The sequence below is a fragment of the Lewinellaceae bacterium genome (assembly GCA_020636105.1).
In the GTDB taxonomy this organism is placed as follows: domain Bacteria; phylum Bacteroidota; class Bacteroidia; order Chitinophagales; family Saprospiraceae; genus BCD1.
On record JACJYL010000001.1, the window covers coordinates 3,287,278 to 3,344,948 of the forward strand.

The window sequence follows — 57,671 nt, forward strand, 5'->3', positions numbered from 1 at the left end:
TGCTCATTGCGGATGCTCAACAAACAGGAATAGACCTTTCCCACTGCCTGCATATAGAAGGGGGCAAGGCGGCCACTTTTATTGCCATCCTGGATAAGTCCAATGATTTGCACACGGGCATTGCCGCGTTGGATATCATACAGCGTTTAGATGTGCCTTCGCTTAACCTTCGACAAGACATTCTTCGACAAGCTGACATCGTCATCGCGGATACCAATATCCCTGAGGAAACCCTGCGTTGGTTATCCGAAAATCCCAACATTCAACAGGTTTACCTCGACCTTGTATCCATGAAACTGGCAGAAAAAGTAAAAACCTTTTACGGCAATTTTCATAGCATCAAAGCCAATCAATTCGAAGCGGAATTCCTGTCCGGCATCCCATTAAAAAGCGAAGTAGATTTTCATTCCGCCGCGGAAAAAATGATCGCCGCCGGGCTGAAACGCATCTTTATCACTGCAGGTAAAGACGGCGTTTTTTATGCCGATCAGGAAACCAAAGGATGGGCCAGGCCAGTATGGGTTGAAGTCATGAATACCACTGGTGCCGGTGATGCCTTTATGTCGGGCATTACTTATGGAAGTGTCAAAGGAGGCTCCATCCGCGAATGTGCCGCAACAGGCTTAGCGGCCGCAGCCATTGCCCTGAAAAGCACCCGGGCCGTCAATCCTGATATTAATGAACAACTATTGAAAGAGTATCTGGGATATTTATAAAGCATCAACATCTGACCATGATAAAAAAATACCTGCAAATAAAAGACGAAGTCGATCGTGCCCTCCTGGAAGGCCAACCTGTCGTCGCCCTTGAATCGACCATTATTTCACACGGCATGCCCTATCCTAAAAATGTAGAGACAGCCCTCGAAGTCGAAGAAGTGGTTCGTAAAAACGGAGCTGTCCCGGCTACTATCGCTATTGTCGATGGGGTTTTAAAAGCAGGCATCACACCCGAAGAAATCGACTACCTGGGCAAACAAGGCCAAAAAGTAACCAAAACCAGCAGGCGGGATATTCCTTTTATCGTTGCCAACAAAATGGACGGAGCCACTACAGTTGCCTCCACGATGATCATTGCAGGTCTTGCAGGGATTAAAGTTTTTGCCACGGGCGGCATCGGAGGGGTGCATCGCGGAGCTTCACAGACCATGGATATTTCTGCTGACCTGGAAGAGCTGGCCCGAACCAATGTAGCCGTCGTTTGCGCCGGCATCAAATCCATCCTCGATCTCAAACTGACCCTCGAATACTTAGAAACCAAGGGGGTGCCCGTTGTTGGATTTGGAACGGAAGAGCTGCCCGCTTTTTATACACGAAAGAGCGGACTGCCCGTAGATTATCGGGTGGATGATGTGGATTTGTTGGCCAAAGCACTCATATCCAAATGGGATCTTGGGCTCCAGGGGGGAATGGTCATTGCCAACCCCATTCCCGATGAGTTCAGCATGGATCCGGCAACCATTGATACAGCCATCAATGCCGCCCTCACCCAGGCCAAAAATCTGGGCATCACCGGAAAAGATATTACTCCTTTCCTACTGGCCAAAGTAGAATCTCTAACGGAGGGAAAAAGCCTGTTTTCAAATATTCAGCTGGTATTCAACAATGCAAAATTGGCCGCACAGCTGGCAAAAGCTATGGTCCGGTTTTAGAACATTGTGACAGAATCTAAAAATAGTTTTTTATCACAGGAATTTCCTTGCGATGGAGGATAGCCGCAATTAAACAACAAACGAAAACAGTAACTGCCAGGTAAAAAAGAGTCCCACCGTCACCATTGACCTCAATTCCAAGCTGGGTAAGGTGTGCAAAAATGGCTCCGCTAATGACGCCAAGGCCCAGTACTGCTCCTATTCCCGCCGTCCTTGGCCACACCAGTAAAATTGCCGTAATCAACTCCAAGACGCCGATCCCTATCCGGCCTGCAGGTTCCAGCCCTAGCTGGGAAAAAATATAAACGCTGTCTTCATGCCCGGTAAATTTAAAATAAAGGGTCTGAAGTAAAATTACAGCTGCGATGATCCTTACAACCCAAGACAGCATGTTCTTTTTGTCTTTCATTTGTTGTGATTTTGAATTAAGCAGATGGTGAACAAAGTTTTTTTTACGAAAAAGCTCATTCAAAGATATGAAAAAAGGGGTGCTGTTGAACAGCACCCCTTTTTTTTAGGAACAAAAGTCCTGTTTAGGACAAAAATCTTATCGGGTCAACAACATTCTTCGGGTCTGGCTTCCGCTATTGGTTTCCACCTGGTAGAACAGGATCCCTGTTTCAGGAAGATTTTTACGATCCAATTTCCATTCGTGAGAGCCTTTATCCAACACCCTGTTTTCCGAGAAGAGTTGCTTGCCTGACACATCAAAAATACTCAGCACAACCATGTCATCCTCGGGCAAATAAAACGGGATCACCGTTTCATTGACAAACGGGTTAGGGTAGTTTTGATACAGCGCAAATTCCGTTCCGATCACATCAGGCGCCACAAATTCAAGGGATAACGCCCCTGTGTTCAACCCCTGATCATAGGCCTCCGGCACGATCTTCGTATCATTCAGAGAAATGAAATCGGACAAATTGCCATCCTGGCGTGCCTCAAAAACAAGAGAGAACATTTTCTCACCGGGTTTAAAGGCGATATTTGTCCCCATCTGGTTCCAGCTGGTGGATATCAATCCAGTTGCTTCAACCACCCCGAAATTATCTTCTCCCATATTTTCGATATAACTATCGATCTGAACGAGGTGAAGTGCCGCTGCATTATAATTTAAAGCAAACTGATACCCTACGATATTCTGGTCAGCTTTTCCATAAAAGTCGACAGAATAAATTTCACCTTCTTTTAGTGTCGTTTCCTCCAGCTGAACCTTCAAACCATTTCCTGCAAACCTTTCTTCCACCTCACCACCAAAGGAAGGATCAATACTGGCATTGACATCCCCGATCTTGACCGCGATAAAATCGTTGTCGTAATCCATGCTCAACAATCCGTTGAAGTCAATGGTGGAATCCCATCCCCCCACGAGCGCATCTTCCGGCGTAGAGAAAGTGATATTAGCCGGCACCAATCGCCAGGAAGTATTATCGGTAAAGGAGTCAACAATCCCCAAAATGGCTTTTCTCACATTGATGATATCCAAAGTGGTAATAGAACCGCTGTGGTTGACATCTGCTGCAATATATTTATAGGGAGTATCCAATAATTCCATCCCAAGAATATGCTTTGACATCAGCACCAGGTCATAAGTGGTTACACCGGCCAGGAGCTCCCCATCCTTGGAAATATCGAGGGATTCTGCACCACAACCCGGTACATGGGAAATTGCAAAGTTTCCGTCTACTAAACCATTTGTACTAAAGCTGGCATTATCGTGCTGAAAGACGACAGTCACCCCTGGTACGGGTACTCCGGATGGAGTATGAATATTTCCGGTGAGATCCACATCCAGGTGATCACAAATTTCTTCATACGGCATGGCTTCGAAAACATTACTCTGCATGATGGAAACCCCGGTATTCAGCATAATAATATCGTGAAGCGTTGTCGTTTTGATCCATGTTTTTTCTTCTGCTGTCAGTACCGGATCATTCTGATAATAAAAACGATCCCCATCTCTAAGCGCTCCAAATTGCAATTCCATGAATTTGGTGACGGTTTCCCCGAAAAGGGTTCCCGGAATGGGTTCTTCTGCTACCATGCCCACCCAGGGATCAATATCATTGAGTTGATAAACTGAATGCATCTTGTCATAAACGAGATAATCAGGATTGATGTCCAACCAGTTGGTATAAGGAGGCAACCCAAGTCCTTGTCTAAGCGTATTAAAATCCGGCAGACCTCTTTCCCGGCCTCTTTGAATATTGATTGCAGCCAGATCCAACCCACCTGCTCCCGGAGGGCCAAAGAGGAAGTTCCTTACGGCATTCACAACCCTTGAATCCAGCATTTGCTGTTTTTGAACACCCATGCCTCTGAAATAAGGCTCAATGCCTCCGACTTCAATAAGGGCATAAGGATTGAAAAATGCGTTTTTCAATAAAATATTCCCCTGTGGTACGACGGCACCGTCTTCTCCAATTCGCATCAACTGCTCACTGAGCAGGGTATGACCGAGGCGGTAGGCCGCTGCGGTAAAACTATTAGCCAACTGTGGATGAACGGTAGGATCATATCCTGCATATTCCGGCAGATGAAGGCCCATTTCAGGCAACCATTCTTCATAAACAATGGACTGGATCAATCCACCAACCATTTTACGCGCGTGTTGGTATAACTGCTCGTCATCCCAATCGGGATTTTTGACCGCCAGTACATCGCAGATACGATTGTGTTCGCGCACAAACAAGGTATGGAAAGCCGTTAAAAGGGCATTTTCATTTCCCCTGACATCCCCGACTACATAAATCTTATTGCTAATCCCGGTGGCATTTGCCATTTCCGGCGCATTTGGATCAACAGGATCCGCGAATTCGCCGGTAGTTGTATTAAAAGGAGGCATATTTCCTGATGAAGTCTTAAGTTTACCACCGGAGAAAGAACGTAACCAATCTGCCCTTTCCTGATCTGATCCGTAAACGCCGGAACCGTCGATAAAACAGGTGATCACATTGGGATGCTGCCTTGGGTTTGCTACAGAAGAACCTGTTGCTGGATCGTAAATATTTCTCAAAACAGGAATGATGGCCGTTCCTTGTCCAAGAGGATCGAAATAGGAGTCTCCCGTCTGCACCTGAATAGAAAAATTTTCATTTCCATCCGGAGTAAGCCCTATGTCATGATCAATAAACTGGCCAAAGACCCAGCAAAAATCACTTAACCCAATCGGATCAAATATAGGACTATCCTGCGCAAATACTGTGTTACTTATCTTCCGAGGATTGAATCGCAACCAACCCGCAGGAGAAGAAATACCATCCGTATATGCCGATGGCACCACTCTCAATAAATTAGTTCCTGCCTGTCCCCAATCCGGATGGTTAGGATTGTTGTAAGAACCGTTCAGGGTTCTGTACAAATCCGTGTCCAAAAACTGTCCGAACAGCAGGGACGAGGTGAATAAAATGCTAATGAATAGTAAGGTTCGCTTCATATTATTTCAATTTACACATTGAGATTATAATTTCAACTGAGGTCTATTTTAAACAACATAAAATAACAAAGTATGTTAACAGAAAGAGGTTTTCTTTGAGTTAAAAGTAAACGCAGGTATGAGTTAAGCCAATAGGAAGGTAAAATGTCTCAAAATTAGTTCTGCAAAGATAATTATCTTCGGACAAAAAGGCAAATTTTAATTTCAATACTAGTGTACGTATTGTTCATTGGCTTTGGACATTAGTGGCCGATTTTTTAAATAGATTTCGTTCTGTCCCAATTTTTCCATCAGCTGAATATTCTTCAACCGTTTCCAGTCCATTGGAATGATTTCTCCAGGAACAAACTGACTTTTCTTAGACACAAAGCATGTGGACTATTTCAGGAACTGTATTGCTATTTTGGAAAAAAACATATAATTTGGTTGAAGAAACCTTTAAAAAAATTAAAAAAAACCAGATGAAGACTATAATTTCCCAATTAGCAGAGGGGGTGCTTTCACTTTTTTACCCCCATTTATGCCTGGCGTGCCAATCCAATCCGCCGACAGTTTCCGAGATGCTGTGCGTTGAATGCCAGTACAAACTGCCCCAGACCAGATTTCACCACCACAAAGAAAATGCATTTACGGAACGGTTCTGGGGGCGATTGCCTTTGGAGGCAGGAGCATCACTTTATCGATTCACCAAGGGCGGACATGTACAACAGCTGGTTCACCAATTAAAATATAAGGGTCGAAAAGAAGTAGGCATCAAGGCCGGGCGGTTTTATGGCCTTGAATTAAAAGCAAGCCCTCATTTTAAGAAAATAGACCTCATTCTTCCCGTTCCTTTACATCCAAAGAAAAAACACCAACGCGGGTATAACCAAAGCAGCATGATAGCCAAAGGGCTTTCGGAAGGTATGGGCATTCCCTGGAGTGAAAACGGACTGATCCGAAAAGCTTTTACGGATACCCAAACGAAAAAATCCCGAATGGAAAGGCTGGAAAATGTAGGGGAAGCTTTTGAGGTAAAAGAGGTTTCTTTACTAAAAGGAAAACATATTCTATTGGTTGATGATGTGATCACTACTGGGGCTACCCTTGAAACGTGCTGCCTCAAAATACTGGAAGTGCCCGGCACAAAAGTGAGTATGGTGACGCTGGCTTTTGCCGATGCGTAGCAGGTTGAAAAAAGGAGTTATACTCAGAGCAAAAGAGTTCTTCTCCTAAGCTACCAAAGTTCCGATCTCCTCTCCCTGCACAATGCGGACCAGGTTGTGGTCGGCGTGGATATCAAAAATGATGATCGGAAGGTTATTTTCCTGGCAAAGGGTAAAGGCGGTCATATCCATGACACTCAGCCCCAGGCTGATCACTTTGGCAAAACTGATGGTATCAAATTTAGTCGCGGTAGGATCTTTCTCGGGGTCGGCGGTGTAAACACCATCCACGCGGGTTCCCTTTAGGATGACGTCGGCACATATCTCGTTCGCACGCAAGGCCGCGGCGGAATCGGTCGTAAAATAAGGGCTACCCGTTCCGGCAGAGAAAATGACGATCCTTCCCTTTTCCAGGTGGCGGATGGCACGGCGACGGATGTATGGTTCAGCGATCTGTTTGATCTCCACAGCGGAAATCAGGCGGGTATAGGCTCCGAGGCTTTCAATAGCACTTTGTAGCGCCAGACCGTTGATAACGGTAGCCAGCATCCCCATGTAATCCCCCTGTACCCTTTCAATACTTGAATCTTTGGTCTGGAGCCCTCTAAAAATGTTGCCTCCTCCAATGACAACGGCGATTTCAACTCCCAGGTCTGAAAGGCTTTTGATTTGCTTGGCATAATGGTTCAACATTACGGCCGAAATCCCGAACCCCTGGTCACCCATAAGGGATTCTCCACTGAGTTTAAGCAGGACTCTTTTGTATTTTAGAGGCATCGTGGGAAGTTAACTTATAGTATGGCTAAAAAAAAGGGCGAATCATTAACCAATTCGCCCTTTTAAAAATAATTTATTATCCGAGAGTCACATGTTTGAAATCAGTGACAGTCAATTCAGGATCTTTGCTATGCAGGAATTCAGCAATGGTGTGTTTGTTGTCTTTAACAAACTGCTGATTGAGCAATGTTTTTTCTTTGAAAAATTTATTGAGTTTACCGACGGCAATTTTCTCAAGCATCGCCTCAGGTTTTCCTTCCTGGCGAGCCTGGTCTTTGCCTATTTCAATTTCTTTTTCAATGACGGTTTTGTCCACACCGTCCTGATCTACAGCGATAGGGTGCATGGCAGCCACCTGCATTGCCACGTCGCGGCCGGCATCATAAAAATCTCCATTATCTTTTGACAGACCAACGAGAACACCTGCTCTGTTACCCATGTGAATGTAAGGAGCAACTTGTGCCGCTGACAGTTTTTCGTAAGCAGCGATTTCGAGTTTTTCACCGATAACTCCTACTTGTTCCATTACTTTTTCGCCCACGGTAAGGCCGCCGAAATCCAGGGCAAGTAAACTATCCAGATCCGCTGGAAATTTATCCAGGGCGAGATTTGCGAATGAAGTAGCCAATTTTACAAAATCATCGTTTTTGGCCACAAAATCGGTCTCACAACTTAGTTTTACGATCACTCCACGTTTGTGGTCATCAGAAACGATGGCAATGACAGCACCTTCGGTGGCATCACGGCCAGCACGTTTGTCAGCCATTTTCTGCCCTCTTTTGCGCAAAAATTCTATCGCCTTCTCTATGTCACCGCCTGATTCAGTAAGTGCCTTTTTACAGTCCATCATACCTGCACCGGTCAGGTCACGCAGATTTTTTACATCAGAAGCTGAAATATTCATTTTAATTTGAAATATTTTATTTAATAAAAAAGGTTGAGCCTAACAGCCCTTCCCTTGTTTAATGACTAAATTGCTTATTCAGCAGTAGCCGATTCTTTCTCAGTCTTTGAATTCATACGTTCTTCAAGACCTTCTTTAATCGCTTCAACCATATAATTAACGATGATTTTGATCGATTTCGATGCGTCATCATTAGCCGGAATAGGAAAGTCAACTTTGTTAGGGTTGGCATTGGTGTCAACCATACCAAAAGTACGTAATCCCAATTTGTGAGCTTCGGCGATAGCAATATGCTCATGGTCGATATCTACAATAAAAATAGCAGAAGGCAGACGATTCAGGTCAGCAATACCTCCGAGTACTTTTTGCAGTTTAGTCAACTCACGGGTCAACGTCAACCTTTCCTTTTTGGTGACGTTTTCAAGGCTGCCGTCCTGCAACATGCGCTCGATGTTCTGCATTTTCTTGACAGAGCGACGAATGGTGGAGAAGTTGGTCATCATTCCTCCCAACCAACGATCTGTCACGTGAGGCATCCCAACGCTATCTGCAGCCTGGGAAACGATTTCACGAGCCTGTTTTTTGGTAGCCACGAACATGATCTTTCTTCCTGATCTTGCAATTTGCTTCATTGCTGCTGCGGCACGATCAAGGTTTTCTAATGTTCTGTTAAGGTCGATAAGGTGGATACCTTTACGCTCCATGAAAATGTAGGGCGCCATCTTTGGGTTCCACTTTTTCTTGAGGTGGCCAAAGTGAACTCCGGCATCCAGCAACTCTTTATAGGTAGGTTTTTGCATTATCTTTAGCATTAAAATTCAAAACAAATAAATTTGAAACAGGCTCTGCCTGAAAAATTGAAAAAAGCATTCGTCCAAAAAGCATTAACGCTTTGAGAACTGGAAGCTCTTTCTCGCTTTTGGTTTACCGTATTTCTTACGTTCAACCACACGGGCATCACGAGTAAGAAATTTCTCACTTTTAAGCGGAGAGCGAAAATCTTCGTTCAGTTTTACAAGTGCCCTGGAAATCCCCATACGAATGGCTTCAGCCTGGCCCTTATAACCTCCTCCCTTTACATTAACTTTTACATCATAGATATTCTCAACAGCTACTGTTTTGAAAGGTGCAGTAATGTTGCCTTGAATATGTGGAAGTGGGAAGTACTCTTTGTAATCTTTTCCATTGACAAGAATATTACCTTCTCCTTTGGTGAGGTAAACTCTCGCAACCGAAGCTTTCCTTCTTCCTATAGCATTTATCATTTCCATATTAAAAAATGTATTTATTATCCTTCTTAAAATTCGAAAGCTTGTGGTTTTTGTGCTTCATGCTGATGATCAGGACCATCATAAACAAACATTTTTTTGATCATTGCACGACCCAGTTTGTTTTTTGGTAACATTCCTTTCACAGCGTTTTCAATAATGAACCGTGGCTTTTTAGCCATCACTTCTTTGGCCGTTGTAGACTTTTGCCCCCCCGGATAACCGGAATATCTGAGATAATTTTTGTCGTCCATTTTGTTACCGGTAAAACGGACTTTATCTGCATTGACTACAATAATGAAATCACCACAATCAACGTGCGGTGTGAAATTAGGTTTGTGTTTACCTCTCAGCACAGCTGCAATTTTTGTGCATAAGCGACCCACAATCTCACCTTCAGCATCCACGACGTACCAGTTGCGTTCAACGGTCTCTTTTTTTGCTGATTCTGTCTTATAACTCAGTGTATTCACTTCTTTGTTATTTTAAATTAAAAAACACCTTTTTTTAAAGGCGGTGCAAATGTAGATTTATTTTACTGAATAACCAAGTGTTTCAAGAAAAAAAAATACAAGACGCCTTCATAAGTAATTGATAAACAGTCTAAATATCGCACTTTTTTTTCAAAAGCCCGAGTATCCTCTTTTCAAACAGACAGGAAAAAATGACGGTTTTTGCAGGTGAACCATTCAAATTGCAGCCTGTTTTTTAAAGGGTCGGGAGAAGGTAGTGCTAAGTGTTTTATCATCCATTGATCAATGGCTTTCCTCCACCTGAAAATTTAAGCCCTTTAACCATATGCATAAAAAAACCCGCCCAGCTATTAAGCTGAAGCGGGCTTTGATTCTAAAAAAAATCTTTTTTATCTTTTTTTCCTTCCAAATAACCCTCCGAGGAATTTAAAGCCAATGTTGGCTACGTCATCCACGATGCTGCCGTCACCGTCGCTGTCGAGAAACTGGGTAACGAGGTTCATGGTAGGATTGCTACCTGATTGTTTGGACACTGAATGGGTCAGCAAAGAAGCAATACCTCCTACATCTAGGCCATTTTGTTGCTTTGCTTTTCCTAGTGTACCCATGAGTATGGGAGCGAGCATAGTCATCAGGTTTCCTGTTTTTGAAGCATCCAGCCCACTCATATTACTGATCATATCCACTGCACCGGAAGTTTTTCCACCCAGTAAGTGGTTCAAAATTCCTTCGCCATTAGCTGCGCGCTGTTGTTCCGGTTTTACATTACCTGTAAACAATCCCATGACATCGTCCAGGATGCCTCCATTGTGATCTTTTTCAAGCGCATTGAATAAAGAATTGGCCCCTTCAGGAGTAGATGCATTTTTTGCCAAAGCCCCCATCAGGGTAGTCATAATACCTTCAGCAGCAACAGCAGTCTTTTGTTTGTCTGCACCGCCAATCTGGTTCGCCAGCTGGTCGATAATGCCTTCAGACAAGTTCCCCTGAAGCATGTCCATTAAATTCATACTCATAATTATTGTTATTTTTTGTGATCAAAAAAAGCTTTAGAGTCCATCGTTTCAGCCTCTCAAAGGTAAAGAATATAGCCGATTCATCATAAAATCGGAATACAATTTCCAGGGAAAGTCTTGATTGACAATTTTTCTGAAAACTTTACCTTAATGACGGAACCGTTTTTGAAAAAGTCACATTTTATCAAGGGAAAAGAAAAAGAGGGAAAATCAGAAAGGAAAAAGGCAGCCGCAGAAAATCATTTCTGCGGGCTGCTTATCAAACTACTCTCTCAATGGTTTTCTTTCGCGAAAACGAATCCGGGCCTTTACCGGTTGTTTCCACATACAGGTTTTAGTTTATTATTATTACGCCCTTCCTTTTGGAGAGTTTACAGGCAAACAATATTGAGATTAACAAGAGGTTAAAAATTGAGAAACTAGTTCAAATAAGTAGCGTATTTTCGATAGGAAAAAAATTTAGCTTGTTTTGTTTGTGTTCGATTATTAACGGAGGCCGATTTCTATTTAGTATAAATCTCTGATTTTTTTTAGCCCACATTCACATAATTCCGGCGAACTAATAGGAAAGTTGACCGAATAATTTCCGGCTAAATAAAAAATTATCTTACTTTTGCCGGCCTGTGACCTCAGAATGTTGTCATGGTCTAAACGGATATGGATATATTATTTTACCTGGGCATTTTTGTCGTTTCACTGTTTGTGCTGCTAAGAGCCTCCGATTGGTTTGTCGATGCTGCCGAATCTATAGGGTTATCCCTGGGCATTCCACATTTCATCATCGGGGTAACGATCATCGCTTTCGGAACCTCTCTCCCCGAGCTGGCCACTTCAGTTGCGGCAGTCCTGAGTGGCAATTCGGAAATCGTCGTCGGTAATGTAATAGGATCCAATATTACCAATATCGCCCTGGTGCTGGGACTGGTGGCCATTTATGCAAAGAGAATAGACCTCGAGTACAACATATGGCACATCGACATGCCTTTTCTTTGGGGCTCCGCTTTCATGCTGTGGTTTGTACTTTATGACTATGAGGTTTCTATTTTAGAGGTTTTTATCCTACTCCTCGGCATTGTGATTTTTCTCATTTATTCTCTCAAAAAAGATGAAGAGAAAGGGGATCTGTTACAGGAAAACCATGATGACATTAAGGTTACCTGGCGCACTTACACCATGCTGGTTATCGGGCTTGCACTTGTTTGGGGTAGTGCAGATTATACCATCTTTGCCATCCAGAAGTTATCTGAAATGGCAGGAATCAATCCCGAGATCATCGCTTTGTCTGCCGTAGCCTTAGGCACTTCACTTCCTGAGATTATCGTGAGCCTCAATGCCGCCCGGAAGGGCAAAACGGCCATGGCTGTAGGAAATGTACTGGGATCGAACATTTTCAATACTTATGTGGTCATGAGCATCCCTGCCTTTTTCGGAAAACTGAAAATACCTGTAGAGTTATTTTCTTATTACCTCCCGATGATGATCGTTATGACTATTCTATTTGGCATCATGTCCAACAATAAAAAAATCACCCGCTGGGAGGGGGCTATCCTGGTTTTATTTTATCTCATTTACATGGCCTCCATCATCCAGGGGGCCTGAAAAATCCAACCGGTTAAAATTGCCGGGATCCCCACCTATCTGCCTCCACTCAACATAGCATCAAACCATTAATTTCCTTATCTTTAAGGGCAACAAATGATTGACTATGCAACCTTTCCACTTGATATCCGTCCTATTGGGTCTTTTTTTGATCCATTCTCAGCCGTCCATCCCTCCTCAGGATGACGGACTCATCGCTTATTATTCCTTTAACGAATGTAATGCCCGGGACGATAGTGGTAACGGGTCCCATGGTGAGATTTTTGGAGAAACGAGATGTTGGTGCGGCATTGAGCAGGAGGGGTTGGTGCTGGACGGCAAAAACAATTACATAGAATTCCCTGGCCCGGTCAATAAATATTTCAACACTTCTGACTTTACCATCAGTTTTTATTTTAAATCTGAAAAATACGATGTCTTTCCTCAAAGTATGCTCTCCAAAGCGGAGGCTTGTGACGAATACTATACGCTTGACCTATTGCTCGACCGCCGGATCGGCGAGGTAACCTCCAAAGTACATGAAACTCCTGCCAGGTATTACAAAGACCTTTCTCCCCGCCTTGACAGTTCCAGTTGGATGCACTATGCCCTGGTTCGGGAAGGGTTCCGCGCCATGACTTTTATCAACGGCCAACTTCGGCAGGAGAGTTACCGTTGCAGCGGAGTGGATATAGGCAATAATGCCGTGCTTTCTTTTTCCAATAGCCCTTGTGTGCTTTCGGGCAGGGTACGGCGTTTCCAGGGCATCATTGATGAATTGAAAATATATGACCACGCGCTCACCATACAGGAAATCGAAGACCTCTATCTCATGAATCCTGTCGAAAACGCCAATATGGATTGCGTGTCTTTTGTACCCGACAAAAAAGCACCGCAGATTGTCATGATAAATGAGAAAGGCAGTACCTTTGCCACGGTCGATTGATGATTTTTGAATAAAAATACAACTGATTAATATGTTTGGAGATTTAATGGGCGATATGCAGGAAAAGCAGAATGCCATGCGTAAAAAGCTGGAAGGCATCAGGATCGATGCCCAGGCAGGTGATGGTGCAGTAAAGGTGACGGTCACAGCTGCCCGACAACTTGTCAATGTTTCTTTGGACCCTACCATCGTCGACCCTGAAGATGTTGAACAACTGGAGGACTTCCTGGTGGTCGCCGTAAACAAAGCCATGGAACTGGCGGTCCAGAAAGAAACGGAAATTACTCAGGAATTGCTCCGCGATATGCTTCCTCCCGGACTTGATGGCCTCGATGGCCTGTTTTAATCGCGGGACATTTTGACAAATCAAATCAGGATTTAAGCAGCGATTATTTTGATGCCTCGCCATCTAAATGTCGGGAATCCGCATTATGTTTTTGTTCTCAATCAACTTTAAACCACTTCATAATATAAACAGCCTCCTTACGTTTAGAGTATGTCTAAAATTAATACATCCATGAAGAAATATGCGCTCGTTTGTTTATCGATAATCTTTTCTCTTAGTCTATCCGCCCAGACGAATGTGGGCCTGGTGGCCTATTATACGTTTGATGGCCATTATACCGATGCAACGGGGAATACCGCTAATACAGCCATTCCACAGGGCACGCCAGAATTCAGGTGCGGTGTAAAGGGTGATGCGCTTTTACTCGACGGTGCTGCGGATGTAGTTTATATTCCCAACGGACAAAATGTGAACAGGGAGTTTGATACGGAGGATTTTACCGTTAGTTTTTATTTTAAACCCATAGGACTTAACGGACAACAGTACCTCATTTCGAAACGGGATACTGCCTGCACCTATAATTATGATTTTTATGTAAAATACGTGCCGGACTCCAGGACGGTCAACGGCCTGCTCAGGGAAATTCCCCAAAAGACGGTTTCTGTGGTCAAAACCATTAACAATACCGCCTGCTGGCAACACCTGGTCCTGGTCAGGGACAATACCCGCGTAAAAATGTATGTCAACACCAAACTGGTCAGCGACCTAGGCTCACAGACGCGCATCGACCTCACCAATGACGGGGATTTTATCATCGGAAGCGCCATTTGCCGGGGAGCCAATGAGATTCCTTTCCACGGACTCATCGATGAATTGCGCATCTACAACCGTGCCCTCGACGACAAAGAAATCAAAGGCCTATATTTTGCCCCCGACCAGATCGTCAATCCCGACACCCTCATTTTCCTGGGAACCACCATCGATATTGAATTGACCAATACCTGTGCCGATAATTTTCTGTGGACGCCCAATTCGACTGATATTTCATCTGTATTTGTACCCAACCCAAGCATCACCCCCGTTGAACAGGGCATTTATAATTATACCGTCCAGATGACGGACCTCCTCTCCAACTGCACCGCAAGAGATTCCATCCGCATCAATGCCATCGACCCGAACCTGCTGGATTGTGAAGCCATTTACCTGGCCAAGGCATTCACTCCAAACAACGACGGACTGAATGACACCTATGGGATCAGCAATCCGTTTTCTGTTCAGGAGCTTTTGTCTTTTGAAATTTTCGACCGCTGGGGCAACAGGGTATTTTATACCACAGATTCTTTCGCCACCTGGGATGGCAACTACAACGGCCAGCGTGTCAATCCCGGGGTTTTTCTTTATAAAGTCAGGCATGTATGCAACGGAGAGGAAAAGCTGGTGTCGGGGAGTGTGACGGTGCTTAGGTAATCTTTCCCGGCAGGACAAGAGTCCTGCACCTTTGCCGCTGCCGACAGGATGCCGTGGAGAACGCTAAGTGAACAAAGCGGTTTAATTCTCGAAAAGAATTAAACCGCTTTGTTATAGGCCTTGTGAAAAAACAGTTGATTTTTTCCGTTCCGGGAGGGAATTGATAAAGTATCATCAAAAACCTACCTCAATAGGGGTGTCTTTTTCGACAAAAATTTGCAGAACCTGCCCTTTGGGAATAATAGCATGTCCACCTTTTACCAATAGCCCTGCCAAAGGCGCAAGAATTTCAACCGCCTGTCCAACATTATTTAGGTTTGTTCCGGATGGACTCAACTGTGTCCCCAAATTGTTGCTTGCTCTGGCAAGATTTTTCTCATAGTCTGCCTGGGAGGTATAAAAAATGGTGGAAGATGCCCCAACCGCATCTCCAACAAGAAAGGCTTCCTCCGTTTTATCCTGACCAACGACAACAAAGGGGGTGGCTTCCATAGAAATGTATGTACCATTGCTTAATTTTAAGTATTGTGGCACTACTTCCATATAACCTGCTTCCCCTGCCATTTTAGGCTTCCTTATTTTAGATATTTTGAAATAAGCAGGCGTTCCCGAAGGTATAATATCTCCATTTTCGGTTGACAGCGGATTACTTACGTAAAGACAAATTTGCTGATCTTTTTTCAAATTTTTCGCACTCAGATCAATGTGACTTCGAACAAAAATGGGCGTTCCTTTTTCTATGAAGATCCACGAAACTGCATCACTGTCCTGTGCTGATAAAAATGATACGATGAACAGGAGGAAAAATACGTTTAATAGAGTAATCAGGTTTTTCATAAAGCAAATTTTTAAACTGTTGAATAATAATTAATTTGCCCATGAGTGAAAGTGTCTTTTGAAAAGTACGGGGTTACGCAGAAATTTATTTCATTTTTTTCTTCTGTAGAGGAAAATGTACAACAATACTGCTGAACCGGCCAATAATAACCAGGGCCAATAATCCCAGACACTATTTAATTTTACCGGTGACATATCTCCAACAGGTACAAAAGCCGCCCAGAAAAAAGGATCCGGCCGGTTGGTGTGTTCCAGGTAATCCAATTTGGCCAGGCGCAAGGCGGCATCCTTATCTTTGCCTTTTTTGAGGTGATAATAAAACCGCGCCATAATTTCCTTTGTACTCTTATCGTCCACGCTCCAAAGAGAATTGACAATGCTTTTAGCCCCGGCAAAGGCAAATCCACGTGCCATACTCAAAATGCCTTCACCTCGCTGCAATTCACCAAAGCCGGTTTCACAGGCGGACAATACCACCATGTCGGCATTCAGCCGCAGGTTGTACAGGTCCCGGATATAAAGCTTGCCATTATCCAGAGAATCCCCCGAGAGGTGAAAGGCTAAAAAGGAATAATCGCCAACTCTATCATCAGCTTTTCCGTGAGTGGACAAATGCAAAATCCTGTATTTACCTGCATTTTTTAAAAAAGAAGCCAGCGTGGCCTGTTCACCTGTAATGATATCTCCTCCAATTAGTTGCCGGATATCTTCTACCTCTTCCTTATTAAAGCGTAGTTTGCCCAAAGACCGGCGAATGTCCGTGATATTCCTGCTGGCAATTGGTTCTCCCGGGAAGGAAGGAGCCATGGCAAAAAAAGATTTTGTTGCCTTATGTTTTTTATTCCGCATCTCCTCTAAAAGGGTGGCCGAATAAGCATAACTGACCTGGTGTTCTTTCAACAAATACGGGTAAGTTTTTAAATTTTCCAAATCATCTGGTCGTTGTGTCAATAACACATCAAAAGGAAGGTAACCCAATACCCCATCCGGCACCACGATCAACCGCTCCGGCAATTCCAGCGTAATGGGTGCAACCAGTTTTTGGTACAATTTATACGCCACATCAGCATATTTACGATTTCCTTCCTTATAAGAATCCAAAGATTGATCCGGTACAACCCAATACCTGTAAATACTTTCCCTCAACTCCTGAACCCACTTCTCCAACGGGAAATTCTTTTTCACTTCATACACCTCAAAATCCCGGGGCGTAATGGTAAAAATAAAAAGGCTGCTGTCCCCTGTGAAATATTCTATGAGGGCCTGGTTGGATTGGAGGCCTTCCTGGATTTCCTTAACGTCAACGACAGCATAATCATATTTTAGCCTGAAATATTCAGGATATTTTGATTTCAGGGTTTGTTGCAAGAATTCATAATCTTGTTTTAAAGCAAATAATTTACCGCTAAGCGAAAGAATGGATGAATCTGTTTCACCTATCCCCTGGCCAAGCTTTTCTTGCCTCTTTTTATCATAATAGGTTATATTTATCCTGAGGTCGTTTTCTTGCTCAAGGATTTCTTCCGGAACCCCTGCAAACTTCAAGGCTTCAACATCTTTTAACTGCGCTTTTAGTATAGTGGATTTATTTTGTTCCGTATAACTGAGCATTTCTTTTTTCAGGTCGGGTTCCCCTTTTTCTGCCTTTATTAAACTAACCAAAAGTACTTGTTCCAATAATGATCTAACCTTACCGTTCCAAACGAGCTTATTCTCTTTATTGATGTAGTGGCTCTGCAAGTAATTTAAAAAATGAAGCGATTGTTCAGCAACCTCAACTGCTTTTTCCAGGTATTGCCAGTTTTGGGTGGCATTATAACGGTTAATTCCTAAAATCAAAAGATTCTCAAAAGTCGATAATAATTCATTATTGGAAAGGACTTCATCAAAATTCAGGTTTTCATAGTTGTTCGCTGAAAGCGCTTTTTGAAAACAATTACCCGCCAAATCGAATTGGCTTTTATTTAGATATCCATATCCTAAATTATTGTAAGCCATTGCTACATCCGGATGATTTCCGCCATAACCTTTTAAATAAATTTTCAGCGCCCTTTCATAATTACCTAACGCTTTGTCATATTCCCTTTTGGACTCATACGTGTTTCCTAAATTATTATAGGCCGTCGCTACATCCGGATGATTTCCGCCATAGACTCTTATCCTAATTTTCAGCGCCTTTTCCTTATACCCCAACGCTTTGTCATATTCCCCTTTGGACTCATACGTGACCCCTAAATTATTATAGGCAGTCGCTACATCAGGATGATCTCTGCCATAGACTCTTATCCTAATTTTTAGCGCCTTTTCATAATACCCCAACGCTTTGTCATATTCCCCTTTGGAGTCATACGTGACCCCTAAATTATTATAGGCATCCGCTACATCCGGATAGTCTTCGCCGTAAACTTTTAAATAAATTTTCAGTGCCTTTTCATAATACCCCAACGCTTTGTCATATTCCCCTTTGGAGTCATACGTGACCCCTAAATTATTATAGGCAGTCGCTACATCAGGATGATCTCCGCCGTAGACTCTTATCCTAATTTTTAGCGCCTTTTCATAATACCCCAACGCTTTGTCATATTCCCCTTTGGACTCATACGTGACCCCTAAATTATTATAGGACATCGCTAGATTAGGATGATTTTCGCCGTAAACTTTTAAATAAATTTGCAGCGCCTTTTCATAATATCCCAATGCTTTATCGAATTCCCCTTTGGAGTAATACGTTATTCCTAAATTATTGTACACATCAGCTACATCCGGATGATCACCACCATGAATTTTTAAATAAATTTTCAGCGCCTTTTTATAATATCCTAACGCTTTTTCAAACTCCCCTTTAGAGTCATATGCTCTTCCTAAATTATTGTACGCATCCGCTACATCCGGATGGTTTCCGGCGTAGTTTTTCAGCCAAATATCCAAAGCCTTTTCAGTGTAATTAATAACTTGTTCAAAGTCTCCTTTTTCATCGTATAACATTCCAATATTATAATACGTATTGGCAAAACTCAAATGGGTTTCATTGAGTAATGCTTTGCGGACATGAAGAGATTTAGCATAAATTTCCAATGCTTCATCTCCTGATTTACATCTCCCCATTTGATGTAAGGCATCTGCTACTTCTACCGTTTTGTCCCCTAAGCGCTGCTCATAAATACGCTTTGCCTTTTCAGCTAGAAGGAAAGCAATATTATAGTCCTCTTTCCCAATCAAAACTTTTGCACTGTCCAGGTAAACCCTCGCCAATGCGGTATCCAATTCCTGTCCCAGGCACCATCCGGAAAATAAAAGGAAAAAGCCAATCAGGAAAGTTCGCATATCGACATGATTTTATGGCATAAATAAGGTGGACTATACAAATTTATCCAATTGATCTTAAATAAAAGAATAATAGGGCAAAGTCAGCCCTTGCCCTATTAAAAAACCCTTACATCAATTTGAATGAATGTAAACCACCTTTGCTGACGGATCGAAACTCTTCACCCAATCAGCTCCGTAATGGGCATTCATATTTATTTGGGCTTTTTGTAGAATATACCGCTTTTCCGCATCCATCTGCATCCGGCGCTGAGGACTTGCAGATTGATACTCCAGTTGCCTTTGACGCACTGCGGGCATTGCATCCTGCATCATTTTTTTGCTCTCAACTATCAATTGATTGGCCTGGGCGAGCGCCTGGTTGGTTGAAGCACCGAAGTTGGGCATGGGGGAAAAGGTGCTTTGGGTCTGAGTATAATTCGGGCGAGGAGCATAGTAAACCTGACGTTGTGGGCGTTGTTGAGGAACAATCACTCTCGGTTGTTGAGCTACCATTACTCTTTGCCGGGGAGATGCCTGGGGAAAACTCCTGGCTCTTAATTGTGTATTTAACTTTTGCAGATCACCCGTTCTCATCCGTTGGGTGAGGGAAGGTTGTTGGGCAAAAACATGACTCGAAATCGTAAAACAGAAAAAGAAGATAGTAGCTTTGATTATTGACAAATTTTTCATGATCAAAATTTTTAATGGTGAAATAATGAAATTTGTCCATTAGTGGAAGCTTGTTTTAAAAAGTACTTGGTTTAGCCAATGAAAATTGAAAAAAAATATAATCCCCTGTAAATCAATTATAAAAGTTGAAATTTTTAAATACCCAAATGCCTCTTTTACAAAAGACTAAAAAAAACTAACGATAAGTCAGTACCTTTAGAGTAATAATTACACTCAATAATGAAAGCCAAACACCTTAATGACGAAAACTTATTGTCGGCCCTTAAAAGCAACCCTGCTGATCAGGATAAGGCGATCCGACAACTGTGTTTTGATGCTAAAATCAGAGGTTCTTTATTTAATTTCATCAAAACTTATCATCTGGAGCCTGATGTTTTTGATGACATTTTACAGGATGCGTTGATCATTTTAATTCAAAGTATTCAGAAGGACAGATTCAGAGCGCAAAGTAAAGTTTCCACATTTTTAATTGGCATCACAAGACGGTTGTGCCAGGAAAAATATAGAGAAACACGGAAAACCATTTATACAGAACCTGAAAAAATGTCGGTGGAAGAAAATACAGATAGTACGGAGTTTACGCTGATTCAATTGGAAAGTGAAAAACAATATACTGATGTAAAAAGACGATTCTTGGCACAATTAAGTGAAAAATGCCGAAAAATTTTACTGATGGCTGCCAGCGGATATTCCAGGGAAGAAATCGCAGAAGAAATGGAATGGACGAATGTGCAAACAGCCAAAAACAGTGTTCCTGAATGCCGGAAACGACTAAGAAAAATGATTGAAGCAGACCCTGAAGCGCTGGAAATCATAAAAAGCAGATTATGAAAAATTATAAAAAAATAGAGGCTTACCTAAAAGGAGAATTGAGCCCGGGGGAAGTTAGTTCTTTTGAAACGGAGATTGCCGGTAATGAAGATTTGGCCGAGGAAGTATCTTTGCATAGTTTCGAAAATGAAATTTTGAATCTTGGCGTGGAAGATGATCTTAGAAACCGAATTAAATCAATTCAGCAAACTGCTAATCTTTCCTCTCATGCCAGCAGTAGGGTTATTTCTATGAAAAAGTGGCTCATACCCTTATCTATTGCTGCAAGTCTTCTTTTAGTAATTGGTTTCTTTTATCAGAATTACATGGTTTCCAATGAAAAACTTGTAGCATCCTATTACAATTATTCAATTTCCGATTTGAGGGGAGATCAGGCTTTGAATTCCGTTTTTACCGATGGCATGAAATTAATTGAAGAAGAAAAATTCAATGAAGCCATTCAATCTCTTGAAAAACTTACCCGGAATGAAAATTTCACCATCCAGGCAAACTACCTGATCGGCCATTGTTATTTCAACCTTGAAAATTATGGTCAGGCCAGTAACTACTTTCAATCCGTTTTCAATCAAAATGAAAAAGCCGGGTATTATTTCCTCGATGCCAAATGGAATTGGCTGCTCTCGGAACTGGCTCAGGGGAAACAGGGCAAATCGTTTGATTCAGCATTAGATGAGTTAATTGAAAAAGATTATGTTGGTGCGGTTCAATTGAAAAAGGATCTGGATAGTATTTGGAGGTAAAAACTCAGGTAGTCTTTCCCGGCAGGACAGGAGTCCTGCGCCTTTGCCGCTGCCGACAGGATGTCGTGGCGAGCTAAAAAAAAGCCCTTGTCGTTAACGACAAGGGCTTTTTTTTAGCTGGAAAAGTCGAAAATTTAAACCACCTCCAGTTGTTCCCTGTTTTAATGTATTACCTAATGATCGCAATATCTCCCCTATACGTCAGCGTCACGCCGTCGAGGAAAGTAACTTCCACCACGTAAACATACACTGCAGACGGGGCGAGGTCACCGTGGAAGCGTCCGTCCCAAAGAATGGTTCCCCCTTCGCAAACGACAGGAATGTCGTCGCTCTCGTAAACCAGGCCTCCCCAGCGGTTAAAGATTCTTGCAAAATTGATGGACTCCACGCCACGGCAGGCAAAAATTCTGAATTCATCATTCGGGCCGTCACCGTTAGGAGAGAAAATATTCGGGATGTAAACGTTACGGTTTGCATCCAGTTCGACAAAAATACTGGCCTCAGTCAGACAATCGTTGGCATCAATAACCATGAATTGGTATTCCTGGTTGCCGAGCGGAATGATGAATGGACTGAGCACCGTATCGGAAGAAAGAAAATCAGCCGGCGTCCACTGGAAAGAAGCATAAGGCTGGGTTCCTCCTGTTATGATGGGCGTCAGTTGATTCAGTGTATCTCCCAATTCAATTACCAGTTGAGCTGGCAGTGAAACTTCAAGCTCCGCAGGTTGGCCTATAGTCACATCAGTAACATTGGTGCATCCCATCGGGTCTACAATGGTCACCGTATGAGGCCCTGCAAATACCGGTGCTCCCTGGTTGACCGGAAAACTCAATCCATTATTGTCGATGATAAACTGAAATTCCGAAAAGGCTGCTCCCGCACCTCCATAAGCCGTATCGATAAAGATTTGGGTCTGTTCCCCGTAACAAAGCGGCTCCATAGGATCTTCAATGGCAAAGAAAATGGGGTCAGGCTGGTTAATCGTATAAGACACCTCATCCGTACAACCTTCAATATCCGTAATGGTAACCGTATAGGTTCCGGCCTCGAGGTTGGCCGCGATAGAAGAGGACGAAGGTGCTACATTACCTGACCAGGTGAACGCGTTAGGGCCGATAGGATTGATAGGGTCAGAACTATTGTAAACGACCGCTATGATCCCGTCAGCATCTCCGTTACAAGATACAAAGGGTGTACTTTGAGTGGGATCCACTTCAAGCATGAGTTCGAAAGGCTGTGCCAACTGTACGATCTGCTGATGCGTACAGTTATTGGCATCGGTGAGGATGGCTGTATAAGTTCCCGCAGGAATATCGGAAAGCGTCTCTGATGTTTCCGGGAAGCCTACCCACTGGTAGGTAAAATTTCCGGTGCCGCCCGTAGGGGCCAAAACAACAGAACCGTCGGTATAACTGAAACAACTTGGCTGATTTTGGGTGACGGCCACCTGGATACTGGCGGGTGTCGGCACATCGACCATGGCTGTCACGCCGCATTCCCCGTCGCTGACATCAACAGTTTGAGCGCCGCGGCACAACATCGTTGCATCAGAAACCGCTGTATTGAGATCCTGTTCGCCTGAAGACCAGGTAAAAGCAAAAATTCCCGTGGTGCCGTCGCTGTACATAGCTGAAGCCGTTGCCAGACCGTCGCAGGTCAGATCATCGGGGCAACTGACCCCGGTAATATCGGTTATCGCCACCTCAATAGAGGCAGGGTCGACTACATTGGCATTCAAAACCAGGGCAGGGCAATCATTCGCATCGGTAACGGTAACGGTATAATTGCCCGCAAACAATCCTGGAAGTGGGTTAAAAATCGTCGGCACGCCCGGATTGGTAGACCAGGTGTAAGAATAAGGTTCCGTTCCTCCGCTGGCAAAAACGGCTATCTGGCCATCTCCATCCCCGGGGCACTGGGGCATCTGGGTAGTAATACTATCCAGCACCAATGCCGGAGGTGAATTGACAAAAGCGGTATCGATGGCTTCACAAAAATCCTCTCCCGTAACCGTAACGATATATTGTCCCGGAGAAAGGTTGCTGATGGTTGCTCCCATCAGCCCGCCAGACCACGAATAAGCAGCAATAGCAGCACCGCCCGGCAGCGCCACAACGGTCAATTCACCATCCGTATCTCCGGCACAGGAAACAAAATCATCATTCAGCTGGATGATGTTGGGAGGGGTCGGTGCCAGAATATTCACCTGCAAAGAAGCCGTGCAATTGTTGGCATCCGTCACATCGAAAGTATAACTGCCTTCTGAAAGGCCGGTTGCGATAGAATCTACTACTGTTCCGTCATGCGACCAGGCATAAGTATAAGGAAAAGTACCTCCCGTAATGCCTATTGTAGCACTACCATCGTTACCCACAATACAGGTTTCGTTGACCTGCTCCAGTAATGTAGGCAGGAGGGGTTGTGGTTCGGCCACAATAAATTCACCTGTTGTCTGGCAACCTGCCACTGATGCATCCGTCAGGGTCACCATGTAAGTTCCGGGACAAAGATCGGTTAGCTGGCTGGTGGTGGCATTGTTTACAGGTGGTGTGGCAAAACTGCTCCAGCTAAAGGAATAAGGTAAATCTGCCGGAGCGCCTGAAGTAGATCCAGTGATAAAAATTTCACCGTCGCAAAGGCTATTGCAACTGATATCTGAAATTACGTCAACAATAGAAAGCGTTTTCTGAGCCCCTACGTTAAAGCTCGTTTGAAACGCACAATCGTTATCGTCTGTGATGGTTACTGAATAGGATCCGGGTTCCAGGTTATTGAGTGTTGAACTGGTAGCAGTTACACTCAAACCGGTATCCCAGGTAAAAGTATAATTTCCTCCTGAAGCAACACCTCCCTGGGCAGCCAGCGTGATTTCCCCATCCATAATACCTGAACAACTGGCATCAGTGATGAAGGTGCTGTTTTGTAAAACATTAACGACAGTTGGCTGGGCGAGTGTAGCACTGGCCATGGCTGTACAGTTATTGCCATCCGTTACCGTTACCGCATAAAATCCTGACGGAACATTCGAAAGGGTGTCATTCGTTTGCCCGGCAATATTCCAGACGAAAACATAATCATCGCCGGGGTTACTCAATAACGAACCATCCAATAAGACCTGGGCGATGAGTTCTCCGGTACTTTCTCCATTACATAAAGGGCTTGAAGCATCCAGACTAAGCCCCAAAGAAGGATTGCCAAATACTTCAATGGTATCCACTCTCACCTCCTGAGGAACACTGGAATCGGTCACCGTCACCTGGTACAAACCTGCAGAAAGGCCTCCCTGTGTTTGTGATCCGCCGGCATTGGCAACAACAAATGGTCCGTTATCCGGGCCAACTGGCGGCACACTATTCCAAGAATATTGGTAAGGAGCAGTACCTCCACCAAGGGTCAGGGAAAATGCTCCATCCATATTTCCGGCACAGGAAACACTATCCTGTTCCATAAGGAGGAAAATTACTTCATTAGAAACGATCACTTTCCCGTTATTGAGGATAACTCCATACTGAAAAGGTTCAGGTAAGCTGGGATCACCCACCTCTATAGGTACCGGATTGCCCACAATGGACACCGCGCTACAATCCCCTAAATTCCCAATCACATCAAAACACATCTCAAAAAACACTTCCCCGTCAGCCAGAGACACTCCATTGGTAAATGTATTCCAGGAGAAGGTAAGTACTCCCGGTTGTGGGTTGAAAAAATTGAAATCCTGAGACAAGTTCGGAAAAGCAGGGTTTACACCTGCCGGTGGAATAGTGTCAAAAGTAAGAATCGAAGGATCCCAGGTGATGGTAAACTGGACGCTCGCTATGTTGACAAAATTCTCTACGGACAGTGGTAAACAAACGTTTCCACCCGGAGGTACATTCTCAAAAGGCATATTAAAAATAACGGATTGACAGCCCCCCATATCCATAGTGAAAGAGGTTCCGCAACTTTTACCATCTTCAATAGTGACATCGTAGATTCCTGCCTGGGGCACATTGAATTCCACCACATCACCATGGTTAGGCACACTGGTAAAAGTCCCTTTGATTGTGGGATCTCCCTGGAGGCTGATGTCTATATTATAAGACTTCAGCGGGTTTAGTTCAGGGAGTCCTCCTTCCACGAGGAAAGATCCAAGACAACCGGTAGGACTGGCGTTGGTGGTTATATTACTTGCGGTAATTTCCGTAAGATAAACAACAAAAACAGCCTGGTCTGTACTTACATCCACACAAGGTCCTGAAGGTGTGTTTTCGTATTGGAGGTTGGCAAAATTATCAATAGTTATAGGCGCGATCCAAAAATAAGTCGGAACAAGTGCTCCATTGTTAAAGGCCATCTGAACGGTACCATCATTAACCAGGTCAATATCTCCACCGATATTACCGGTAGAAACCCAAATACCATTCAACTGTGGAACCGGAAAGCCCCCAACGAGAATAGGACTGGTATGGTTAACACAGGGATCCGTGATGATAGTCGGAAGATCCGGCCCCGAAACACTCGGCATACAGTCATAGAGCGCGTATCCAATACCGGCAGGAGTAGAAGCATCAGGGTCTCCGGAAAGGTCAAAATCTCCGTTATGAAGAATGGGTAAAATATCGTTGAAACACAGGAAGATCGTATCAGGATCCACATCATTACTTTGTCCCACAAGCGTTCCAAAAGTATAACTACCGGCTTCATTACACAAACCTCTGCTGTCATCCGGATGCCCAAGCGGTCCATTGATCTGAATGTTTCGCGGCACCTGCGCAGACACAATCAAGGCTGCTGAAAAGAAAAACAGAAATGTCGTGAGTTGCTTTATCATTGTTTTTGTTTATGATTTGGCAATATGATACAGGAATTAGCCTAAAAGCTGCCTCCTAATATTGCCATGTGTAGAATGAGCGACAAAAATATACATTGAACAGGACATATATACCTTTTGATGCCTTATTTTTCGACCGTCATGTTCAAGCCGATACCTGCTGATCGACTGACTTTTTAAGGGGTAAAGTCATTTTGTCCGGTGCCTTGTTTTTGAACCACCAAAAATAAGGCTCTAAAAAAACGATCTGGAAGTTTAAATATTATAAAAGTTATGCCCAAAGCAGCTTTTTAACACCAGGAAAGCCTTTTAATTGTCACATTTAATTTTTTATTATACAAAATATTGTTAAATTATTCTAAAAATTATGACAACGGGCTTGATGTTTTAACATTTTTCCGTTATTTTGTAGCTTTTAAACAATATTTTTAAAATCCCTGTGAAAAATCCCGGCTTATGAAGCAAATTGTACTCCTTTTTTTCTTTATTGTTTTAACCTCCTCAGCGTTTAGCCAGACCAGTTTCAATGACCGTTTAAAATTAAATCTGGAATCCGAAAAAATTGACATACAGGTATATCCAAACCCTGTAACAGACTACCTCAAGGTAAGTGATAACGCTTCTGTTGAAAGAGTTAAAATTTTCAACCTAGTAGGCAAGGCTGTTAAGAATTACGACTACTTAAGAGGACGGGATTATTTTGTCGGAGATCTTCCCAAGGGTATTTACCTTGTTCAGTTTTCAGACAACCAATCCAAAACGATCATTACAAAAAGAATCAGTAAACGATAAATTGAATTTGTTTTAACCCAAAATATGGAATGAAGCAAAAGTTTATGAAAAAAGCCGGCCGTTGATTCAATCAATGGCCGGCTTTTTTCATATTGGGCACTTCTTTTTCTTCTGTGGAAAAAATCTGTCGGGATGATTCATATTTCAGGGCCTGATCCTGGGGCCAGCCCCTGAAATATGAATCAAGTGAAGGACAACAAACACTAAAATATGTCCTGAATACTAAAAATTCACCCTTCCAAACCGAACCCCATCTTCATATTTTACAATAAAGGCAGCATCGAGGCCTTTGGCTTGAATTTCGCTCAGGGCATTGGTGGCTTCCTCTTCCGTAAAAAAGTCTCCCACGAGGATACGAGTGAGTTGTGATCCATTCAGTTCTTCCGTATCAATGCGGCCAAGTTCCCCAGCTTTTTTGATCTTTTTGTGGTTCGGATCGTACTTTTTTACTGCGGTAAGCTGGATTTTGTAATAAACCCCGGTGTGTTTAGGGGCAGTCGTTACATATTCCTTATTGTCTTTCGGAGAGGTGCCTCTTGCCGTATAGGGCGCACCGGCCGGGTAAGTTTTGACAGGCTTGTCAACTTCCAGCGGATCCGTGTTCTCTGTATCATCCATTGGATCGGCCTCGGTTGGATTCAGTGAAATGACGTCCTCCTCCATTTTTTGAAGAAAGAGTGGCTGGCCGTAAGAATAGGTATTAGGGTCATTGGTCACAAACTGATACTCAGCTGCTTCGTATCCATTGCTAAGTACCTGAACCCTGAATGTCCTGTTAGGGAGTAATTCAAAGAGGTATCCTCCGTCGGCAATCTCTTTTTCAATCAACATATTTTCGGAGCCATCTTCAAATACCTGGTAGAGTTCCACTTTATAAGCTTTGAGTGGTTCACCGTTGGATTTGTCGTAAACATTTGCCTTGAGGCTGATGCGCCTTCCGCCAATGGTAAATTCGTAAATATCATCATTGGTGGTATTGGTTTTTTCTCCGCCAAAAACCCTGTTGGAGGCTAAAAATCCGCCGTGTCCGGCATTCGTTTTGACGAAAAAATAATCATCGGCGCCCGAATTGAACGGAAGGCCCAGGTTTTCCGGCACACTCCAGCTGGCTTCATCTCCTACACTCTTAAATATATCGAATCCCCCGATGGAAACCTGTCCGTTAGAGGCAAAGTATAAAACTTCCTCCTCCTGGTCGTAAAACGGGGAGATCTCATCACCAAGTGTATTAATGGAAGGCCCAACATTCACAGGAAAAGCAAAATCATTTCCCTCTCCTCCGAGGTCACGGGTGGTGAACCAGATGTCAAGCCCGCCACGACCGCCTTCACGGTTGGAGGCAAAATAAAGAATTTCCTGTCCTGCACGGAAAACACTGAAAGGATGAGTCGTATTGACGCCCTTCATGTTGATATAATCGGGAAGTCTTTCCGGTTGTGACCAGGTAGCCCCCACTTTTTTGGTCACGAAGATTTCACAACGGGTATTTAAACGCTCCCAGTTTTTATCATTATTGCAAATGGTGAAATACATACGCTGTCCGTCCGGAGATAAGCTGGCATTGCTGTATTGACCGTTGGTGATGACAGGAAAATTGCCGGGAATAGAAGCTTTACTCCATTTGCTGCCCTGGCGCTGGGAGGCATAAACCCTGGCTTTCCCTCCCATTGAGGAAGAAAAATATAGGTAATCGCCCGTCACGGCAAAAGGAGCGAACTCGTCAGCATCGGAATTTACACTGGTGCCCGGATAAACCAATTCGATCTCTTTATTTGCCTGGGCAGGAAGGTTCTTGGCATATTGACAACCTTCAATCTCAATTTTTACCACATCCTCCAGGATTGCTTTACCGTCTCCGGTATAGGAATCGAGGAATTTATTGAAGGCATCACTGGCCTTTTCATATTGTTTGTCCTGCTTCAGGCTACGGGCGTATTTTAAGCCTACCAGAGGATAATCGTTATTATCATCTTTGACGTACTGATAAGATTCAGCCGCTTTTCTGTAGTCTCTGATGAGATAATACGCTTCTCCCGCCTTGAACATGAGTTCCGTTTTCTTCTGCTTTTTCTGCCAGGCTTGCTCATAAGTCTGGGCTGCCTGGGCGTAATTGCCCTGTTCAAACAAGTCGTCGGCTGATTTACTGAGTTTCTTCCAGCTCTGGGCCGGTAATGCGACAGCAAAAAGGAGTGCTGCTGCGATAAAGGTTAGTTTTTTTGGCATCATGTCTTGTATGTGTTTTGAATAATTATTTACGAATTTTCTTTTAAAATTTTTTCTATGATTTCAGGGAAATGCCTGTGTTCCAGTCCCAGGACTTTACGGGCTATTTCCTCCGGAGTATCGTCTTCTTCAAGGGCACAACGCGCCTGAAAAACGATGTCTCCTTCGTCGTATTTTGTGTTTACATAGTGAATGGTAATCCCCGATTCCGATTCCCCGGCAGCTTTAACCGCGTGGTGTACATGGTGGCCATACATACCCTTTCCGCCGTATTGGGGAAGCAGGGCCGGATGAATGTTGATCATTTTTTTTTCATAAGCTTTCACCAGGTATTCCGGGATCAACCAAAGAAATCCGGCTAAAGCTATAAAGTCAATTTTATAATCCGACAATTTTTTCAAAATTTCTTCCGAGTGATAAAAATTATCCCGACTGATGACCAGTTGGTCGATGCCGTATTCTTCTGCCATTTTCAGGACGAGGGCATCGTGCCTGTTGGATACGACCAGCGCGACACGATAGTCATCCTTATCCTGAAAGTGTTCCACGATCCTGCGGGCATTAGACCCTGTTCCTGAAGCAAAAATGGCTATATTTTTCACCTGTAGTTAAAACTATTTATTGTATTAAAAAATTATCCAACACGACAAAAACCACCGAATATGGGCTAATTATCCTGAGTTTTCCGGTTTCTCGGATGATAACTCAAAATGGTTTCCCGGAGAAAGTCCGTATCCAGATGCGTATAAATCTCTGTAGTCAGGATAGATTCGTGCCCCAGCATATCCTGAACGGCTTTCAAATCGGCCCCGCCTTCGATCAGGTGGGTCGCAAATGAATGACGGAAAGTATGAGGGCTAACATTTTTTTTGATGCCCGCTTTTTCTGCCATTTCCTTTACAATAAGGAAGACCATGACCCGGGTCAGTTTCCTGCCTCTCCGGTTTAAAAACATAATGTCAAGGCTCTCTTTATCGATATGCCTCATGCGGCGGCGCACCCCTTCAATATATAAACCTATGTGTTTAACCGCTTCTTCTCCGATGGGAATGATCCTTTCTTTATTGCCTTTTCCGATGACTTTCACAAAACCGACCTCCGGATAATAATCCGATAACCGGAGATCCGTCATTTCGCTAACCCTAAGTCCGCAGGCATACAATACTTCCAGCATGGCCCTGTTTCGGGTGCCCTGGGGATGACTAAGGTCAATAACCTCCAGAATGCTTTGCATTTCTTCAAAAGACAAAACTTCCGGGATATTTCTGCTTAACCGGGGTCCTTCCAGCAATGCAGTGGGATCGTCCTGCACCATATCTTCAATGAGCATATATTTATAAAAGGTCTTGAGGGCTGAAAGCAATCGTGCCTGCGACCGGGCCCCCAACCCCAGGTCATTCAACCAAAAAATAAAACCTTCGATATCTGAACCGGCCACCTGCCCCGGGTTTATTTCCTTTCCTGTGATCTCGAAATATTGTTTTAACTTTCCCACGTCCCGAATATAGGCTTCAATGGTATTGCCCGAAAGCGAACGTTCGAGTATCATATAAGCCTTAAACCCTTTGATGGTGGTGTCCCAATTCATTTGTATTCGTTTGTCATCCGTTGGCAGTACCTGTTTTCAGAATATTGAGCATTCCTGTTGAAAGGTAAGAGGTTGAATAACTACCTTTTAAAAATGGTGTAATTATCCCCTAAGCTTAACCCTCCACCATCAGTTGTCCAACACGGGGTTCAACAAGCCTGGTCGTTTTTTGAAGCCAGTTCCCTGAAAGTATCCGATTTGTCTTCCGTTGTTCGGGTAACACAGGGGAAATCCTTTTCGATCAGGATTTGCAAGGTACCGCCGTCTTCCAGAGGCTGTTTGACTTCAATGCCTACCTGTTCGGTATCCAGCCATACCGCCAATTCGTTTTTGGGTATATGAACTTCGATATGGCCTTTTTCGAAAGTAGCATAAACAGCTCCTGACTCACTTTGGGTCAGGCCATAACTAAAAACGGCCGTTCCTACATGAACCTTTTCCACCAGTTCTTCGCCTCTTTTTAATGTTTCGGTTTCAGATTTGAGCACCCTCAATCTAAGGCTGTTTTGAGAACATCTTAATTTCATAACGCTATTTTTTTATCCGGCACTTAATGTTATAAACCCGTTTTTTCAACCTTTAGTTATTTCACATTCGGTAATATTTTAGAAAAAACGAGTTTTCGCAAAACCGTTTTGCAAATATACAATAGTCTTTCCGGTGAGAGGTTATAAAACTAAAAAACTGAAAACTATCCATTGCGGAGGATAATCGCTACTTTTGCACTTTCTCAGGAAAAAAGGTTAGAAATTTTATGAGTTTACTTTCGGAGATAAAGAAAAGAAGAACTTTCGGAATTGTAAGTCACCCGGATGCGGGAAAAACGACGCTCACAGAAAAGCTGTTGCTTTTTGGAGGGGCCATCCAGGTGGCGGGAGCAGTAAAATCCAATAAAATAAAACGAAGTGCCACTTCCGATTTTATGGAGATCGAACGGCAAAGGGGTATTTCCGTGGCTACTTCCGTAATGGCTTTTAAATACAGGGGCTTAAAGATCAATATTCTCGATACGCCCGGTCACCAGGATTTTGCGGAAGATACCTATAGGACACTTACTGCCGTTGACAGTGTGATCGTAGTCATTGATGTGGCCAAAGGAGTGGAATCACAAACCGAAAAGCTGGTCGAAGTTTGCCGGATGCGCAAAACGCCTATCATCGTTTTTATCAATAAACTGGACCGGGAAGGAAAAGACGCCTTTGATCTGCTGGATGAAGTGGAACAAAAGTTGAATATTCACGTCCGTCCCCTGAGCTGGCCGGTAGGTATGGGACAACGTTTCCAGGGCGTTTACAACCTCTACGAAAAAAAGCTGGTCCTTTTTCAACCTCACGGAAAGCAACACCAGGAAGAAGTTATTGAGATTACCGACCTTAAGGATCCGGAACTCGACAAACAAGTGGGAAAGGTGGCTGCCGATGAACTACGTGAGGAAGTACACATGATCGAAGAAATTTACCATGATTTTGATCCTAAGAATTATCAAAATGCGGAAATATCGCCTGTTTTTTTTGGCAGCGCGATCAATAATTTCGGAGTAAAAGAAATGCTCGACTGTTTTGTAGAAATCGCTCCGCCGCCCCTTATAAGGGTTACCGAGGAGCGTGAGATTAAACCGACAGAGGATAAATTTTCAGGTTTTGTATTTAAAATACACGCAAATATGGATCCCAAACACCGGGATCGTATTGCTTTTCTGCGCGTCTGTTCCGGAGTATTTGAACGCAATACCAATTACCTGCATGTCCGACAAAACAGGAAAATGAAATTCTCCAACCCCACTTCATTTATGGCCTCCAAAAAAACGGTGGTGGATGAAGCTTATCCCGGGGATGTAATAGGCTTGTACGATTCAGGCAATTTCAAAATCGGGGATTCCCTTACGGAAGGAGAAATCCTCCATTTTAAAGGCATTCCCAGTTTTTCTCCTGAACAATTCCGATATGTAAACAATGCCAATCCCTTAAAAGCCAAACAGCTAAACAAAGGGCTGGAGCAGTTGATGGATGAAGGTGTAGCACAGCTTTTTACGCGGGAAGTGGATGGCCGGAAAATTGTTGGAACGGTAGGCGCACTGCAGTTTGATGTGATCCAATACCGACTGGAACATGAATATGGGGCATCCTGTGCTTATGAGCCTACCCGGCTGTACAAAGCCTGCTGGGTTCAATGCGATGATCCGAAAGCCATGGCAGAATTTAGATCCCGGCGCAGACGTGACCTGGCAACGGATAAGGACGATAAGCTGGTCTTCCTGGCCGAGTCGGCCTGGGTACTAAAAACTGTACAGGAAAATCACCCTAAAGTCCATTTCTATTTCACAAGCGAATTTTAAAAATACGACAATACGAATGAATATCTTAATCCTTGGAAGTGGAGGCCGCGAACACACTTTTGCGTGGAAAATCAAACAGAGTTCACAGTGTAGAAAATTATTTATCGCCCCGGGTAATGCCGGAACGGCAGCTTTGGGCGTAAATGTGGCCATGGATCCTAACGATTTTGAAGCCGTAAAGGATTTTGTTCTGGCCAATGCCGTGGATATGGTGGTGGTAGGTCCTGAGGAACCCCTGGTAAGAGGTATTTATGATTATTTTAAAGCAGAGCCTTTACTGGCGAATGTTTTGTTGATCGGGCCTTCTGCTGAAGGAGCCCGCCTGGAAGGCAGCAAGGCTTTTGCCAAGGCCTTTATGGAGGAATTTGGCATTCCAACCGCCGGGTATCGTGAATTTACGGAAGCCAGTCTTGAAAAAGGACTGGAATACCTTGCCTCAAAAACGCCGCCTATTGTATTGAAAGCCGATGGCCTGGCAGCCGGAAAAGGGGTACTCATTTGCACTACAGTGGAAGAAGCACAGGCCGAATTTCAGGCCATGCTGAGTGGAAAATTCGGCGCAGCCGGGCGTACTGTGGTGGTAGAGGATTTCCTGAACGGGATTGAATTTTCCGTTTTTGTAGTCACGGACGGACAACATTATAAAATACTGCCCGTAGCCAAAGATTACAAACGTATCGGCGAGGGAGATACCGGACTGAATACCGGAGGAATGGGGGCTGTTTCTCCCGTTTCATTTGTGGATGACACCCTTATGGCTAAAGTGGAAGAGCAGGTCATAAAACCTACTATTGAAGGAATAAAGGCAAGGGGAATGGCCTACCAGGGATTTGTTTTCCTGGGGATGATCAAGGTTGGGGAAAACCCGATGGTGATCGAATACAATTGCAGAATGGGAGATCCCGAAACAGAAGTCGTTTTTCCACGTACTAAAAATGATATGGTGGAATTGCTCAAGGCCACTGCGGAAATCCGATTGAACGAAATTGAAATCGAAAAAGACGAACGGGCGGCAACCACTGTAATGTTGGTTTCCGGCGGATATCCTGAACATTATGAAAAAGGGAAAATTATTACGGGTTTGGAAAAAACAGGGGGTAGCATCATTTTTCATGCAGGAACTAAAACAGCTGGAAACGAGGTGCTCACCAACGGTGGGCGAGTGATTGCCATCACTTCATATGGTGCCACAGTGGCAGAAGCCCTGGAAGTATCCCGGAAAAATGCTGAAATTATTGACTTCGGCGGAAAATATTTTCGAAGGGATATCGGTTTTGATGTCTAATAATAAATTATTCCAATGGTTAAAAAGCAAGTCGGGATTTTATCAGGCTAGTATAAAAGCCTAATCAGAGCTGGTAATTCATCAAACTCTTCAAACCGGCTCGTCCTAAAATTCAGCTTTGCTGAATATGTCATAGAATTTTTTTTAATTTTGCAACGATTTTTCAAAAGCTAAATAAATGGGAATCATGATAAAACGCATCACTTTCACTTTAGTGTGCATGACAATTTTTGCGTTAAGCATTTTTGCACAAAACGACGATCCGATCCTTTTTACCGTACAGGGAAATCCTGTTCACGTATCGGAATTCAATTACATCTACAGCAAAACCAATGGAGATAAGGCCGACTATTCCAAAGAAAGCCTTGAGGAATACCTGGATCTTTATGTTAAATTTAAGTTGAAGGTTCAAAAGGCAAGAGACCTTAAACTGGATACCATTCCTTCCTTAAAGCAGGAGCTGGAAGGTTATCGCAAACAACTGGCCGATTCGTACCTTATCGACAAAGGTGTGGCAGATAAGCTGATCCAGGAAGCATACGACCGCATACAGTTTGACGTGGATATCAGTCATATACTCATCGGGTGTCCTGAAGATGCCCCCCCAAGTGACACGCTGAATGCGTATGAAAGAATTATGGCCATTAAGCAGGAATTGGCGAATGGAGCTGATTTCGGAACACTGGCCCAAAGCAAATCAACGGACCAGTCGGCACCCAAAAATAGGGGCCACGTAGGGTATGTGACAGCGCTCTTTCCAAAAGGCTTGTATGCGCTGGAAACCGCTGCATATGGTGCCGAGTTGAACAAACCGGTGGGGCCGGTAAGAACTACTGCCGGATATCATATGGTATTGGTACATGACCGCAGGCCTGCAAGGGGCGAAATGGAAGCCTCACACATATTAATCCGTAAGACCAAAGAAGATAATGGCCAGGCCAAAAAGAAAATCGATGACATTTATGCCTCTCTGATGGCCGGTGCTGATTTTGATGAAACTGCCACAAAATTATCGGAAGATTCTCAAACAGCCAATAACAAAGGGTATATCGGATTTTTTGGAATCAACCGTTATGAAAAATCTTTTGAAGATGCCGCTTTTTCCATCACGGAAGATGGCGGAATCTGTAAACCTGTAGAAACTTCAGTAGGTTGGCACATTATAAAGCGCATAAGTAAAAAAGACATACAACCATTTAACATTGAGAAAAGTCGTTTAAATGGTAATATTCGGAAAGATCCGCGCTTTGAAGGCGCCAAGCTGGCTATGTTGAACCGGATCAAAAGGGAAGGAAACTTTAAGGAAAACTCGGAAGTACTGGACAAATTTATTGAAGGCCTTACCGATACCTTCCTGACCTTCCGCTGGAATGCTCCGGAACCGAAATCAACAGAATTTCTGTTTTCCCTCGGCGATGACTTCAAAGTTACCCTGGGCGATTTTACCGATTACTTAGGGCAAGCTTCCCGGAAGCGTTTGCGTATGAGCAGACGCCAGGGACCGGAATTTGCCGCACGGTCGCTTTATGCAGAATACCTGGATGAGAACCTCCTGAAATACGAAGAAACGCAGTTGACTGAAAAATATCCTGAATTCAAGGCCCTGATGCGGGAATACGAGGAAGGCATATTGTTGTTTGAAACCACCAAGAAACTGGTATGGGATAAAGCCTCTGAAGATACGGTTGGATTAAAGAAATTTTTTGAAGAAAAGATCCAGGGAAAATATCGTTGGGCTAAAAGAGCGGTAACGGATGTTTATGATATCGCAGCAAAATATGCTGATCAGGCTAAGGAAATTTCAGAATTTGCCGCAAACCATACCGCTGATGAAGTGAAGGCAAAATTCAACGAAACTGATCCTTCCGTTGTTTCTGTTGTAGATAAGACCTTTGAAGAGAACCGCAATGCTGAAATGAGAACCATGAAATGGGCTCCCGGGCAGGTTTCGGAAATGATCGTTCACCCGCGGACAGGCAATGTTAAGTTTTACAAAATCAGGGAAATTTTGCCCGTATCTAATAAAAAACTGGAAGAAGCAAGAGGTTACGTAGTGGCTGACTATCAGGATTATCTCGAAAAACAGTGGGTAACGCAGCTGCAAAATGACTATACGGTAGAAATCAATAAAAAGGTTTTAAAGAACCTCATAAAAAAATAATACGCTGGAAAAAGTAACAGGCATATTTATTATGTTGGCATTATTGCTGACCATGGCTTCCTGCCAATCTTCGGACAAAGAAAACAGCGAAGATAAGCTGCTTGCACAGGTGCACAGTAAAAAACTCTATTTGTCCGAAATGGATGGCATGTTCCCCGAAGGAACTACTGCGGAAGACAGTTCTGCTACGATAAGGGCTTATGTACAACGATGGCTGAGAGAATCCCTTTTGCAGCATGAAGCAGAGGTCAATTTACCTCCTGATCTCAATATTGATAAGCTGGTCAGGACCTACCGGGCTTCTTTGATCACCCACAACTACGAAGTGGCGTTGGCCGAACAATTGCTGGATTCTACGATTTCCCAGGCTGAGCTCAACGATTTTTACGAAAAAAATAAAGAGCAGTATCAGCTGGAAACGCCTATCGTTCGCTGCCATTTTATTAAAGTCCAGTTGCCGGTACCTGAAGAGGATAATTTGCGAAAGCTTTGGAACAGCAATAAAAAGGAGGACCTGGAAAAGCTGATCAAATATTGCAATAAAAATACTGCGGTACATATTCTTGAGGACAGCATTTGGTACGATCTTGATGATATTGCCGTCGAACTTCCTCCGGGTACACTTACGGCTGACAATGTGGGTTCGAAAAAGGATTTTACCCAGCGGGATGCTAACTTTCAGTATTATTTCAGGTTGTTCGAATCCAAAAACAGGAAAGATATTGCACCTCTTTCCTATATTGAAGGCCAGGCCCGGAAAGTCATCCTGCATAACAGGAAGATAAAATTGCTTTCGGATACCAAAGAAGAGTTATATGAACGGGAAATGCGCCGGGGAAATGTCAAAATTTTTGATGCAAATTAGATTAAAGCCTTGTAGCGGAATGACCGGATTGTAGTGGTTTTCCACTTTTTGATAAAAAATTCTACAAAACCCTCAAAGAGGTAAAGTTTTGTAACAGAAAAAAATAAACAGATGAACAGAGTTTTTTTGCTTTTAATAATGCTGGGTTTGGCGGTAACGGGCTGGGGACAGCGCGAGGTGATTGATAAGGTGGTGGCTACCGTAGGGGGCGAATTGGTATTGTTATCCGATGTAGAGGAACAATTGGCCCTGGCAAAGGATCAGCGAGGTGCCATGCCGGAAGGCGCACGATGCGAGATACTCACCAGTATAATGGTCACAAAATTGTTGCTTAACCAGGCAAAACTCGATAGTATCGAAGTAGCGGAAGAGCAGGTAGAGACACAACTGGATGCCAGGATTGAACAGATTTTAGCCTATATGGGGGGTGATGTGCTCCAATTCGAGGCTTATTACGGACAGTCTATTGACGAGGTTAAAGACCGTTTCAGGGAAGATCTCAGGGATCAGATGCTGACCGAACAGATGCGTAATCAGATCATGACAGACATTTCGGTGACCCCTTCGGAAGTAAAAGCTTTTTTCAATAAAATCCCGGTGGATAGCTTGCCTTACTTCAATGCAGAAGTTGAGGTGGGAGAGATCGTTTATAAACCTGTGGTAAATGAAATCGAAAGGCAGAAGAGCATCGATCAGTTGACGGAGATCCGCCGCCAGATCGTTGAAGAAGGCGCAGATTTTGGAGAGATGGCCAAAAAATATTCCAGTGATGCTTCCGGTCAGGTTGGAGGGGATCTGGGTTGGGCCAAGCGGGGAAAATATGTCGCTGCTTTTGAGGCGGCGGCCTATAAACTGGAAAAGGACCAGGTTTCACCGATTGTAAAATCGGAATTCGGATACCACCTCATTCAGATGCTTGAAAGACGTGGCAATTCCATCCATGTACGGCATATTTTATTGCGCCCGGAGATTACCGATGAAGATATGGCTCTTGCCAAAGCTCACCTGGATACGGTTCGCATGCTCGTTCAGACTGACTCCATCAGCTTTTCACAGGCTGTGAAAACCTATTCCGAAGAAAGTGCCCAGAGCTACAACAACGATGGGCGCATGGTGAACCAGATTACCGGCAATACCTTTTTTGAAATTGGTGATCTCGATCCTGATGTCTATTTCGCACTGGACACCCTCGACCTCGGAGAGGTGTCAGCTCCTTTTGAATATGCGGTTCCTCCGGGTGATACATATTTCCGTATCGTTCAATTACAGTCGAAAACGTCTCCACACAAAGCAAACCTCAGACAGGATTATTCAAAAATAAAACAGGCAGCCATACAGTCCAAACAAAGTGAATTTATCAACGATTGGGTATTGGAGAAAATCGAAGGCACCTACATTGCCGTGGATGCCATGTACGATGGATGCCCTACGCTTCAGGGGTGGAATAAGCATGCATTGAGACAATAGCACTTTCCAATGAATAATAAAAAAGGCCGGCCTGTAATTTGGGCCGGCCTTTTTTATTATTACAGGAATTCAATTTTAAAAATTCAACTTTTACGCTACTTGCCTGTTTTAGTCAGGGCAGAGAATTTTTTAAAAAATACAAAACATAATGGAATACACAACACTGGGGAAAACTGACCTGCACGTAAGCAGGATATGCCTGGGAACGATGACTTTCGGGGAGCAAAATACAGAAGCCGAAGGCCACGAGCAGCTGGATTACGCTCTGGATCATGGCATTAACTTCATAGACACGGCTGAAATGTATTCCGTTCCGGGCCGAAAAGAAACACAGGGCAGCACGGAGCGAATCATCGGCTCCTGGATTCAAAAAAAGAAAAACAGGGATAAATTCATCCTCGCCACAAAAATTACAGGGCCTTCCCCAAGCTTTACCTTTCTCCGGGACCCCTTAAATTTTAGCAAACAACAGATCAACGAGGCGATTAACGGTAGCCTGGACCGGTTGAAAACGGATTATGTGGATCTTTATCAATTACATTGGCCGGAAAGGAATGTCAATAATTTCAGCCAGCGTGGATATAAGCATAAAACGGACGAAGGCTGGGAGGATAATTTGCTGGAGGTGTTGCAATCTATGGAGGAACTGATTGATTCCGGCAAAGTGCGTCATTTTGGCGTCTCCAATGAAACGCCCTGGGGGTTAATGCGATTTTTGCAACTGGCAGAACAGCATGGCCTGTCACGGTGCATCAGTATCCAAAATCCCTTTAACCTGCTCAACAGGACTTTTGAGATCGGGTTGGCAGAAATTGCCATGCGGGAACAGGTGAGTTTACTCGCGTATTCTCCAATGGGTTTTGGTTTGTTGTCCGGAAAATACCACAGAGGAGAAGCCACTTCATTTTCGAGAATCAATCAATTCAAGCAGATGGCTCGTTATAGCCGGCCCCAGGCTTATGAAGCCAGCCGGTTATATCTTGAGATCGCGGAGGCAAACGAATTGAATCCTGCTCAAATGGCTCTGGCGTTTGTCAATCAACAACCTTTTACAGGAAGTAATATTATCGGGGCCACGAATCTCGAGCAACTGAGGGAAAATATGGAAAGTATTCAACTGAAATTAAGCCCGGAAGTTTTAAAAGCTATTGAGGAAGTTCATGAAACCATTCCCAATCCGGCTCCGTAAGAAGAGACAAAAAAACATGAGTTATCCCGGCATTTCAACAATTGTCTAAACTGAAGATTATAGGATTATTTGAAGTATTTTTTAAATGTAAAATAAAACATGAATCATCCCGAATTTTTTAATTCAAATGGATGCTAAAAATATATTAACAATATTTATCTGCAATATATTCAACTCCTTCAGACCTGTCTTCCGGCGACGCCAGGTAGAGTTGAGATTGTTATTGTTTGATTCCCAATGGATTACATTCATTGCCATTAATACCTGCCGGCAGGCAGGTTAATTCCCTTCGGGAAATGGATTAAGAATAGAGTTAATTTTTAAAAAGAAGATTAAATTTATCCCCGAATGGGGATAAATATCAATAACGCAGTATGAAATACTGCCAAAAAAGGGACAAAACCCAACTCTGAAAGAGTTGAATGTAACCTGTTTCAAATTTAAAAAAAAACTTAAAAAGTTATAATTACCTGACAATCAGTTTATAGAAAAAAATCCCAAACTTTGCCGGTCGGCAAAATTCGGGATTCATATTTGGCTTTCCCGGCAGAACCTGCGCTAGGTTAAGTCTTAATCAAAACCTAAAGCCCAACGTAAGCACTATATTACCTACAACATTGTTATTGTCCACCTTTTGAACCGGAGCTTCGTAAGTGCGGTAAGGCACATAAGTCTCCTTGGATACACTGTTTTTGTAAGCGATATCTACAAATACAACACGTGAACGAACCCCGGCGCCCAGGCTGAAAGCTGTTTTAATGGTATTATCGCCTTCTATCGGCGATTGATCAAATTCCAGTCCGCCCCTCAGTCTGAACATATCTAAAGCAACTTCGCCTCCAACGCGAATGTTGAGCGCTGATTTCAGGTTTTGAGCGATAAGCTGATTGGCATCGCGTTCCTGTGCGATATATCCGTCATAGATCAACTCGGCCTTTGAATAGTTGAGGTATTCCAGGTCCGCAGAGACCAATCCTTTTTTCCCAACGATATAGGCGGCGCTTCCTATGAATCGCCATGGAGTGCGCAGGGAGTAGGAAAAATTCCCGTCAGGAGATGCTGCATATCCCTGACTCGGAGTGTCGGATAAGGTATAATTATAAGTCATGGTGGTATTGTAATTGTCGGTCAACTGATACAAGGTTGGGGTGTGAATGGCCAATCCGAAACGCAACGCCTGGTTCAACCGGTAGATCACCCCCATTTTCAGGTTGATCCCCCCTCCGATGGTGTTGAGATATTCGGTGTATTCCAGGTCATCAAAGGTAGGAACATTGCCCACGGCCCCTTCGCCGTTATCTACTTCTGTATACACTTTTTCTTCCGTAAAACTGACAATCGGGAAACCCATGGTAAGGCCAACCATGACCTTTTCTTCAATATTTGCGGCCATCCCGACGACCAATTCTTTGATGCTGCCGCTTGTTTTCACCACTTGTTGTTTATTGGTCAGCGCATCTGGATAACCGTCGAAATCACTGTCATAATAACCGTCCTGGGGGTTGTCGAAAAGCGCTTCAGCATCAAAGGCGACCCCTGATTCAAATTCATCAAACCCTTCCGATCCGTTGGCCAGCTCCTGGAAACGATTGACTATCGAGCCTTTTGAATCTCCTTCAAAATAAAAGTTCCGATTGAAGTCAGCCAGCTGGTTCATCCCAATGCCGAAATTGAAGGTAGGTACTTTGGTGCCGGGTCTATACATGGTGCGTACCATGCCAATATTATGAAAGTTGAATTTGTTTTTTGTTTCCCTCCACGTGGTATTTTTTGCATCATTGGTTAAAAGAGAATTAACCTCAACGTTGGTCATGCCCGGAGTGAATTCAAAAACGGATTTTCTGAACCAGGCCAGTCCCGCAGGATTGGTACTCATGACCGAAAAGTCGGCGCCCAGGGCACCCAATGCTCCACCCATCCCGAGAGACCTGGCGGTTCCTATTTGTGAATACTGAGAATACCGGACGGCATCCGTTTCATTTTGAGCCTGAGAATGTACTGATGTCAGAACAAAGAATAGGACGAGGAAAAAATATTTGTTTAGTTTCATTACTTTATTATTTTCTTTCCCGTAGAGCTATAGCTCCTTTGCTTCCAACAAAGTTTCCTTAAGGCCAAAGGGAAAATAGCGCGGGATTTTAAGTTTTAAAAAAATAGGGTGACCTCATGTATTTACACACCGACCACCCCATTTTGATATTTTAAGGTCTATGTTTAATTCCTTCCGGAGCGATTGCTGCTGCTTTTGGAAGAACTACTTTTGCTGCTTGAAGAAGAACTACTGCTTCGGCTGCTTCCTGAGCTACTGCTCCTTGAAGGAGAACTACTTCTGGCACTACTTCCTGAACTACTTCTGCTGGGAGCAGGAGAGCTGCTTCGGGTGCTGCTGCTGCTCCTTGACGGAGAGCTGCTTCTGGCTCCGCTGTTTGAAGAATTACTCCTGGAAGGCTGAGCTGAGCTGTTGCTACGGTTTCCCTTGGAAGAGGAACGCGTTTGAGGGGTATTCCTTTTAGTGGAAGGGCTGGTCGCTTTGGGAGCATTATTGCTTCTCTGAGGAGTTCTTGTAGCCGCAGGGGCTTCAGTTCTTCTCGCCGGGGCATCATAAGATGAACGGGAAGGCTGCTGCGGGGTGGTGGAAGGCCTGTTATTGTCTGTACCGTTATCCTTGATACGCTGCTGCGTAGCAGGAGAATTGGCCGGACGATCCGTAGTTCTTGCAGGCTCCTTAATAGTTCGTGGATCTTCAGTTCTGGTAGCAGGCGTATTTATTCTTCCGTTTACAGGATCTTTAGTTTCACGAGTGTTGATGACATCGCCGGAGTTGGCAGAACGTTCAGGTTCTGAAACCCGGGCTCTTGTTCTTTCCACATCAGGAGAAGTGCTCCGGACAGGATTGTTCGTAACATTCACGGGAGATTCGTTGCCAATAGAACGTACATTGGTCCTTGGCGCCAGGGCGCTTCCATTTGTCCTCGGTCCGTAGTATGTACCATTCCCGTCATTGTACAGATTATTTGTTGTACTAACGGTATTGTAATTATACCCTGCGCCCCATGAAGGTGGGCAATAAACATTGGATCCGAAGTAGTTTCCGCCATAACCGCCATAATAATAATCATTGTAATAATAATTATTGTAGTAGCCATAATTGTTATGGTTGTACCAGGAATTGTAATAACCCCATGGTCTGCTGTACCCGAAACCGTATCCACCCCATGAGTAATAGTTGTTGTAACGATTCCACCTTCTCCAGCTGCGGTAATCTCTGCGCCAACTGTTGTAGGAGTAATAATCGTCATAGATCAGGACGGTAACCCCGGGAGTCCAGTAAGGATCATAATAGGAAACATCAACATAACAAGGATCGAAGAAGTCGAATCCGTAGTAAGATCTGTTGAAACGACGAATTTTTGAAGAGTAATAATAATCATACCCATCGTTATCGTATTCACCATCATCATAATACTCATCATCGTCATAGTAGTTGTCATTACTGGCGTATGAGTCGTTATTGTTGTTATTGTCATAACTGTCATAGCCGTAATTGTAAGCATTCGCATCAGTATCCGGATCGTAATACAGATCGTCATACTGGGCCATCAAGCCGGAAGATCCTACAATTAACCAGGCGAATGCGAGCAGAATAGATAATTTCATATTTTTCATAACATTGTATTATTTGTAATTACTGTGGTTCTCTTACAGCTTACAAGCCGTAATTTATTACATTTGTGGCTCATTTTTAGTTAAAAAGAGCTTAAAGTCTTTTTTTGTTGCGTTAAAGTCCTTCTTCAAGAGGCTTTAACTACTGTTAAGACTATTTCAGTCTCAATAAGTTACAACAATTTGGGCACTATTTCAAGCAATTTTGTGTTAAAAAGCGTTAAAAGAGACTCATGTCAAAAGAAATCACAAGCAGGAGCGAAGATTACGCTCAATGGTACATCGATATCGTAAAAAAAGCGAAGCTGGCAGAAAACTCCGCAGTACGAGGATGTATGGTTATTCGTCCTTATGGTTTTGCTATTTGGGAAAACATGCGAGATCAACTGGACAGAATGTTTAAGGAAACGGGACACGTCAATGCGTATTTCCCTTTGTTCATTCCCAAAAGCTTTTTGAGTAAAGAAGCAGAGCATGTGGAGGGATTTGCCAAAGAATGCGCCGTGGTCACCCATCACCGCCTGATGCAGGATCCGGATGGACCGGGGCTTATTGTTGACCCTACTGCTAAACTGGAAGAAGAACTCATTGTCCGCCCGACTTCAGAAACCATTATCTGGAACACTTACCGGGACTGGATCAAATCATATCGGGATCTGCCATTGCTGATCAATCAATGGGCCAATGTAGTCCGTTGGGAGATGAGAACCCGTTTGTTTTTGCGTACCGCTGAGTTTCTCTGGCAGGAAGGCCATACGGCGCATTCCACCCGTGAAGAAGCGATCGAGGAAACGATAAAAATGCAGGGCGTTTATGCTCAGTTTGCGGAGGAATATATGGCCATGCCGGTTATCAAAGGCATAAAATCCGCCAATGAAAGGTTTGCCGGTGCCGAAGAAACCTACACCATCGAAGCGCTTATGCAGGATGGAAAGGCGCTTCAGTCAGGCACTTCACACTTTCTCGGTCAGAATTTTGCCAGGGCCTTCGACGTGAAGTTCCTCAATAAAGACAACCAGGAAGAATTGGTTTGGGCTACCTCGTGGGGGCTTTCCACCCGTATGATGGGTGCCCTCATTATGACCCATTCCGATGACCAGGGATTGGTCATTCCACCAAAACTGGCTCCTGTACAGGTGGTCATCGTTCCGATTCCAAAACCAGGTCCTGAGATCAATGAAGCTGCGGAAAAGATCATGGCGGAATTGAAAGCCAAAGGCATCCGCGTGGAGTTCGATACCGATGATCAAAAACGTCCGGGTTTTAAATTTGCCGAGCATGAACTGCGGGGCGTTCCTGTAAGATTGGGCATCGGTATGCGTGATCTCGAAAAAGGAGTGGTGGAAGTGGCACGCCGGGATACGAAAGATAAAGCTTCGCAGCCTTTGGAGGGTATTGCCGATCATATAAGCCACCTGCTGGACGAGATTCAGAGCAACCTCTACAACCGGGCCCTGAAATACCGGGAAGAACATACCACTCCGGTGGATACTTTTGAGGAATTTAAGGATGTGCTGGAGAACAAGGGAGGTTTTGTGGAAGCCCACTGGGACGGCACTACAGAAACTGAATTGAAGATCAAGGAACTCACCAAGGCTACCATCCGGTGTATTCCGAACGATGTGAAAATGGAAGCCGGAAAGTGCATTTTGACAGGTAATCCTTCCAAATGCAGGGTGTTGTTTGCCAAAGCATATTGATCATTAAGCAGTCCGTAAATCTGTAAAATTCAGGACCGCATAATCAGAACGATTTTTCCGGGCATTGCCAACATCAGATGTAAAGGCAATGCCCGTGAAAATTTACGCTCAGTTCTTATCCGTTTAATCTGTTATATCAGTGTTCCGTCTTTTTTACAAAGCCCATCTTTTTCCTTACTGGAAAACAAAAGTAATGTGGTAAAAACATGAGTCATCCAAAAGGTACTTTTCCCTGCTTTAATAAAAATATTTCATAAAAAGCTCAAAAAAATGTCACATTTGCGGTTTCCGGGGCTTATATAGGGGTAAGAGTATGTTGCGATTTACAAATACTAATCCTCAAAGGGAGGTCAACTAAAAAACATAAATTTCAATGTTAGTAAAAACCTTTGCCAGCGCCGTACAGGGGGTAGATGCCCGGACAATTACCGTAGAAGTCAATACCGGTGGGTTTGTAGCTGCCGGAAAGAATTTTTATGACCTGGTAGGTCTTCCTGATAACGCCGTCAAAGAAGGTTTTCAGCGCATCGAAGCGGCCATCAATAACGTGGGCTACCGGATGCAGCGGGTCAAAACAGTCGTCAATCTCGCTCCGGCAGATATTCGCAAAGAAGGTTCCGCTTACGATTTGCCCATCGCCATCGCCGTATTGGCCGGCACCGGGCAAATTGCCTCGGACCAGCTCGACCAGTACATCCTTATGGGGGAATTATCCTTGGACGGCAGCCTACGCCCCATCAAAGGGGCCTTACCCATCGCCATCCAGGTGTTAAAGGAAAAATTCAAAGGCTTTATTCTTCCCAAACAAAACGCCAGGGAAGCGGCCATCGTCAATAATATTGAAGTTTACGGGGTGGAAAGTCTGAAGGAAGCCGCCCTGTTCCTCAACGGGGAACTCCAGCTCAAACCGGTTCATGTCGATACGCGCGAAGAATTTTTCGACAACCAGAATGTTTACGATGTCGATTTTTCGGATGTCAAAGGCCAGGAAAACATCAAACGAGCCCTGGAGATCTCTGCCGCCGGAGGCCATAATGCCATTCTCATCGGTCCTCCCGGAGCGGGAAAGACCATGCTGGCCCGCCGGTTTCCGACCATCCTGCCCGCCCTCAACCTTTACGAATCCCTGGAAACCACGAAAATACATTCCGTAGCCGGCCTATTGCCTCAAAATGCAGCCCTGGTGACCACTCGTCCCTTCCGCGCTCCGCACCACACCATTAGTGATGTCGCTCTTGTCGGCGGAGGTTCCAACCCTCACCCTGGTGAAATTTCCCTCGCCCATAACGGCGTACTATTCCTGGACGAATTGCCGGAATTCAAAAGAACGGTGCTCGAGGTACTGAGGCAACCCATGGAAGAACGCAAGGTGACCATTTCCCGCGCAAAGGTATCCGTCGATTACCCTGCCAATTTTATGCTCATCGCTTCCATGAACCCCTGTCCATGTGGATACCATAATCATCCCGACAAAGACTGTGTGTGCAGCCCCAATATTGTGAGCCGTTATCTGAATAGAATATCCGGGCCTTTACTGGACAGGATCGATCTCCACGTGGAAGTGACCCCGGTGAGTTTTGATGAATTGTCGAGCATGGATCGTCCGGTGGAAAGCAGTAAAGACATCATGCAACGTGTGCTTAGGGCACGTGAGATACAGGAAGAAAGATTCAAAGATATTAAAGACATCTACAGCAACGCCCAGATGCCCAGCCGCATGGTGCGGGAAGTTTGCCAGGTAGATCAGGCCGGAACGATATTGATTAAAAAGGCGATGGAAAAACTGCAACTTTCAGCGAGAGCTTACGACCGGATATTAAAAGTCGCCCGCACAGCAGCGGACCTGAACGGTAAAAAAGATGTTTTAATAGAACATTTGGCGGAAGCCATTCATTTTAGGAGTTTGGATCGGGAGAATTGGGTGGGGTAGCGTCGACTTTAGTCGGCAGGCTTTTTTCTCCGACAAGGCATCGCCTTGTGAAAATTACCTTAAGGTTTTGCCTTAGGTTGGGTGAATGGGGGGCAAGGCGAAACCTTGTCGGAGAGGAGCTGATCTGATGTCCGAAGCACACCTCCTAAAAATAAAAAATCGATTGTGAAATCTTCTGGCTTCAATTCAATACGCTTATCTCAGGCCGTCACCGATTAATAGACAGCCTTTTGTATTTATCGGCTATTTCAATGATAATGAAATATTTATAAATTTGCAGCTCAGAATTTTTCAAATAACTAAAATATACCCAATGAGAAAATTGACTTTTACACTTTTTCTGTTTGTTTTAATCAACCTCGCCAATGGACAGACCTGGACACAGCTGGCCGAGATCACGGTGGGTAGTCCTACCAGCCCGGGCGGTTTGGGACAGGTATTTTTGGGAAAAGTAATGAGCGACGGCAACCTGTATTTCAGAGGCTCCGAAAACGGCTCCCGCAAAGCGATCTGGAAAACCGACGGTACCGTGGCTGGTACGAATAAAGTAGTTGAGGAAGCCAATGCCTTCGGATACAACTGGGATCAAATATTTATGACTGAAGTCGGTGTTTTGATCAACGAAGATGATGTCTGGAAAATACTTCATCCCGGCAATCCTTCTTTTACAAACGTAAGCGGATTACCTGCAGAATCCATTCACCGTATTTCCAGAAGTACCGATGATGCCTACTTTGTAACGACACAAAGAGATGGTCAATATATTTTGCATGCTGCCAACAGTACCTTAACCAGTTTTACGGAAATTGGTGCTTTTCATCCTGTAGCGAATTTCATGGAGTTGTTTGCCGGAACGGAAGCAGCCATCATATTCAGTACGGATGCTTTTGTTAGTGATGCTCCTATGGTTTATTGGAGAAATTCCGGAGAAATGCAAAGTATTGGAGATTACTTGTCATCCCTGTCATTGACGCTGAATACTTTCACCTATGGGTATATCTACGATAAGTTCATGTTTGTTTCTTTTAAAGATGATAGCAATTTCTTCCAACACAAGGTCATTGATATGAGCACCGGAGAGGTGGAGGATTTTCAGTTTATCAGAGATCCGCTGGCTTATTATGAGTACGATGGTAAACTGATTGTGGTGACCGAGCGGGAGGTGGTATCCTTTGATCCGGCTACAATGATGCACGAGGAGCTGTTTGATGATATTTACCCTTTTACAGTGAGCACTATCAACGGCGATAAGATGTATTGCATTGGTGAAACAGATGATAATCAGCAGAATGTGCTGGAGGTTGATCTTGCCAACGGAACAACTGCCTTTTTGGAGGGCGCTACGATCGGCAGTTTCTTCTATAACTGTAAAATGCTCTGGCACGAAAATGAATTTTATTACTTGTCCAGAGGAGATTATACTAAATTGATGAAGTATGATTTTAATACCAATGAGCCTGTTGAAGTCTATTCATTGTCTGAAACAACCGGAGCTACGATTGGACACGCTCTGGAAGCGGTAAATGGTGAATTGGTCGTCAGTATCCGCGAGGGTTTTATTCAGCATGAATTGTATGTGTCGGGCGATGGTGGTGTGTCAAGCACTTCGAATCCGATCACCAAAAACCTTGATGTGTATCCTACGGTTGCCAACGAATCTATTTCCCTGAGTACGACGGAGGAGTTGGATTTTTTCTATGGTGTTGAGGTGACCATTTTTGATCACCTGGGGCAGGTTGTCAATGTGTTGAATATTAATAGCAATAACATCGATATTGCCAACATGCCTGCCGGTATATACGTAGGGATTATTAAATCGAAAGGTGAGGGTTATAAGTTTCGTTTTGTGAAGGAATAGTATCCGTTATTCGTAAAGTAGATTTCGTTTTGAAACCATATGAGTCATCCTGAATTTCATCTAATCAGATTAAATTCGGGATGTCTCATGTTTGTTTTAAATAAGTCAGATACCCTTGGATCAACGGTTATTTTTATCACACCTCAACTCCAAACACGTGACCTCCGGCCGCATTCCCAACCTCCCCGGAAAACCCAACCAACCCAGCCCGCGGGTCACATAAAGGTATTGCCCGCCTTGTTCGTACAACCCGGCCCAGTGTTCGTATTTGTATTTGATGGGGCTCCATTTACGGTTTTTCAGGTCAATACCTGCCTGCATCCCATGGGTATGCCCAGAAAGGGTAAGGGCGATATTCGTATCGTGGATCACCTCCTCCTTCCAGTGGGTAGGATCGTGGGACAATAGTATTTTAAAGGGAATATTAAGGATGTCCTTTAGCGCTTTTTTCAGGTTGCCGTATTGTTTGAAGGGAGGGTGCCCCCAGTTTTCCACTCCCGCGATGGCGATCTTTGCGCCTTCTTTTTCGATCACCTCCGCCTCATTTAACAACAAGCTGAAGCCTGTTTTTTTAAAAAAATATTTTATCTCCTCAAAATTTTCGGCCTTGGCCTCATCAGATTCCCATTGGGAATAATCGCCATAGTCATGATTCCCTAAAACGGCATATTTACCTCTTTTGGCAGACAATTGGTACAAGGTACTTTCCCAGCCTTTTAACTCCCAGGCGAAGTTATTCACCAGGTCGCCGGTAAAAAAAATGAAGTCGGGCTCCAGCTGATTGATGATTCTGATGGCCCGGTCCAGGATGTGGTAGCGGTAATTGAAACTGCCCAGGTGGAGGTCAGAAATATGGACGATCCGGAGTCCGTTAAATGGTTTGGGGAGATCCTCAAATTCGACCTTTAAACGATGTACCTTAAAGCGATACAAGGTTCTGAAAATCCCGTTAATGATGACAAAAAAGGGTAAAAACCCAAACAAAACACCGGCGACAGGCACGACGATCAGCGAGCCTGCTTTGGAAAGAACCGATTGGGAAAGGTAGAGTATCGTGATGGCCAAAACAAAAATAAATTTCGGGAGGAAGGAAGAAACCGTAAGTCCGTATAGGGAAGAGATCCAAAAATATTTTCGTTGGACGGGAATCCTGTTCATCCTTATTTTTAAAAGCAGGATGGAGGTAATGAGTCCCGCCGAAAAAGTCCAGAAGGTTATAAAAATGCCATTTTTTGCCCAGGGTGGAAAAGGTTGAATGATGTCTTTCAGCCAATAGAATGCAAAGGTATCGACCAATAAAATGCAAACGCATAAAAGAAGAATGGTGTAAAGCGGGAACGATCGCATCATGGATTTAGGATTTTTTTAGTTTTTCTTCTTTTTTTAACCTTCGTTTATCCCTCAGCGCCCAATAAATGCCTTTCACTCCGGTCACCCAGTTGTCATACATAAAAATGAGGATGATCTCTTCTATGGTTTCCAGGACCCCTAAAATGATCATCACGTAAAACAACCAGTAAAGCGGTCCGAAAAACAATAACCAAAGAAAGAAAACCCCTTGTGTTATAGCCGACAATTTGGCCAGGTAGGTATGGAAGGCGGTTGCTTTACCGTACTTTCCAAAGGCGATGAGCATTTGAATGATGTACGGGAAAAAAACCAACAGCATCAGGAGATAATTTTCCTTAATGAAGCCGAATTCAAAAACCAATAAACCTGCCACCGCTACAGAAAAGGTTACCTGATCACCCAGTGAATCCAATTGCGAACCCCTTGGGCTGGTGATCTTCAATTTACGGGCGATAAACCCGTCGAGCATATCCGTACTATAACTTATGAGTAAGCACCAGGTGAAAAGTTCTCTTTGGCCCAGCCATAATAATACCAGCAGAAAGGGAGCCGAAGCCACCCGGTAAAATGAAATCCAATCTGCTATGTTATAATTCTTAAACGTCAGCATAATGCTCCCTTTTTTGATAAAAATGGTGTGTCCGGTATATTGCAGATTTTCGATTGGGTGCCGTGAAGAGCTGAACTATAATATTAACGTTTTTTAAAATTTTTGCCTTCCTTTTTTACCTTTAAATTTACGGTCTTTTTAGATCATTTGCCCGCCATTTTTATGAATCAACAAATTTAAATACCTTTGGAACGCTTCAATATTTAAAAAAAAGATAACAGTGAAAATAATTTCTTATAATGTCAACGGTATCCGTGCGGCCCTCAACAAAGGATTTGTGGATTGGGTGGCTGAAAATGATTTTGATGTCATTTGCTTACAGGAAACCAAAGCGACCCCTGACCAGGTGGATGTTTCGGCTTTAAACGAACTCGGTTACCGTGATTACTGGCATTCCGCAGAGAAAAAAGGATACAGCGGCGTGGCCATTTTTTCCAGGATCGAACCCGATCAGGTGATCGAAGGATGTGGTATCGATGAGTACGACCGGGAAGGCAGAGTCTTGCGAGCCGACTTTGGTGATATTACGCTGATCAATTCCTACTTTCCTTCCGGAACAACGGGAGAGATCCGGCAAGCTTTTAAAATGAAGTACCTGGATGATATTTTCGACTGGGTTCAAGAATTGCTGAAAGAGCGGTCAAAGCTTATTTTGGTAGGAGATTACAATATCGCGCACCAGGAGATCGATATTCACGATCCGGTGCGCAATAAAAAAACTTCCGGATTCCTTCCAGAAGAACGGGAATGGATGACCAAATGGTTCGGGAATGGGTTTACAGATGCTTTTCGATACCTGAATCCTGACCAGGAGCAATACAGCTGGTGGACTTATCGGGCGAATGCAAGGGCCAATAACAAGGGGTGGCGCATTGACTATCAATCGGTAACCAACAATTTGAAAGATAACCTAAAGGCATCGCAGCAACTCACTGAAGTGGTTCATTCTGACCATTGCCCCGTTTATCTTGAAATTGATCTTAAATGATTGAATTGAAAAGAATGGTTGACGGCCAACCGAATGCTAAAAAAAAAGGTTCTTTATTGGATAGTTTTTATTTAATTTACCTGTTCTGTAATCATTGAATATTTAAAAAAAAGCTAAAGTTTAAAAAATTCCAGCCATGAAGATATTCCCAATTGTTTTTGCATGCTTTCTTTTCCTAGGTACCCTTAGTGCCCAGGATTTTTCATTTGGCTTTAAAGCAGGATTGAATTTTTCCAGGATTGACGGCCCTTCCGAAACCGATAGTAACGGCAGTAATCTTGAGGAAATAAAGCTGACCAAAGGCTTCCAGTTCGGGCCCATTTTCAATCTGAAATTTACGGATGTTTTTGGAATTCGGGGGGAACTGTTGTATTCCCAAAAAGGAACTGATTATAGCTACAACGGACAATCCTTTTGGATTTTTTACCCGGAAGTTGGTGACCCCTTATACCATTTCGGGGGTAACCGTAATATGAGATTGTTTATTTCAAATTCCTACCTGGATGTACCATTTTCGGCCGTGGCTCGTTTTGGTCGTATTGAAGCTTCCGCAGGGTTTAGTGTAGGGTTATTGTTGGGCTCAAAAGCTTCGGGAGAAGTCACTTATACCGGTCCGAATATCGCTCCCTTTACCATAATTTTGGAATACAATTTTGGGAAGGATGAACCGACTATCGATCCCGGCCAGGATCCTATGATTGAGACTGTGAGTGGTCAGACCATGTTGATTCCCAGGCAAACCTCTGCTTATTACGGTGTTTTTGGCAGAGAGGACAAACTTTTCAATGCCCTGGACATGGGAGTGCATGCAGGGTTGTCTTTTTATCTCAGTAAAGGGCTGTTCATCGGATTTCGATTCAATTACGGATTGATGGATACGACCAAAGAAAAACAGGACCTGAGTGTTTATAAATTAGGCGAAAACAACAGTTTTATAACAAGAGATGAATTTGACCGGAATATTTCTTTGCAGGCTTCTGTTGGCTTTAGTTTTTAGCGATTTAGTGTGATTTTTACATTTTTCAACGATATAATTGTCACAATTTGGTCAAATTTTGTGGTTTTTAGATTCAGTTGTTCATAATATTATAGATTTGTATTGACACAAAATTAAATGAAGTCGTACCTGTTTTTTTCTTAGGAGGGCTACGAAAAAAAAAGTTTCATTTAGTGTGATTTTTTAGGATGATTTTTTTTGGTTTTTACGATTATGTGTTTTACATTTGTATCATAACAACGAAGATAATTTAATCTAAGATAGTTTTCATTTGGTTTTTTGGGGTTATACAAGAGGCGTTCGTTTCACGAATGCCTCCTTTTTTTTATCCCCTATCCTTTCATTTTCTTTTCAATAACATATCGTGGAAGAGCGTATCCAAAGATGGAGGTTAATCCTGGGAGGGAAAGCAGATCCGAAAGGAGTGGCCAGGCTTCCGGAAAACCAGGTGGAGATGGACGCTGTTTTGGAAGCCTTATACGATAGTGATCGTAAAGGTGGTCTAGGTAAATCCAACCCAAAAATAAACAGGTGGCTTGGGGATATTCGCAAATACTTCCCTACTCCCGTGGTACAGCTGATGCAAAAAGATGCCCTGGAACGGCTGGATCTTAAACAAATGCTGCTGGAGCCCGAACTGCTGGAAACGGTGGTGCCCGACGTTCACCTGGTGGCAACTTTGTTGACCCTCAATAAGGCGATGCCTGACCACACCCGCGCAACCGCTAGAATGGTTGTAAAAAAGGTAGTGGAAGAGCTGGAACAGAAACTCTATAACCCGGTGCGCCAGGCTATTTCAGGAAGCCTGAACCGGTCCTTACGCAATTTTCGCCCTAAATGGAATGAAATCAACTGGAACGCGACCATCAGGGCCAATCTGAAACATTACCAGGAAGCCTATAAAACCATCATTCCGGAAAGAATGATCGGTTATGGCCGTAAAGGCCACGAGTTACGTCATATCATTATTCTTCAGGATCAAAGCGGATCGATGTCCACCTCTGTTGTTTATGCCGGAATTCTGGCCTGCATTCTCGCCTCACTTCGCTCGGTCAAAACGAATATGATCGCCTTTGATACCAACGTAGCCGATCTTTCCGAATACCTCAATGACCCGGTGGATTTGTTGTTTGCCACAGAACTGGGTGGCGGAACGGATATCAATAAAGCCCTGACTTACGCGGAGTCTATCATTCAAAAACCGGAAGAGACCATACTGGTTCTCATCAGCGATCTTTATGAAGGAGGCAATAAAGAAGAATTGTTGCAAAAGGTGGCACGGCTGAAACACAGCGGCGTGCAGTTCCTGAGCCTGTTGGCGCTCAATGACGACGGAGCGCCTTCTTATGACCGTGAAATAGCAGAGAAGTTTGCGGCAATGGATATCCATGCTTTTGCCTGCACCCCCAGTGCATTTCCCGAGGTGATGGAAAAGGCCATAAAAAAGAAATAACTTTATTCCCTGGGCCATAACCGGCCATTGGCTACCGGCGCATCTTCCCCGAAAAAGTAAACCGCTCTCTGGTTGGCATCCTTTTCCACTTTTAAAAGGTGATGTTTTTTGGGAAAAAAGGCAGCACTGTATAAACTCGGCAGCCCGACCTTCATGTAAAACCGGATGAATCCCATTTCTTGGTATTGCAAAAAATGACCGTATTCATGCTGCTTCAACGCCGTGGAGGCTCCCTCGTAAACCAGTATGACAAAAGGCGGAATACAGACACCCATTCCTCTTTTTAACCAGTTCGTTTCAATGATGTTGATTCCCGAAAATTTATTTTTACTCATTGCTGTGGATGGATATTCTTTGAATTTAAGGTACAATAAATTTAAAAATTTGTAGTTTCGTTGAAAGGAATTTACAGGAATGAATTCATTCCAAACCATCCTTATCAGATCACTAAATAAAAAATGTTCAACATGAAGACATTTCTTTCTTTCTGTATGGCCATGATGATGGCTACCCTCACCATCGCTCAGGCTTCTCCGGTTGGGGTATGGAAAACCATCGATGACAAATCAGGCAAAGCTAAATCCTACGTAGAGATCTATAAAAAAGACGGCAAACTGTTTGGTAAAGTCACTAAATTGTTGCTCAAGCCTGAAGATACCATCTGCAAAGAGTGCTCCGGCGATAAAAAAAATCAGCTTGTAGTGGGAATGGTGATCCTCGAAGACCTCCAGCCTTATAAATATTATTGGAAGTCAGGGACTATCCTCGATCCGGAAAACGGGAGTACTTATGGCTGTAGCATCTGGTTTGAGGATGGCAAAGAGGACGAGTTACAGGTAAGAGGAAAACACTGGTCAGGCATTTTCAGGACACAAACCTGGTATAGGGTGAAAAGTTAGGGGGAGTGTTCAAATGGAGCGTAGCGACATCCCGTACCGTAGGTCGGGGTTGTTCCATGTGTTCCATTGTGTTCCAGATAGGTTCAATCTCTTTCAATCTTTTCAATCTCCCTCAATCTGGTTCAATCTGGTTCAATCTTCATCCTGAAATTCAAAGGTTTCAGAGAGGTTAAAAATCAACCCCCATCGCAATATGGTATTTCGGTTTCAGTTGCGCCTTGGTTTCATACCCCCAGCCATAATCAAAGCGGAGGAAATGCCCAAAGATGACAGACCGTAGTCCCATTCCGTACCCTGCAACAATGGGGTCGCGGTAGTATTTCACTCTAACCAATACCGGGGCATTGGGCTGATTCTCGGGGAAGTAGCTGATGTTGAGCGGATTTTCATCGCTTAGGGGGCTCTTGCCGGACCAGGCGGTTCCTACGTCAAAAAATCCGATGACCTGCAGGTTGCGCAAAAACGGGGATTTAACCCTTGGCGCAATATATTTTACAATAGGCACCCTGAGTTCCGTATTGGCCAAAAGGTAGGAGTTGCCGTTGCGGATGTTGCGGGTGAAGCCCCTCAGGTTGGTCGCCGGCGCCTGGTAAACAAAAGACTCGTTCGGTGGAATGGGGATGTTGTTATTGAAAACATTGATCAATTCCCCATCGGCACCTCCCAGGATGAACAGGATTTTTTCTGACCCGAAAGAAGTCGCTCCGGCAAATCTGAAAGCCAGGATAGAATGTTTGTCCAGCCGTTGATAGTGCCTGAAGTCAAAACCGCCCACCGTCATAAAACCATCTCCCAGTCCGATCTTAACCCCTGATTCGACGTCTACGTTAAACCGTTTGATCAACTCCGTATAAACTTTATATCTCGTCCCGTTCTTAATATTGATCACCACATCCAGCGTATTGTCGAAGACATATTCCAGCTTGACGCTTGCTCTTTGTTCATTGAGTATCTCCCTGTTCAGCGTGGGTCGCTCTGAAGCGAAATAAAGCGACCGGTCTTTCCGCAGCATAAAGGTTCCGCGGATGCTGCGGAAAATATCGATCGGGTAACTCATTCTGAACTGGCCGAGCAGGATATTGTATTCCCTTTTGGCGGGAACGCTGACACTCGCAGCATCGTCAGGAACGCGGATATTTTTTCGGTAAACGGCGTATTGTTTATCGATTCTTTTTTTCTTATCGTTGAATACCACGAAGTATTCTGTTCCATTGAAAGAAGTAGGCACCCTGACCCCAAGGTCGAATTGATAATCCTCAAGCAGGTCCTTAAAGTTGGCTTTCAACAGCAAACCTGCAGGCGGGTAGTTATATCCATCGGGGTTGGCCCCGTAACTCTCAAGGCCTTCAAACAAAAGGCTGTTGTCCATCTGGGTGGTTACATAATCCGTACGGAACTGGGGCCGGTAGGGTTTGACCTTTCCCGGCCTGATCTTATGGATTTTATGGACGTCTGCCGGAGGAATCACCTTTGAATAGCCGGCAGTCTGCCCTTCGATGTAAATGGTGGCCGGACTGGTCTGTGATTTGTCTTTCGTTGGTACCTGGTTTTCCTTTTTTACCGGGGCTACAGACTCCTCATCATCGAATTCACTTTGGAAGAGATAGTTGTCGATATCTACCTTTTCTTCTTTAACAACAGGTTGTGTCGGGGCGGTTTCAGTGGGAGGCACTTCTTCTACCACTTCGAGCACTGTTTTGGTAGGTTGCTGCCCGGAAATGACATTGGCTGTGCTGCCGGATGCTTTTGTGGCCTTACGGTAATAGGTCTCTCCTGGGTTTTTGGACTCTTCCCGGTCAATGGGGTTTAGAAATAACCTGGTTTTGCCGTTTAAAACCACCTTGTCGAGCAGCAGGTTGGCCCGTGGAGCAGCATGTTGCTCGATGATGTTTCTGGCGAAATCTGTATTGAAGTGGCTGATGGCTCTTTGTTTGATCACCGGAAAAATAGCGATGGTGTCAATGGTGGTGGAATCGATGGCCGTCAGGACGGAATCAGCGTGCAGGGTGATTTCAGAGCCATCCTTAAACGTAATGACCTGCTCGTAGTGGTGAATGTATTCTTCGAGATAGGCCATGGCCCGGTTTTGAATGCCGTACTCGTCGGAAAGATAAGCGAACCAGGTCGTATCGATGGCCACGGGTTGCCGTTCAC

Annotated in this window: 45 protein-coding genes (2 of these 45 only partly in view); 23 read left to right on the forward strand and 22 right to left on the reverse strand. The window is 43.9% G+C overall.

Annotated elements, in window-relative coordinates; all coding sequences use genetic code 11:
* Both H6571_12500 and H6571_12505 read left to right on the forward strand, forming a co-directional pair.
* Nucleotides 1-716, forward strand: the 3' portion of a protein-coding gene (locus H6571_12500) for a bifunctional hydroxymethylpyrimidine kinase/phosphomethylpyrimidine kinase (GenBank protein MCB9324550.1). The gene continues 214 nt to the left of window position 1, outside the view; 716 of the gene's 930 nt are visible here — the last part of the coding sequence; its start codon lies beyond the left edge, outside the window; the stop codon is at nucleotides 714-716.
* A gap of 17 nt (nucleotides 717-733) precedes the next feature.
* A complete protein-coding gene (locus tag H6571_12505; GenBank protein MCB9324551.1) occupies nucleotides 734-1,651 on the forward strand; it encodes a pseudouridine-5'-phosphate glycosidase in 918 nt (305 codons plus the stop codon).
* Nucleotides 1,652-1,667: 16 nt separating this feature from the next.
* Here the strand turns inward: H6571_12505 and H6571_12510 are convergent, their stop codons facing one another.
* The gene (locus H6571_12510) at nucleotides 1,668-2,060 is read right to left on the reverse strand and encodes a DoxX family protein (protein ID MCB9324552.1); all 393 of its coding nucleotides are present in this window, start codon (nucleotides 2,058-2,060) and stop codon (nucleotides 1,668-1,670) included.
* A gap of 138 nt (nucleotides 2,061-2,198) precedes the next feature.
* On the reverse strand, nucleotides 2,199-5,087 hold the full coding sequence (locus H6571_12515; protein ID MCB9324553.1) for a T9SS type A sorting domain-containing protein: 2,889 nt from the start codon (nucleotides 5,085-5,087) through the stop codon (nucleotides 2,199-2,201).
* Nucleotides 5,088-5,548: 461 nt separating this feature from the next.
* On the opposite strand from H6571_12515, the gene H6571_12520 reads away from it, so the two are divergent.
* A complete protein-coding gene (locus H6571_12520; GenBank protein MCB9324554.1) occupies nucleotides 5,549-6,253 on the forward strand; it encodes a ComF family protein in 705 nt (234 codons plus the stop codon).
* 45 nt (nucleotides 6,254-6,298) lie between these two features.
* Here the strand turns inward: H6571_12520 and H6571_12525 are convergent, their stop codons facing one another.
* The 6 genes from H6571_12525 to H6571_12550 form a co-directional block, all read right to left on the reverse strand.
* Complete coding sequence (locus tag H6571_12525; protein ID MCB9324555.1) at nucleotides 6,299-7,009, reverse strand: UMP kinase; 711 nt, start codon at nucleotides 7,007-7,009, stop codon at nucleotides 6,299-6,301.
* 76 nt (nucleotides 7,010-7,085) lie between these two features.
* Entirely contained in the window at nucleotides 7,086-7,913 is an 828-nt protein-coding gene (locus H6571_12530) for an elongation factor Ts (protein MCB9324556.1), read from the reverse strand.
* Between the two features lie 74 nt (nucleotides 7,914-7,987).
* Nucleotides 7,988-8,713, reverse strand: a complete 726-nt coding sequence (gene rpsB, locus H6571_12535) for a 30S ribosomal protein S2 (GenBank protein ID MCB9324557.1) — start codon at nucleotides 8,711-8,713, stop codon at nucleotides 7,988-7,990.
* A gap of 84 nt (nucleotides 8,714-8,797) precedes the next feature.
* Nucleotides 8,798-9,184: a 30S ribosomal protein S9 gene (rpsI, locus tag H6571_12540; GenBank protein MCB9324558.1), complete on the reverse strand. Its 387-nt coding sequence runs from the start codon at nucleotides 9,182-9,184 to the stop codon at nucleotides 8,798-8,800.
* A 26-nt stretch (nucleotides 9,185-9,210) separates the two neighbouring features.
* The gene (gene rplM / locus H6571_12545) at nucleotides 9,211-9,654 is read right to left on the reverse strand and encodes a 50S ribosomal protein L13 (protein ID MCB9324559.1); all 444 of its coding nucleotides are present in this window, start codon (nucleotides 9,652-9,654) and stop codon (nucleotides 9,211-9,213) included.
* Between the two features lie 389 nt (nucleotides 9,655-10,043).
* The gene (locus H6571_12550) at nucleotides 10,044-10,670 is read right to left on the reverse strand and encodes a DUF937 domain-containing protein (GenBank protein ID MCB9324560.1); all 627 of its coding nucleotides are present in this window, start codon (nucleotides 10,668-10,670) and stop codon (nucleotides 10,044-10,046) included.
* 657 nt (nucleotides 10,671-11,327) lie between these two features.
* Between H6571_12550 and H6571_12555 the strand changes: the two genes are divergently transcribed.
* From H6571_12555 to H6571_12570, 4 genes are all read left to right on the forward strand, one after another.
* A complete protein-coding gene (locus H6571_12555) occupies nucleotides 11,328-12,269 on the forward strand; it encodes a calcium/sodium antiporter (GenBank protein MCB9324561.1) in 942 nt (313 codons plus the stop codon).
* Between the two features lie 106 nt (nucleotides 12,270-12,375).
* Nucleotides 12,376-13,194, forward strand: coding sequence for a LamG domain-containing protein (locus H6571_12560; protein MCB9324562.1), 819 nt, complete (start codon nucleotides 12,376-12,378; stop codon nucleotides 13,192-13,194).
* A gap of 31 nt (nucleotides 13,195-13,225) precedes the next feature.
* Nucleotides 13,226-13,540 carry a YbaB/EbfC family nucleoid-associated protein gene (locus H6571_12565; protein MCB9324563.1) on the forward strand — a complete coding sequence of 105 codons (315 nt, stop codon included), beginning with the start codon at nucleotides 13,226-13,228 and terminating at the stop codon, nucleotides 13,538-13,540.
* A 171-nt stretch (nucleotides 13,541-13,711) separates the two neighbouring features.
* The gene (locus tag H6571_12570; GenBank protein ID MCB9324564.1) at nucleotides 13,712-14,947 is read left to right on the forward strand and encodes a gliding motility-associated C-terminal domain-containing protein; all 1,236 of its coding nucleotides are present in this window, start codon (nucleotides 13,712-13,714) and stop codon (nucleotides 14,945-14,947) included.
* Nucleotides 14,948-15,121: 174 nt separating this feature from the next.
* Here the strand turns inward: H6571_12570 and H6571_12575 are convergent, their stop codons facing one another.
* The 3 genes from H6571_12575 to H6571_12585 form a co-directional block, all read right to left on the reverse strand.
* Nucleotides 15,122-15,784, reverse strand: coding sequence for a hypothetical protein (locus H6571_12575; GenBank protein ID MCB9324565.1), 663 nt, complete (start codon nucleotides 15,782-15,784; stop codon nucleotides 15,122-15,124).
* A gap of 90 nt (nucleotides 15,785-15,874) precedes the next feature.
* Nucleotides 15,875-19,108, reverse strand: a complete 3,234-nt coding sequence (locus H6571_12580) for a tetratricopeptide repeat protein (GenBank protein MCB9324566.1) — start codon at nucleotides 19,106-19,108, stop codon at nucleotides 15,875-15,877.
* A gap of 114 nt (nucleotides 19,109-19,222) precedes the next feature.
* Entirely contained in the window at nucleotides 19,223-19,780 is a 558-nt protein-coding gene (locus tag H6571_12585; GenBank protein MCB9324567.1) for a hypothetical protein, read from the reverse strand.
* Between the two features lie 219 nt (nucleotides 19,781-19,999).
* Here H6571_12585 and H6571_12590 point away from each other — a divergent pair, with 219 nt between their 5' ends.
* Complete coding sequence (locus tag H6571_12590; protein ID MCB9324568.1) at nucleotides 20,000-20,611, forward strand: sigma-70 family RNA polymerase sigma factor; 612 nt, start codon at nucleotides 20,000-20,002, stop codon at nucleotides 20,609-20,611.
* The gene (locus H6571_12595; GenBank protein MCB9324569.1) at nucleotides 20,608-21,351 is read left to right on the forward strand and encodes a hypothetical protein; all 744 of its coding nucleotides are present in this window, start codon (nucleotides 20,608-20,610) and stop codon (nucleotides 21,349-21,351) included. The genes H6571_12590 and H6571_12595 overlap by 4 nt, the downstream gene beginning before the upstream one ends.
* Nucleotides 21,352-21,520: 169 nt before the next feature.
* On the opposite strand, the gene H6571_12600 is transcribed toward H6571_12595, so the two are convergent.
* The gene (locus H6571_12600) at nucleotides 21,521-26,164 is read right to left on the reverse strand and encodes a gliding motility-associated C-terminal domain-containing protein (protein MCB9324570.1); all 4,644 of its coding nucleotides are present in this window, start codon (nucleotides 26,162-26,164) and stop codon (nucleotides 21,521-21,523) included.
* Between the two features lie 456 nt (nucleotides 26,165-26,620).
* Between H6571_12600 and H6571_12605 the strand changes: the two genes are divergently transcribed.
* The gene (locus tag H6571_12605; protein ID MCB9324571.1) at nucleotides 26,621-26,956 is read left to right on the forward strand and encodes a T9SS type A sorting domain-containing protein; all 336 of its coding nucleotides are present in this window, start codon (nucleotides 26,621-26,623) and stop codon (nucleotides 26,954-26,956) included.
* Between the two features lie 222 nt (nucleotides 26,957-27,178).
* Here H6571_12605 and H6571_12610 read toward each other — a convergent pair whose 3' ends face one another.
* From H6571_12610 to H6571_12625, 4 genes are all read right to left on the reverse strand, one after another.
* A complete protein-coding gene (locus H6571_12610; protein ID MCB9324572.1) occupies nucleotides 27,179-29,182 on the reverse strand; it encodes a PD40 domain-containing protein in 2,004 nt (667 codons plus the stop codon).
* Between the two features lie 26 nt (nucleotides 29,183-29,208).
* Entirely contained in the window at nucleotides 29,209-29,781 is a 573-nt protein-coding gene (locus H6571_12615) for a phosphoribosylglycinamide formyltransferase (GenBank protein ID MCB9324573.1), read from the reverse strand.
* 65 nt (nucleotides 29,782-29,846) lie between these two features.
* Nucleotides 29,847-30,767: a site-specific tyrosine recombinase XerD gene (gene xerD / locus H6571_12620; protein ID MCB9324574.1), complete on the reverse strand. Its 921-nt coding sequence runs from the start codon at nucleotides 30,765-30,767 to the stop codon at nucleotides 29,847-29,849.
* A gap of 149 nt (nucleotides 30,768-30,916) precedes the next feature.
* Nucleotides 30,917-31,294: a hypothetical protein gene (locus H6571_12625; GenBank protein ID MCB9324575.1), complete on the reverse strand. Its 378-nt coding sequence runs from the start codon at nucleotides 31,292-31,294 to the stop codon at nucleotides 30,917-30,919.
* Nucleotides 31,295-31,521: 227 nt separating this feature from the next.
* Between H6571_12625 and H6571_12630 the strand changes: the two genes are divergently transcribed.
* The 6 genes from H6571_12630 to H6571_12655 all read left to right on the forward strand — a co-directional run bounded on the left by H6571_12630 (nucleotide 31,522) and on the right by H6571_12655 (nucleotide 40,069).
* A complete protein-coding gene (locus H6571_12630; GenBank protein ID MCB9324576.1) occupies nucleotides 31,522-33,102 on the forward strand; it encodes a peptide chain release factor 3 in 1,581 nt (526 codons plus the stop codon).
* A gap of 16 nt (nucleotides 33,103-33,118) precedes the next feature.
* Nucleotides 33,119-34,387 carry a phosphoribosylamine--glycine ligase gene (gene purD / locus H6571_12635; GenBank protein MCB9324577.1) on the forward strand — a complete coding sequence of 423 codons (1,269 nt, stop codon included), beginning with the start codon at nucleotides 33,119-33,121 and terminating at the stop codon, nucleotides 34,385-34,387.
* 187 nt (nucleotides 34,388-34,574) lie between these two features.
* Entirely contained in the window at nucleotides 34,575-36,548 is a 1,974-nt protein-coding gene (locus H6571_12640; GenBank protein ID MCB9324578.1) for a peptidylprolyl isomerase, read from the forward strand.
* 31 nt (nucleotides 36,549-36,579) lie between these two features.
* Entirely contained in the window at nucleotides 36,580-37,413 is an 834-nt protein-coding gene (locus H6571_12645; GenBank protein ID MCB9324579.1) for a hypothetical protein, read from the forward strand.
* Between the two features lie 111 nt (nucleotides 37,414-37,524).
* Nucleotides 37,525-38,880, forward strand: a complete 1,356-nt coding sequence (locus H6571_12650; protein MCB9324580.1) for a peptidylprolyl isomerase — start codon at nucleotides 37,525-37,527, stop codon at nucleotides 38,878-38,880.
* Between the two features lie 148 nt (nucleotides 38,881-39,028).
* A complete protein-coding gene (locus H6571_12655; protein MCB9324581.1) occupies nucleotides 39,029-40,069 on the forward strand; it encodes an NADP(H)-dependent aldo-keto reductase in 1,041 nt (346 codons plus the stop codon).
* 574 nt (nucleotides 40,070-40,643) lie between these two features.
* Here the strand turns inward: H6571_12655 and H6571_12660 are convergent.
* Both H6571_12660 and H6571_12665 read right to left on the reverse strand, forming a co-directional pair.
* Nucleotides 40,644-42,119: an outer membrane protein transport protein gene (locus tag H6571_12660; GenBank protein ID MCB9324582.1), complete on the reverse strand. Its 1,476-nt coding sequence runs from the start codon at nucleotides 42,117-42,119 to the stop codon at nucleotides 40,644-40,646.
* Between the two features lie 164 nt (nucleotides 42,120-42,283).
* Entirely contained in the window at nucleotides 42,284-43,726 is a 1,443-nt protein-coding gene (locus tag H6571_12665; GenBank protein MCB9324583.1) for a hypothetical protein, read from the reverse strand.
* Nucleotides 43,727-43,965: 239 nt separating this feature from the next.
* Between H6571_12665 and H6571_12670 the strand changes: the two genes are divergently transcribed.
* From H6571_12670 to H6571_12680, 3 genes are all read left to right on the forward strand, one after another.
* Nucleotides 43,966-45,432, forward strand: a complete 1,467-nt coding sequence (locus H6571_12670) for a proline--tRNA ligase (protein MCB9324584.1) — start codon at nucleotides 43,966-43,968, stop codon at nucleotides 45,430-45,432.
* Nucleotides 45,433-45,805: 373 nt separating this feature from the next.
* A complete protein-coding gene (locus H6571_12675; GenBank protein MCB9324585.1) occupies nucleotides 45,806-47,362 on the forward strand; it encodes a YifB family Mg chelatase-like AAA ATPase in 1,557 nt (518 codons plus the stop codon).
* Nucleotides 47,363-47,675: 313 nt separating this feature from the next.
* Nucleotides 47,676-49,220, forward strand: coding sequence for a T9SS type A sorting domain-containing protein (locus tag H6571_12680; protein MCB9324586.1), 1,545 nt, complete (start codon nucleotides 47,676-47,678; stop codon nucleotides 49,218-49,220).
* Between the two features lie 120 nt (nucleotides 49,221-49,340).
* Here H6571_12680 and H6571_12685 read toward each other — a convergent pair whose 3' ends face one another.
* Nucleotides 49,341-50,567 carry a metallophosphoesterase gene (locus tag H6571_12685; protein MCB9324587.1) on the reverse strand — a complete coding sequence of 409 codons (1,227 nt, stop codon included), beginning with the start codon at nucleotides 50,565-50,567 and terminating at the stop codon, nucleotides 49,341-49,343.
* A gap of 7 nt (nucleotides 50,568-50,574) precedes the next feature.
* On the reverse strand, nucleotides 50,575-51,180 hold the full coding sequence (locus tag H6571_12690) for a CDP-alcohol phosphatidyltransferase family protein (GenBank protein MCB9324588.1): 606 nt from the start codon (nucleotides 51,178-51,180) through the stop codon (nucleotides 50,575-50,577).
* Nucleotides 51,181-51,400: 220 nt separating this feature from the next.
* Between H6571_12690 and xth the strand changes: the two genes are divergently transcribed.
* The 3 genes from xth to H6571_12705 all read left to right on the forward strand — a co-directional run bounded on the left by xth (nucleotide 51,401) and on the right by H6571_12705 (nucleotide 54,618).
* Nucleotides 51,401-52,168: an exodeoxyribonuclease III gene (gene xth / locus H6571_12695; protein ID MCB9324589.1), complete on the forward strand. Its 768-nt coding sequence runs from the start codon at nucleotides 51,401-51,403 to the stop codon at nucleotides 52,166-52,168.
* A gap of 136 nt (nucleotides 52,169-52,304) precedes the next feature.
* Nucleotides 52,305-53,165, forward strand: coding sequence for a PorT family protein (locus tag H6571_12700; GenBank protein MCB9324590.1), 861 nt, complete (start codon nucleotides 52,305-52,307; stop codon nucleotides 53,163-53,165).
* A 454-nt stretch (nucleotides 53,166-53,619) separates the two neighbouring features.
* Nucleotides 53,620-54,618, forward strand: coding sequence for a VWA domain-containing protein (locus tag H6571_12705; GenBank protein MCB9324591.1), 999 nt, complete (start codon nucleotides 53,620-53,622; stop codon nucleotides 54,616-54,618).
* A gap of 2 nt (nucleotides 54,619-54,620) precedes the next feature.
* Here the strand turns inward: H6571_12705 and H6571_12710 are convergent, their stop codons facing one another.
* Nucleotides 54,621-54,953 (reverse strand): hypothetical protein, encoded by a 333-nt coding sequence (locus H6571_12710; GenBank protein ID MCB9324592.1) that lies wholly within the window; start codon nucleotides 54,951-54,953, stop codon nucleotides 54,621-54,623.
* Nucleotides 54,954-55,085: 132 nt separating this feature from the next.
* On the opposite strand from H6571_12710, the gene H6571_12715 reads away from it, so the two are divergent.
* Complete coding sequence (locus H6571_12715; protein MCB9324593.1) at nucleotides 55,086-55,517, forward strand: DUF2147 domain-containing protein; 432 nt, start codon at nucleotides 55,086-55,088, stop codon at nucleotides 55,515-55,517.
* A gap of 169 nt (nucleotides 55,518-55,686) precedes the next feature.
* On the opposite strand, the gene H6571_12720 is transcribed toward H6571_12715, so the two are convergent.
* Nucleotides 55,687-57,671 carry the 3' portion of a hypothetical protein gene (locus H6571_12720; GenBank protein MCB9324594.1) on the reverse strand. Its footprint extends 1,501 nt past the window's final position, so 1,985 of the gene's 3,486 nt are visible here — the last part of the coding sequence; the start codon falls outside the window, past its right edge; the stop codon is at nucleotides 55,687-55,689.

Excerpts from the sequence above, each read along its gene's own strand:
- H6571_12505 (MCB9324551.1), top strand. The coding sequence starts at position 734 with ATGATAAAAAAATACCTGCAAATAAAAGACGAAGTCGATCGTGCCCTC.
- H6571_12510 (MCB9324552.1), bottom strand. The coding sequence starts at position 2,060 with ATGAAAGACAAAAAGAACATGCTGTCTTGGGTTGTAAGGATCATCGCA.
- H6571_12515 (MCB9324553.1), bottom strand. The coding sequence starts at position 5,087 with ATGAAGCGAACCTTACTATTCATTAGCATTTTATTCACCTCGTCCCTG.
- H6571_12520 (MCB9324554.1), top strand. The coding sequence starts at position 5,549 with ATGAAGACTATAATTTCCCAATTAGCAGAGGGGGTGCTTTCACTTTTT.
- H6571_12525 (MCB9324555.1), bottom strand. The coding sequence starts at position 7,009 with ATGCCTCTAAAATACAAAAGAGTCCTGCTTAAACTCAGTGGAGAATCC.
- H6571_12530 (MCB9324556.1), bottom strand. The coding sequence starts at position 7,913 with ATGAATATTTCAGCTTCTGATGTAAAAAATCTGCGTGACCTGACCGGT.
- rpsB (MCB9324557.1), bottom strand. The coding sequence starts at position 8,713 with ATGCAAAAACCTACCTATAAAGAGTTGCTGGATGCCGGAGTTCACTTT.
- rpsI (MCB9324558.1), bottom strand. The coding sequence starts at position 9,184 with ATGGAAATGATAAATGCTATAGGAAGAAGGAAAGCTTCGGTTGCGAGA.
- H6571_12550 (MCB9324560.1), bottom strand. The coding sequence starts at position 10,670 with ATGAGTATGAATTTAATGGACATGCTTCAGGGGAACTTGTCTGAAGGC.
- H6571_12555 (MCB9324561.1), top strand. The coding sequence starts at position 11,328 with ATGGATATATTATTTTACCTGGGCATTTTTGTCGTTTCACTGTTTGTG.
- H6571_12560 (MCB9324562.1), top strand. The coding sequence starts at position 12,376 with ATGCAACCTTTCCACTTGATATCCGTCCTATTGGGTCTTTTTTTGATC.
- H6571_12565 (MCB9324563.1), top strand. The coding sequence starts at position 13,226 with ATGTTTGGAGATTTAATGGGCGATATGCAGGAAAAGCAGAATGCCATG.
- H6571_12570 (MCB9324564.1), top strand. The coding sequence starts at position 13,712 with ATGAAGAAATATGCGCTCGTTTGTTTATCGATAATCTTTTCTCTTAGT.
- H6571_12575 (MCB9324565.1), bottom strand. The coding sequence starts at position 15,784 with ATGAAAAACCTGATTACTCTATTAAACGTATTTTTCCTCCTGTTCATC.
- H6571_12580 (MCB9324566.1), bottom strand. The coding sequence starts at position 19,108 with ATGCGAACTTTCCTGATTGGCTTTTTCCTTTTATTTTCCGGATGGTGC.
- H6571_12585 (MCB9324567.1), bottom strand. The coding sequence starts at position 19,780 with ATGAAAAATTTGTCAATAATCAAAGCTACTATCTTCTTTTTCTGTTTT.
- H6571_12590 (MCB9324568.1), top strand. The coding sequence starts at position 20,000 with ATGAAAGCCAAACACCTTAATGACGAAAACTTATTGTCGGCCCTTAAA.
- H6571_12595 (MCB9324569.1), top strand. The coding sequence starts at position 20,608 with ATGAAAAATTATAAAAAAATAGAGGCTTACCTAAAAGGAGAATTGAGC.
- H6571_12600 (MCB9324570.1), bottom strand. The coding sequence starts at position 26,164 with ATGATAAAGCAACTCACGACATTTCTGTTTTTCTTTTCAGCAGCCTTG.
- H6571_12605 (MCB9324571.1), top strand. The coding sequence starts at position 26,621 with ATGAAGCAAATTGTACTCCTTTTTTTCTTTATTGTTTTAACCTCCTCA.
- H6571_12610 (MCB9324572.1), bottom strand. The coding sequence starts at position 29,182 with ATGATGCCAAAAAAACTAACCTTTATCGCAGCAGCACTCCTTTTTGCT.
- xerD (MCB9324574.1), bottom strand. The coding sequence starts at position 30,767 with ATGAATTGGGACACCACCATCAAAGGGTTTAAGGCTTATATGATACTC.
- H6571_12625 (MCB9324575.1), bottom strand. The coding sequence starts at position 31,294 with ATGAAATTAAGATGTTCTCAAAACAGCCTTAGATTGAGGGTGCTCAAA.
- H6571_12630 (MCB9324576.1), top strand. The coding sequence starts at position 31,522 with ATGAGTTTACTTTCGGAGATAAAGAAAAGAAGAACTTTCGGAATTGTA.
- purD (MCB9324577.1), top strand. The coding sequence starts at position 33,119 with ATGAATATCTTAATCCTTGGAAGTGGAGGCCGCGAACACACTTTTGCG.
- H6571_12640 (MCB9324578.1), top strand. The coding sequence starts at position 34,575 with ATGATAAAACGCATCACTTTCACTTTAGTGTGCATGACAATTTTTGCG.
- H6571_12645 (MCB9324579.1), top strand. The coding sequence starts at position 36,580 with ATGTTGGCATTATTGCTGACCATGGCTTCCTGCCAATCTTCGGACAAA.
- H6571_12650 (MCB9324580.1), top strand. The coding sequence starts at position 37,525 with ATGAACAGAGTTTTTTTGCTTTTAATAATGCTGGGTTTGGCGGTAACG.
- H6571_12655 (MCB9324581.1), top strand. The coding sequence starts at position 39,029 with ATGGAATACACAACACTGGGGAAAACTGACCTGCACGTAAGCAGGATA.
- H6571_12660 (MCB9324582.1), bottom strand. The coding sequence starts at position 42,119 with ATGAAACTAAACAAATATTTTTTCCTCGTCCTATTCTTTGTTCTGACA.
- H6571_12665 (MCB9324583.1), bottom strand. The coding sequence starts at position 43,726 with ATGAAATTATCTATTCTGCTCGCATTCGCCTGGTTAATTGTAGGATCT.
- H6571_12670 (MCB9324584.1), top strand. The coding sequence starts at position 43,966 with ATGTCAAAAGAAATCACAAGCAGGAGCGAAGATTACGCTCAATGGTAC.
- H6571_12675 (MCB9324585.1), top strand. The coding sequence starts at position 45,806 with ATGTTAGTAAAAACCTTTGCCAGCGCCGTACAGGGGGTAGATGCCCGG.
- H6571_12680 (MCB9324586.1), top strand. The coding sequence starts at position 47,676 with ATGAGAAAATTGACTTTTACACTTTTTCTGTTTGTTTTAATCAACCTC.
- H6571_12685 (MCB9324587.1), bottom strand. The coding sequence starts at position 50,567 with ATGCGATCGTTCCCGCTTTACACCATTCTTCTTTTATGCGTTTGCATT.
- H6571_12690 (MCB9324588.1), bottom strand. The coding sequence starts at position 51,180 with ATGCTGACGTTTAAGAATTATAACATAGCAGATTGGATTTCATTTTAC.
- H6571_12700 (MCB9324590.1), top strand. The coding sequence starts at position 52,305 with ATGAAGATATTCCCAATTGTTTTTGCATGCTTTCTTTTCCTAGGTACC.
- H6571_12705 (MCB9324591.1), top strand. The coding sequence starts at position 53,620 with ATGGACGCTGTTTTGGAAGCCTTATACGATAGTGATCGTAAAGGTGGT.
- H6571_12710 (MCB9324592.1), bottom strand. The coding sequence starts at position 54,953 with ATGAGTAAAAATAAATTTTCGGGAATCAACATCATTGAAACGAACTGG.
- H6571_12715 (MCB9324593.1), top strand. The coding sequence starts at position 55,086 with ATGAAGACATTTCTTTCTTTCTGTATGGCCATGATGATGGCTACCCTC.